Raw genomic sequence first — 55,555 nt, 5'->3', positions numbered from 1 at the left:
TCCTGCTTGAGGTTGTTTAGGCCGGAAACATTCGAGATCGTTTCGGATTCATGCTGTTCTGTCGCTAATTTCACTTGATACGTTCCCACTTCATTCAGTTGATTAATGATGTTTTCAGCAATATCAACGAATGTTACATGGTATCCGGACTTGGAGAACAATGCCCCGATAAATCCTCTTCCTATGTTTCCTGCACCAAAATGAACCGCTTGTTTCATATTTATCAGTCCTTTATCAAGTTATTTTGCAAATAATCAAGGAATAATTCCTCTAGTTTTTTTAAAATCATCGCCTCATTGGAGGATGAAAAAATCATCATGGATAGGTTATTTTCAATAAGGCTCGTACTTATCAAGCTTAGGATTTCCTGTTCCCTCTTGCTTAACTCTTCAGGTGCCATCATGAGAAGGAGGCTTTTCATCTCCTGATCTTTCCCATTCATCCCTTTAATGATGACCGGGTGATCTAAGTGGGCTGCCTGAAATACCAGTTTCTCCACATGCACTTCTCTGCAGTGATAAAGCCCCATAGGGGTATTAGGGATTCCAAGTCCGCCTTTTTGCTCTCTTTCCAGCAGTTTTTTTAGGACAGCCGGTGGATTTGTCAGCAGACCATCCGTTTCAGCCTGGCTGACCATTTCCTCCAGAATCTGAACATGGCTTTCCGCATTCCCCTTTTTATACACCCGGAAGTGATCCAATATGGATTCCATACTTTTATGGACGTCCTTAATTTCACTCAGAAGAACTCTTACTTCCCCGGATCCTTTGCCTGAGGATTCCTGCTTGGCCAGCTTCAAATACTTGCTTCTCGTTATTTTTTCAATATTATTTTGCAGATAGTCCCGGATGATTCCGATATCCTTTTCGCTTAACAGAGGATTTACCAAGAGGTAGTCCACTTCTGTGAACGGAAGCCTTACGGTGGAAATCACCAGGTCATATCCCGTTAAGCTCGCGGTTTGAAAGTCGGCAATGGATAGGATGTCCACGGAATGAATCATCTTCAGCTCTTTTTGAATACGGCTCGCGAGCATTTTGGAAGTCCCGATCCCAGTCGGACAGACAACAACCGCTTTAATCTTTACTTTTTCCTCATTCATTAAAAGGGCAGAGCCAAAATGAAGAACGATATAGGCAATCTCCGCATCAGGGAATTTGATTTCGTGAAATTCTTTTTCCAAACTTTTCTTAACTGCTAAAAATAAAACCGGATATTTTTCTTTTATTTCTTCCGTTAATGGATTGAACAGCTCCATTTGCTGCTGAAGGCGGAAAATGGACGGACCCATGTGGGCAAGCAATCCTTGAAACAAGGAGAAATCGTCTGTTAAATCCACATTCAGATTGTCTGACACATCTTTCACGATATTCTTGATTAAATGGCCAAGAAAAATACTGTCTGAATAAACGGCATCCGGCCCTTGAATTTTTGAACCTTTCAATACAACAGACAAGAATTGAATATCGCGGTCTGTTATCATTACAGCCAATCCTTCATTCAATTCCTTGCTTATTGCTTTCATTAATCGAAACTCACTCGAATTCCGGTTCTCTATATCCTCCATGCCTGTTAACACAAAATGGCCCTTGCTCCTCTGTATGGTCAAACAAACATAGACGACTAGACCAATGTAGTCATTATCTGCTAAGTTGAGCTGTTCCTTTGCCAAGTGGCGTTCCACTGCATGATGGACGCTCAACATATACTCCGGCTTAAAATAACCGATGATCGGCTGCTCATAGGTATGCCCTTTTTGCAAAAGATAGAGGCTTTCAATGATGTCTTCATAAAAATAAACAAGTACAAAGCTCGCGAAAGCATGGCGCTTGCTCGCTTCATCCGCTTCAAGTTCGACCCCAACCCCTCTTTTCCTGGTGAGGGTTATCTGAAATTTACTGAGCCATTCGGCCAGTTCATCCAAATAGGCAGTCAATGTCGTGACGCTGATGCCAAGTTCATTGGCCAGCACCTGTTTTTTGAAGGATGGTCCCTCATGCAAAAGCGCAATCAATAAATGAAGCTTCCGCTCTTCAGGTGTTTCATCAGTTGCATTCGCTTCTGCAAGCTGCTGAATTAAGCGAAAGATGTGTTCATTCTTTCCATCAATAAACAAGCCTTCATTCGGATTCCGCTTCAGTTCCAAATGATGCTGCTTCAAAATTCCTTCAATTGATTTTAAATTCCGCTGAATGGTCCTCCCACTCACATTTAAATACGCAGAAAGGGAATGGACCGTATGCTTTCCGGATGTTTTGACAATCAATTCAATGATTGCTTTTTCCCTTGATGTAATGAACATACTTTCCACCCCCTCTCATTATTATTTTTAATTAAGTATAGGAACACCTAAACCCGAAAGGCAAGTAAGGAGCCTTTCGGGTCAGGGTTTTTAGTTACTGTTAAGGATATCTTTCAGTTCTTTCGCCGTTTTTGCTTGAACCATTTTATCGACATTCTCCTGTTCAGAACAGATGACTGCGATGCTTGACAGGATTTCAAGATGAGTGCCGTCTTTACCGGCGATGGCAAAGATCAACTTCGCCTTCTCTCCGTTGAACTCAACACCGTTCGGCACTTGAATGACAGAGAATCCAGATTTAATGACAGCTTTCTTCGCATCTTCCGTACCGTGTGGAATGGCCACATTGTTGCCCATATAGGTAGAAGTGATTTCCTCGCGCTCCATCATGGCGTCTACATAGCTTTCTTCCACATAGCCTGCCTTCACCAATGCCTCACCGGCAAAACGGATCGCTTCTTCTTTTGTTGCGAATTCCATGCCCATAAAAATATTTTCTTCGAGCAGCAAATCGTCGTCGTGATCACCTTGAGGCTCCGTGCCGACAGCTTCTGTTTCAGCAGTCTCAACGAGTTCATCCTGCTCTTCGGTGATGCCATTTTGCAGGCTTCCGATCAATTTGTCATACTCAGGGCTTGAAAGGAAATTGTCTACAGAAATGTGATAGACATTCGGCAATTTACTCTTTGCACGAGGAGTCAATTCCTCCTGCGTGATGACCACTTGGGCATCGTTTGGCAGGTTGCTGATAGAAGTATTCGTTACGAAAACATCCAACCCTGCTTCCTTCACTTTTTTGCGAAGAAGGGACGCACCCATTGCACTGGATCCCATACCGGCATCACATGCGAATACAATTTTATTTACTTCTTCAGGAAGCTTCCCTTCTGAACCGGAAGTGATTTGACCGGCAACTGAGCTCTTCTTCCCTTTCATTTCCTGCATTTTCTTTGTAGCTTCTTCGATATTTTCGTCTTGATTCTTACTGGATTTCAGCACAATTGCCGAAACGATAAAGGAAACTACAGCAGCGACAATGACAGCTGCAAAGTTGGCAACATAAGCCATACCTTCAGGCGGTGTAACAGCTGCAATGGCGATGATGCTTCCAGGTGATGCAGGAGACACCAATCCGCCGCCTAGCATAACAAGTGTGAACACACCGCTCATTCCCCCAAGGATAACGGAGAAGAAAAGCATTGGCTTCATCAATACATATGGGAAATAGATTTCATGAATTCCCCCAAGGAAATGGATGATCGCAGCACCAGGTGCCGATTGCTTAGCTGTCCCTTTTCCAAATAGCATGAATGCCAGCAATACACCAAGACCCGGTCCTGGGTTCGCTTCGAGCAAGAATAGTACTGATTTACCTGCATGCTGCACCTGTTCCAATCCGATTGGAGAAAGCACACCATGGTTGATTGCATTGTTCAAGAATAAAATTTTCGCTGGTTCGATCAGGATGCTAGTCAATGGCAATAGACCTGCACCAACAAGCCAATCGACTCCTTGAACTAGGAGGTTAGTGAACCAATCTACTGCCGGACCTACTCCGAGGAATGCCAGGATGGCGAGAATTCCGCCAAGGATCCCTGCTGAAAAGTTGTTGACGAGCATTTCAAATCCTGCACGAACTTTTCCTTCGATTAATTTATCAAATTTCTTCATCAAGTAGGCACCTAATGGCCCCATGACCATAGCACCTAAGAACATCGGTGTATCAGGCGCACCGACTATGACCCCCATTGTCGCAATGGCACCGACTACACCTCCGCGCTGGTCATGCACAAGCTTACCGCCTGTATACCCTATAAGAAGCGGCAACAGGTAAGAAACCATTGGCCCGACCAATTTGGCAAGGCTTTCATTTGGGAAGAACCCAGTTGGAATAAATAAGGCAGTAATTAATCCCCATGCAATAAATGCTCCGATATTAGGAAGCACCATTGAACTTAAGAAGTTACCGAATTTCTGTATTTTAACTTTAACAGTTGATTGTTCCACGGTTCCTCTTCCTTTCGTAAAAAATTCATCAAAGTATTACACCTTTAATGATAGAGGATGCAGCCGAACGAAAACAATAACCATGAAAACTAACTTTGTCACACCTGCCGCGACAAACCTATTGTTTCTCTTAGACATATGGTTATCCATTTTTTCTTCTATATTTCCATTTGTTTTTCTCATCAAATTTTCATTATCATTTGATATAATGTAGTCTTGTTTTAACTAGACTTTTTTAAGCAATCGGAGGAAATTAATGTTTAGCCAATCCTTTTTACAATTAAATACAATATTCATCAGCATCTTGATCGAGGCGCTTCCATTTGTACTTGTCGGCGTCATCATTTCAAGCGTTCTTCAAATGTTTGTCACCGAAGAAATGGTGGCCAAAATCATTCCGAAGAATCGGTTTTTATCCGTTCTGTTTGCCACGACCCTCGGTGCGCTCTTCCCGGGGTGCGAGTGCGGGATTGTCCCGGTGACAAGGAGGCTCATCGCAAAAGGTGTGCCGCTCCATTCAGCCATAGCCTTCATGTTGACTGGACCTGTCATTAACCCGATCGTTCTATTCTCAACTTATGTCGCATTCGGGAACAGCTGGAGCATGGTCTGGTACAGAGGAGGCATTTCCTTCCTTGTAGCCCTGCTTGTAGGAGCCATTCTATCCTTGCAGTTCAAGGATTCACAATTAAAGGAAGAATTCCACTCCCACCATCATCACCACGGCAGCGGCATTTGGGGTAAAATAAAAGGCACGCTGCAGCACACCATCGACGAATTCTTTTCCGTAGGGAAATTCCTCGTACTGGGCGCATTTGTCGCAGCTGCCATGCAGACGTATGTCAAAACAAGCACACTGACATCTCTCGGACATGGGGAATATTCTTCATCCATCGTCATGATGGCTTTGACGTATGTTCTCTCACTGTGTTCAGAAGCAGATGCATTTATCGCATCATCGTTCAGAAGTACGTTCTCTACGACAGCACTTGTCGCGTTTCTTGTATTCGGCCCGATGTTTGATATCAAAAATACGCTCATGCTTCTTGGCGTTTTCAAGAAAAAATTCGTTATGTACTTATTCTTATACGTGAGCATCCTGGTGTTTGTCTTATCGATCCTGATCGTACACTAATCATTAGAAAGGAGAATGGAAACAGTATGCTTCGATTTCTCGTCCTGCTCGGATTCTCATTTGTCTTTCTGCAGCTTCATGCTACAGGCAACATTTCAAAATATATCAATATGAAGTATTCCTATATATCCTTTTTGACCATTTTCTTGCTTTTCTTCCTGACCATTATGCAGCTCTACTTTTATTGGAAAGAAGGCAGTGAGAAAGAAAAGGAAAAAGAACAAGGCAGCAGCTGCAGCCCCGTCGATGACTGCGGATGCGGACACGACCACTCCCATGAAAGAAAGGGATGGAAGTATTGGATTGCTTTCCCGATTCTTATTTTCCCGGTCCTGACGTATCTGTTCCTGCCGATCGCCACGCTTGACTCGAACATCGTCAAGGCGAAAGGATACCACTTTGATGTCTACAATGACGGGGATCCCTATTCCCAGCATCAATTCCTCGAACCTGATACCAGCACCTACTACGGTTCTGAGGGCTACTATGAAAGAATGAATAAATACTTAAAGAAATATGCGAGTAAAGATACCGTGAAGCTGACAGATGCGAACTACCTGGAAGCAATGGAAACGATTTATAAAAATCCCGGCGATTTCATGGGGAAAACCATTCAATTTCACGGCTTTGCGTTCAATGACAAAGAACTGAAAAAGAATCAGCTCTTCGTCTTCCGGTTCGGCATCATCCACTGTGTCGCGGACTCCGGTGTATTCGGGATGCTCGTCGAGTTCCCAGATGACATGGACATCAAAGACGACGAATGGATCCAAGTCAAAGGAACCATGACAAACGAGTACTTCCAGCCGTACAAAAAAACCATCCCGGTCCTAAAAGTGACCCACTGGGAAAAAATCAGCAAACCCGACGATCCATACGTCTACAACAACTACAAATAGGAACCTGTCCCCACCCCACAAAACTATGGTTTATTTAAAGAAATAATAAAAAATTCATACCCCAAATCAAACTATTTATTGGTTAACCACGGTTTTTAACATTTCATAATACATATCGTAATTTTCCATTTCTAAAGGATTATGAATGACTGCCAAAAGATTCGGCCGGTCTCCTTCTCCCGGAAAAAGTATAGTTGAAATACTAACTCCGTCCTCAGGTTCAGAGAAATAAACAAAAGCTTTCTCTAACCCATCGTAGCTCATAATATTTTTCCTTAATGTTTTGTCCTTGTCTAAATTGCTTTCAAACGCTGCAAATTCTGCTGAACTTAATTTCTTAAGTGTCATATAGGATCGATCATTACTTGTAAAGGAAATAAAATCTTGGTTTTCAGCACCCATTTTCACGTTGTATCCATCAAATACAAAAAAGTTTATTGGCTGCGCATGACTTTTATATAGCTGCGCATGGACTTTTTCTTCCATTCCTTCACGACTAACCGTAATAATTTTTGTTTCTACTTTTGGTGTATCTGCAGCTGGAGCGGAAGGATTTTCAGAACTCGCTTCCTCTTCAGCTTTGTCTTTTTCAATATTTGAATTTTTTTCCACAACTACACCATTCCCATTTGACTCACTTTGATTTTCTGTCGTACTTGAAGTATTGCATGCTGACAAAATCCCACATGAGAGACATAACAACGAAAGTACAACATATATTTTCATTACTTTATCACCCCTTTATCAAGAAAGACGAATGACTTCCAAATTTGGTTACAGGGACAGAGGGACAGGTTCCTCGTCCCACAGGAGGACGAGAAACCTGTCCCCACAAACCATTTGGCCTCCGCTGCAAAGAACCAAAAAAATGTACCAATCAAGCATGCATACATATGATAAACTCAGTATATACATATGCAGCTTTTAAAGATTATTTATTACTTAATCCTGATTCAGAATTGTTATCGGGACTACTGAATATGATGGGGCATCAAGATAAGGGGGAGAATAAATGGCGATTTTAACGTTTTTAATCATCGGCTGGGTCTTAAGCTGGTTTAAATTTAATGAATTATTTGTTCAGGCATTTAAAGAACTGTTTAAATTAGACATCACCAAAGCAAGCTATTACTTTGTATTCTTTTGCATAGGTTTTCTGGGAGATATCATTTTATTTTTCAAAGGAACATATGAAATAATTTTACTGAATCCCTAAATAAGTTAAGGCAGGACTTCTAAATAAATGGAAGTCCTGCCTTTATTATTTTTCTAATTGGTCCAACACCATTAAGAGAAAAAATATCAACAGGTGCGCTACCGCTAAAATGGCAAGAATACTGCCCTCCAGCTCAATGAAATGATATGCTATTGGAAACAAGACCACTTCGATTCCGAAGACAATTATATTAATGCCGGATCTTGCAGCTAATGTTTTCTCGTTTTTAGGGGTGAAAACCTCGTTATTTCCTGCAATGAATGAAGTCTTCCCCTTTTTCTTTACCGAATATCCAACAAAAATAATAAGCAAGCCTCCAATAATAACGGCCAAAGAAATGGCTAACATAACCTCTTCCCTCCAATTATTCGTTTATGGAATCGGCATCTTGCATTTAAATTTTGCAGCACCTTTCTTACCCTTCCACACCATCCTCCAAAAATGTAATGGTGCCTTTGGTGGCGTCAAGGGTTGCTTTAATCCCAATCGGAAAAACATGCGAAGGAAAAGTGTGACCAATATCTACATTTGCAAGGATAGGGATATTGATCTCCCCAATTACTTCGATGAGCAATTCCTCAAACGTAAAAGGCGAATCCAAATCATTGAAGTGCTCGTGCTTACCAATGATCAAGCCGGCAATCTCATCAAAAATGCCATTCACTTTCAGCATACTCAGGGAACGCTCCTGAATTGCCATGTCTTTAAATGAATCTTCGATAAACAGGATGGCTCCTTTTAATCTCGGAAAATATTCTGACCCAATGAATCCGGACATAGTATTTAAATTTCCGCCAATCAACACACCCGTAGAGTTTCCGCCGCGAATCGTTTTCCATCCTTCATTAAGTACCATCTTCTTTTCTCTATCCTGGGAATTCCAATCAATCATTTCCTCTGTCCATTCAGAAGGTACTTCCAACTCATATGGAGCTCTCTTTTTTAACATCACAATGTTTTCAAAAAACTCTTTCCCCTTTGGCAGCATTTCATGAAATTCTCCAAAAGAGGGAACAACAGCTGGGCCATAAAAAGTGGCTAATCCTGTTTTGGTGTAGATCCCTAATAACAAAGCTGTTACATCACTATATCCCATGATGATTTTGGGCTTCTTAATTAAATAACCGTAGTCAATATAAGGCAGCAGCGAATTCGAATTTGATCCTCCGATTGTACTGATAATTGCTTTGACATCATCGTTATAGATCAACTCATTGATTTCTTCTGCTCTTGCTCTAATGGAACTCGAACGATAGGATTGTATTTCTTTTGAGCAGGAACCCTCGATAACTTTCAACCCCATATTCTCTAATTGTTTTATTCCTCTCCGGTATCTTTCCTTAAAAAGAACTGGAGCGGGAGCCGACGGCGTGATGATTCCAACAGTGTCTCCCCTTTTCAAAACATTCGCTTTCAACATAAAAAACAACCTCTCAAAAATATAACTTTTATTAATCCATACACTTGCCATTAGGATAAATATCTCCCCTACTCCACTTCAATAACAAAATAATAGGTCGCATCCCCATGTGATAAATGCTCATCCTTTTCATCCATCCACCCTGTACTATAACCATAATAGTAAACCCCTTTTTCCTCTGGTGCGGAAAAGCTATTGTTAGAAATAGTACGTGTCAGATTCTCTTTTATATGAAATTGCAAAAGATGAAATTGATTAGGTTTTGGTTCGTAATCCATGACAAAGGATATTACCTCACCCGGTTTTACTTTTATGGGGGCTTTTCCTTTTAAGGATTTCTCCGGCCCGGCTGTGTCCACACATTCCCCTTTTCCTTTGTTCGACCAGCAATAGGACCCCAGAGTTGTGGCATAAATATGAGATCCTATTTTAATAGAAACTTGAGGTGGCTTATCACCTTTCATGCCGTTGTCTACAGATGAACTTGAGCAGCTGGCAAGTATCATTACAACTAGCACCATCCATGAAACCTTTATCTTTTTCATGCGATCTTCCCTTCTTCAAATTCTTACTAAACTATTTTCGATTGGTTGCAGTAGATATGTAATAACTCAATATTCATTATCATATTTTATAAGTTGGAGTTTTGAAAATATTCTCCTGTTTCTTATGGATATTTGAATGTATAAAGAGAATTTATAAAGTGAGATTATGACCCGCCCCAGCAATGTACATATATAATCCGATGAAAGATAAAATAATCCCCAAAATAAATGTCCATGGGTTATCTTCTTTTTCTTTATCAATATTTCCAATTGTAAGTATTGCAATTGTCAAAGTTAGCATAGGGAAAAAAACAAATCGTGGCCCAAATGCGAAAGAAATGCCCCCAAAAATAAGCACAAAAAGTCCGTATGGATTTACTCTCTTTATTTTTCCGATATATTCTTTCTCCTCAACGGAAAAACCTTCATCGTCGTATTGATAAAATACCAGCTTGAGTCTATTTAAAAAGTAAATTAATTTTTTATAAAATTGATAATTTCCCTGAATCATCAATTCCGTATCTGTTCATACTTCCTAAAACTTTCACTAAAAAACTCAATCGTTTTCCTCCAAGAATCAGCGCTCGCTCTAGCCATCGATTCTTTTTTTTCACCATTACAAAACACGTAGGGAATCCCAATCGAATGACCTGCACCCGTGTAAATGAGATGATTATAAAATTCTTTAAAGCTGTGATTCTTCAACCTCTCCACAGCCTTTTTAGAGAATTCCAGGGTGACATCTTCTTCACCAGATATAAGCAACATTGGGCCATTAATGTTTTCAACATGAATCGTAGCTTTATCCACTATGTCTGGATCCTCAGTTAATGCTTTGTACCACCTTGCTATCGGATCTCCTGTTTTTTTCTGAGACATTTCCCGGCATTCCAATGCAGCTTTAACTGGATTGCAGGGAGTTGCATATGGAAGCGGCTCCCCTTTATAGGTCCAAGCTGGAGGCAGCGTTTGTTCTTCTGTCCAAGAAACGATGCCGCTGAATAAAATGGAAGACCCATTCAATGAAACAACTGCTTTAATATCATGAAATAAACTGGCAGAAAGCAGCGCAAGTTCGCTTCCACGGGAAACCCCGTGTATTCCTAACCAACCTTTTTTAACTTCCTGACAATCTTTCATCCATTCAATTGCAGTTTCAATATACTCAAGAGGTATTTCAACTAAACGCTTTGGCAAATGATCGATTCCAAAGTAGGCAAGGACTAAAACCGTAAACCCATGCGAAGCTAATAAACTTCCTTGGAACTCATTTAAGCCTCCTTCTGAGCCGCCTAACATGATTACTGCTGGTCGTGGCTTTCCATCTTTGTTTGAAAAAAGTGTGGCGATAAGCCCATTTTCTCTGATTGATCTTCTTTCAACATTTTCTGCTTTCCATAGACGTTCAATTTGTATTTCGTTCACCACTTGCTCATCGATTTCAAGGGAAAGAGTAAACTTTTGCGGTGGCAGTATATCTGGTGATGAATTTGAAGTAAGATTCTCTACCTTTTCTTCAATTTTACTTACCTCAAGAGACCAAAAAAGCCCCATTCCATCTGTGCCTGAATAGGTACCCCTTACTGGTGCTTGTTTGTTTAAATCAATTTGCCCCATATCGTCAGAGATAAAAGTGGCAAATGAAGAAAAGTGAAAGATTTTTTCTCCTTCCACAGCTCTATGAGCCTTAATTGTTACCTCTTTTTGTGGTTCGACATCCAAAATCCTTATGTTTATCGGTGAATCGACTAATGACGTCATCCTATCCACTTGTATCCAAGGTTTATTTCCGACCATTATATAACACCTCAGCTTTTGGTAACTAGTTATTATTCAAATAGATAAGCTTATAGATGAGATTTTATAAGAAAAATTGGTGAGCTGTATCATTTCTGAGAGGGCATCAGTGAATCATATAAAATCCTTTCATCGGAAAGCAATTCTTTTAAATTCTTTCTTCTTCTATCCAAATGAATACCCCTCATACCTATTATTTCAGCACCTTCAACATTTTCAATCTTATCGTCTATAAAGATACTTTCTTCTGGCGTTGCTTCCATTTGATTTAGAGAAGTATAATAAATACCTTTACTTGGTTTTTCCTCATTCACATTGGCTGATAAAATAATAGTCTTAAAATATTTGCGAATACCTAACCTGTCGAAAATCCAATCCATACTAGGCATAGCGTTCGAAATGACAGCCAGTTCATATTTTGTTATTAAACTCTCAAGCACTTCTTTTACTTCTGAAAAAAGCTCGCAATGGCCTGCATAATGTGCAAAATGAAGTAATTCATTTGTTAGTTTTACTTCTCCAAGTTCTTCCGCAATGATTCCATAAAAATGCTTATAGTATTTTTCTTCTTCATACCATGAGGTAATAAAGGGAGGTTTAATATGTTTAGCCTTTGAAATTGCCAAATCAATTTTTGCTGAGTGGTAACCCCTTTCGGTTAACAAATTTATTATTCTCTCATCCCCTTTAATTGGAGTATCAAAAAGTACACCACCTGCATCAAAGAAAATTGTCTTTATCTTGTTATTCAAGTAATAACCTCCCCAAAATATGAAGTTTCAGATATATTACTCAACGAAAAAACTCTTCTTTAAGGATGCTCATTCGCAAACGATCAACATACTCTCCGTTTCTAAATCGATCTTGTCTAAGAACCCCTTCATCCACGTATCCCATTTTCTTATATGACTTAATCGCCTTGTCATTATCAACCTCTACTCTCAGCCATATCTTGTTAAGATCCAAATATTTAAAACCCCAATGAAGCATTTCATGCATAGCCGATAGCCCGTATCCTCTACCCCAATAGTTCTTATCCCCGATGGCGATTCCAAGTTCTGCATGTTTGTTTAACCGATCGATATTTTTTAAGTCTATCCAGCCAATGTGTTTACCGTCTTCGGCCAAAATCGCTTTTTGTTCATACCCATTCGTCTTATTGATGCACATTTCAATCCAGGTATGAGTTTCTTCTCTACTGAAAGGCGGATACCTATCTGGCATATTTAGATGTTTTGTTACTTCCCTGTCTAAACACCATTGATAGCGATCATCTGTGTCATCTAATGAAAGTTCCCTTAAATATACTTTAGGTAATTGGGCCATCATCACGCCTCTCTCCCCCTATTTCGCCAATCCAATTCGATCCCCTATAGTCGGCAAAAATTCTTTCAATTCCTCAAAGTTCTTAATCACATAATCAGCTTCAGCTAGTTCTTCTTCCCTTGCAAAATCAAAGTGACATCCCACAGAAATCAATCCGTTGTCTTTGGCTGCACTAATGTCTGATAAACGGTCTCCTACAACCGCCCCATTAGTAATCCCGTACTTTTGAAGAATGGATTGCACGAGATCGCCCTTATTCAATGTTCCAATTTGCTGAATGCTGAACGTTTCGGTCACCCATCGGTCCATTTGATAGTACTCCACAATGGCTTTCAAATATTCGATCAGTCCATTGCTAGCTATGTAAATTGCATACCCGTTTTCTTTCAGGAAGCCAAACACATCCTCAACACCCGGATAGAGGCCGCCCTTTCCAGCTCTAATGTTATCTACTAATCTTTCCAAAAAATAAGCATCCGTTTGCTCTCTTATCTCAGCTGAGTAATCTGGAAGCAGGGCCTCTCAAACTTTCTGAAGCGGAACTCCCATGATTCCTCTATATTTATCAATCGGTGTTGCACCTTCCCATAAGTTCAGTGACCTAAGTCGATCAAATGCATCATCCAAAGAAATTTCTAAGATTTTATCTGTTTGAAACAACGTCCCGTCCATATCAAAAATCAAAGCTTGCATTATAGCTATTTCTCCTCTAGTGTTGCAGTAATGGGATTATCTCAATATATAAGCTTATTAATTCATCATATTTTTTAAGTTTTCAGGAATCATGATCACTTTAGGTGTTATTGATACCTCTGCATAGTTTTCATCAATGCATTCCCTCCAAAATTCTAAATGCTTTTTATCAATTTCATGATTGGATTCCTCTACATCAGATCCTCCTTCACCTTGAATCGAAAACCAATAAAGATATTCTCCAGATTCATTTTTTTCCCGAAAGATCGTTTCCACGTGCATTTTTTCATCTTTCAGCGTAAGAAGGACTTTATCCATATGATCATTAAGAAGTTTCATCCATTCATCCACTTTGTCCGTCTTTCCTTTTTTTACTCTAAATTTACTTAATTCTACTTTCATAATAACCACCCTTAAATTAATTCTTTTTTACTTCTCCCAAAGCTCAATGCGCCTCCCTAGGGGATCTTCAATCCAAGCAAACTTCCCATATTCACTCACAGTTTTATCCTTTACATAAGGAACACCTAATTTTTCTAAATGACCGATACAGTCATCCAAATTCTCCACTTGAAAATTTAGCATCACTGGCTGCTCTGCTGGGAAATAGTTGTCATCATCAGCAAATAACGAAAAAATTGTCTCAGTGCCTGGCTCAGGTTTAATAATCGTTCCATTCCATTCTTCCAAATTAATCTTCAGCACGTCACTATACCATTTTTTAATTTCTTCCAAATTTCCAGTCCTCAAAAATACGCCGCCAAATCCTTTAATTTTCATAAAAATCGCCTTCCCATCCTATATTTTTTTTATGATCAAATCTACAATAAATACCAAGATAGTTGCAATGACAATATCAAACACAATCCATTTTCTCTTTTGCTTATAGTCAGAATCCCAATAATAACGGAACAAGTAGAACACAGTAACGCCTGCCAGTAAATCAATAAATCCCATCAGGTACTCCCTCCGATTTTATCTAGACACTAACTCCGGCTAAACTTCCAATCAATAATACAAGCAATAAAAATACGGATATTCCAAGCGTGATAAAGAGTGTCACAACACTTCTAAACAAGCTCGCAAAGTTCTTTATTCCAGCCAATCCAACCATTCCACAAACAAATGTCAGCACTGTTAATATCAAAAGTCCTGTTATAGGATGAATGTGAAATAAACGTACTTCGATCGGATGTCCAGAAAAAGAAATTAGAATGAATAAACAAACACAAAGAATTGAAAGGATAAATGAGATGATATTCATTGATTTTTTCATTTTAATTTTTTCTCCTTCTAAACAACAGACACCGTTCCATTAAACCTTTCAATAAATTCTTCAAGGTTTTGCTGATTATCTGCCTCAGTAGGGATGCTTTCAAATATTTCTTTTTGCGTGTAGACTTTTCCACCCTTAATTATAAAATCAATATCCTTCGTATTCTGGATGTTGTCTAACGGATTGCTATTCAGGATGACAAGATCCGCGGCTCTTCCCACTTCAATATGGCCAATGTCTGATTGGTTCATCGCTTCTGCGGCAACACAAGTTGCTGCCCTGATAGCGTCCAATTCACTGAACCCCGCTTCTACGAATAGTTCCAGTTCCTTGTGAAGCGCCATCCCAGGGAAAGTCCAGACACCTGCAGGCGTATCTGTCCCTGCAACCACAGTTCCTCCCATGTCAAAATAAGCCTTGGCAATTTCCTTGTTGATTTTCGCTTGGATTCCCATTTGAGTCAGAGCAGCCTCATATTGCGCCAACCCTTTCCATTGATTGATAAGACTAGTATTTTCATATATTTTCTCTATCACATCGTTTTCTGGCTTCCAATAGTCATGAAGATGGGCCATCTGATCAAATAGAGTCATAGTAGGACAAATTACTACTCCATATTGAATCAGCTCCGAACATACTGCTTTTATTTTTTCATAATCAGGTTTTTGCCAGATGATTTCATTCCAGATATCTTGTTTTGCACTCATGCTCCACTCCGGATACATCGCCTGAATGATCCCGGAGGCATGTTCATTCCATCGGATGCCAAGTGCTCCCGCTTCAATGGCGTTGACTTCTTTAGAATGGATCAGATCGCAGCTTACCTCTTTCCCATACCTTTTAGCCTCTTCTACAACAACTTTCATGATGTTGTTAGGGAGCCAGCCATATACTTTAATAAAATCTGCGCCGGCATTTACTTGACGTTTGACTTCTGTACGGGCAGCATCATCTTCCTCAATATTTATGTTCCAAGGACTCGTTTCTCCCCATAATCCTGGAGGTCCATCGATCACTCGGTCTGCTGAAAAAACACTTGGCGTAGGTGCATCCCCAGGTGCCGATCGCAGCTTATCCAGCTCCATCACATTCCCACCAGTATTTCGCACTGTCGTAATACCTGCTGCTGTGAATAAAGGGGCAAATCCATCTTTAATATGCACATGCATATCTATCAGTCCAGGCATAACCCATTTATTCTCTGCTTCTATCAACGTAATTTCATTGTCGAAATCTTCTATTGAAAGACATCTATTATTAATTTCTGAAATGATTCCTTTTTCTATGTAAACCGTTCCCTTAAATATGTTCCCTTTTTTCACGTCTATTACATTTGCATTCAATAAAACGATAGGTTTATTGTTTTTCAATGTATAGTCACCCTTTCTGACATCAAATCCGATTATTCTTCTAGTAATAATTAAGGAAAAAGACTCGGGTATTTAGTAGTATTGAAACACACCACATTATAAAGGGGGGTATGTCTATGAACGCACCATTAGAAGGCACATGGCAGCATGCATCTGTCGTCCATCGAAAGGTGAGCTACCAGTGCTCCCATTGTGGAAAAGCATCCACTCCACGTAGAAAATATAAATGCGTAGAGCCGAATCGGGCAGGTCCCATCACACGGGGAATTATCTATATCTGCTCTGAATGCAACCGGCCAACCTTCATGGAGCAAACGGCAAAGCCGGACACGCTCTAAACTATTTGCGGGGAACTTACCCCCGCAAACCCAACCTAATTGACTTCCCCAATGTTCATTTCAATCCTTCATTGCATTTTGTTCAATTCCTGAATAATTACCTGCAGCGCATCTTGATTACTTGATTCCCTCATCTTAGACTGGAATTTCTCTTTATCCTTAAACACCTTCTCAATCGTTTTCACCAAATTTTCATTAGTAAGGTCATTTTCTTCAAGGGTGATGGAATATCCTTTATCTTGAAAGGATTTCGCATTTAAGATTTGATCACCCCTGCTTTGATCCCGGCCGAGCGGAATGATGATCATAGGAATTTTCAAGGCCAAAAATTCAAAGATGGCATTTGAGCCTCCTCTTGTAACGACTAGATCTGTTGCTGCTAAAATATCTGCCAGTTCGTCATGGACATATTCATATTGCCGATACCTTGGATGATTGGACAATAGAGGGTCCAATTGATTCTTCCCGCACAAATGAACCACTTGGTACTGTGCAGTTATTTGGGGCAGGGATTCACGAACGGCTTCATTAATTTTCTTAGCGCCTAAGCTTCCACCCATAATGGTAATGATGGGGAGCGGCTCTTTTAATCCGAGTACCTCTCTACCTTTTGTCGCAGATCCGAATAATAGTGCCTTCCGAATGGGCGAACCGGCTACTTTTGTTTTTTTATCGGGAAAATATTGTTTTGCTTCTTTAAAAGAAGTGAAGATCCTTGTTGAAAATCGTTGAGCAATTTTATTCGCCAATCCTGGTGTGATGTCACTTTCATGGATATAGACAGGGATGCCAAGGGATTTCGCCGCAATAACCACAGGGACCGTTACAAATCCCCCTTTCGAAAAGACAACAGCCGGCTTTAACTTTTTTAGAATCTGTCTTGCTTCAAAACAGCCTTTAAGGACTTTAAACAAATCCGAGACATTCTCTAAATCAAAATATCGCCGGAGCTTACCGCTATGTATACCGTTGTAGGGAATGGCCATTTTCTCTATCAATTCTTTTTCGATGCCTTCTTTTGACCCGATGTAAGATATGTCCCATTCATGACCTAATTCATTGATGATAGCCATATTGGGAGTCACATGTCCTGCAGATCCTCCACCTGTAAACACGATTCTTTTAGTTGTCATATTTCCTCCTATACTTGCACCCTCTCATTCTCACTTCCAATTATTTCAAATCAATCGATACAGCACAAGATTTATTTGAATGTTTTGCCTATTTTTTAATTTTTCCAATCAAAAAAGGAGTAAAAAATAATTAGAAATTTCCTCTTTTCAATATATGGTATAGGAGGTATAATTTACCTGTTTTAACACATTGTTTTTTGGGAGGTCCTTTATGACTTGGTTTACAAAATGGGCACTGCGCAATAAAGCTGCACTAGCTTTTGCCGTCGTTGCCTCAATGATTTTCGGGATTTTCAGCTATACAACCATCCCGATGGAACTGATGCCATCTGCTGATCAGCCTTACGTCACCATTTCTGTTGTAGGAAATGGCCTCGATGCTGTCAGTATGGATGAACAAGTGACTCAGCCGATTGAAAAAGCACTAAACGGCGTCGTAGGAAAAAGAGATGTCGCAGCACAAACAGGCAATAACTTTACACAATTGTCCGTTACTTTTGAATCTGACATTGATGTAAAGGAAGCCAAACAGCAAATCCAAGAAAGAATTTCCATGGTGAATCTCCCTAACGGAGTCATGAAGCCATATATCGTCAATTTGAACACTTCTGAGATTCCGATTGTAGAACTTGGCCTTACATTTGACAAAGAAGTCGGCAACAATGAGTTGAATTTAGTAGAAAACGAGATTATGCCGAAGTTCCAGGATCTCAAAGGTGTCGGGAACGTCATCACGAACGGAGGCAAAAATCAGCAGGTGCTGATCAAAGTCGATCCTGCGAAACTAGCGGCAGCTAAGTTCCCTCTTGAAAAACTCTACACCCTCCTTCAAGGTAAAAATGCTTCGGTTGCGGTTGGAGAGCAAAGCATCAACAACGAAGCTACAAGCATTATCGTAACTGGAAAATTAGAATCGCTGGATGAATTGAAAAATATTCAGTTGAACAACAGTACGAAACTCCAGGATGTTGCTGATATTACCATGCAAAAAGATACGAGCAGCATCACACATCTTAACGGAAAGAATTTCATCGACGTTGTCGTTCAAAAAGATACTACTTCCAATGCCGTTACCCTCGGCCAACAAGTAGAAGACACCGTGAAAGAAATCAACAAAGAATACAAGGGAACTCTTCAAGCAAGGATTTTTATGAATCTTGGGGATACTGTCCTTGATTCCATCAATTCCATGACACGTGAAGTGTTGACTGGGGCATTATTTGCCACACTCATCATCTGGCTGTTCCTTCGCAGCTTTAAGATGACACTTATCACAATTGTCAGCATCCCACTGTCTCTTTGCGTAACGATGATCCTCCTATCATTCTTCGGCGTTACGTTAAATATTTTGACACTGGGAGGAATTGCCGTTTCTGTTGGCCGACTGGTGGATGACAGTATCGTTGTCGTGGAGAATATCTACCGCAGAAAGAAAAACAATGAAATGACCCCTGCTTTTCTTATTGAAGCGGTTAAAGAAGTCGGGGCAGCCATCACATCTTCCACTTTGACAACAGTGGCAGTTTTCCTTCCGATGCTGATTGTATCAGGAGGATTGAGAGATATCGTGGCTCCTTTCGCCATCACTATCACATGTTCACTCCTGTCTTCCCTTCTCGTTTCACTGACAGTGGTGCCTGCGATGAGCGGTCGCATGATGAAAAAAGTAAAAATGAAAGAACACAAACAAAATACTTTTTATCCATCCATTTTAAAATGGTCTCTTAACCACAAATGGCTTCCGATCCTGCTTGTCGTTGTCATTGTCATCGGCTCAATCGGGTTGTTTGCCGGCATGCCAAAAGGGTCTGTCGATCAAAAGGATTCCGCTTATGTGGCCATTGGCCTTCACTATAAAAATGGTACTCCATTTGATGAAATGAAAGATGGAGTCGAAAAAATGGAGGGCATTCTTGCTGATAAAAAAGGAATTAAAAACTATCTTGTCTTGGCAGGAATCAACGAAGAAGCCGCGAAATACGGCAACCTTCAAGATGCCAGCGTCGTTCAGATTATGGTGTTCCCTAAAGAAGGAACTGATTCTGCCAAGTTAGTAAAGGACATCCGCAACACAAAAGATCAATTCACGAACGCAGAATTAACAGCCGAAACAGCAGGATTGCTCGGACCGAATAAAACTACAGTTTCAGTGGATGTCATCGGTAAGAATGAAGATGAAATAAAGAAAGCTGCTGATGTCGTCAAAGAAAAAATCAGCAAGATTGATGGAGTCGAAAGTGTGGAAAGCAACGACCAAAATACAAAGCCTGCCATCTCCATCACAGTAGACTCTACACTGGCAAACGCACAGGAAATCTCCCAATCCGTCTATGCCATGATTCAGCCGGCAGTGATTGGAAGCATCAAAATTGACGGGCGAACTACTAATGTTAAATTAGGTGCCCTAAAAGAAATCCAATCAGCAGATGATTTAAAAGAGCTTCAGCTGATGACTTCAAATGGACCTGTTCAACTTTCTGACATTGCAAAAGTCGAAGAAGTACAGCAGCAAGGAACCATCTTCTCGAAGGATGGAAAGCATTACCTTCAAGTCACTGCTGCTGTCGATCCAGATAAAATGGTCGATGTAGCAGGGAAAATTCAAAAGCAGATTGTTTCATGGGATCAAAAGGAAACGTTGGGAAAAGACACACATGCCCAAGTCACCGGTTCTGCCATGCAGTCATCTGATGATTTAACAGAGCTAGGTAAACTCGCTATGTTCTCCATCGGAATTGTCTTTATGATTCTATTGATCACTCTAAAATCATTCCGTGCAAGCATTGCCATTTTGATTTCACTGCCGCTTGCTGCCATAGGATCGCTGCTGGGATTGGTGGTCACACACTCCAGCATTAACATCTCTTCAGGCATCGGCATGCTAATGCTCATCGGAATTGTTGTCACAAACGCGATTGTGCTTGTGGACCGCATCCGTCACAATGAAGAAACAATGAGTATCCGCGAGTCAATCTTGGAAGCAGGTACTGTTCGACTCCGTCCGATTCTCATGACGGCCCTTGCAACCGTATTTGCGATGCTGCCGCTTCTCGTGACGCATGAATCAGCCATGAGCTTGAACCTTGTATCCAAAGGTCTTGCCGTCGTCGTTATCTTCGGATTGATCGTCTCAACCCTATTGACGCTCATTGTCATACCGACATTCTATGAGCTGTTCCATTTCCGGAAAGTCAAGAAGCAGAAATTGCGGGCAAACAAGGCAACTAATGAATTGAGTCAATGATTTTCTAATAATAAAAAGGACCGCAGTACAAAATCTGCGGTCCTCTTTATATTTACATATTATTAAATTCATTTAATCCTGATTTTCACATCCCCATTGATATAAGCAGGGTAGGATCCCAATAGGAGGGTCAGATTCTCAACCGGATTCACTTGTGGAATTGTTAATCCATAACCTGTGATGTCATTGTCATAAGAGTTCATATAGGTATTACCACTAAGATACTTAAATTCCCCCTGGTCATTTTTGTACTTAGAAAAGGGTGATCCTATATGGAAATCTCCCTTGATTTTGAATTCCAGTTGATTTTCACTGAGATTGTATTGTACAGCTGTAATCTTTCCATCCTTTGGCGCCTTCAGAATTTTTTGATCCTTAGGATTAACCACCACTTCCAGCTCATCTTTATCCAAAGCTTGAAGCTTATGAAAAACGAGATACAGCTGCTTCGGTTTCTTGAAATAGTTGCTTTCGAGGTAATAGGTGACATGGTTTCCATCCCCAGATGCTGAAATCCCATTTGTAATCTTTGACCATACTTCCCCTTTTTCATCCACAAGCTGCAAGTCTTCTATATTTAGGACTTGCTTGCTGTTCTCTTCCGGGTATTCCACTTGGACAGCAACCCTGGTCGGGGAGAACGTGATGTCTTTGACCAAAACCGACTGCTGTTGGACTTTGACCTCTTTATTGAGGACAATATCTTTATTTGCTCCCATTTTGGAACGGTCCAGTTTGATAGGAACCTTCCATACCGTGTTTTCAAGTTTTTTATCCCCTTCCAGTTCGACATTCAGGCTGTACGAAGAATCGGTCAGAGGAGAATGAAGTCCATATATTGCTTCTTGAAGTTCTGTTTTCTTTCTGTCACCTTCCACCACATCTGGGCCGTATTCTAATGAATACTGTTTAATCTCCTCTCCTACAGAATCCTTCAATTTCATGCTTTTTATTTGCAGGTCTTTAAATGATTCATGATTCTCGTTCGTAAATGTGTAATACATAATCAACTGCTGATCATCCGCAATGATATTTTTAACAGTTAACGTCAACCCGCCATGCGAGTCGCTTTTATTAATCGTTTGCACAAAATCGTGGTGTATGAGATCAACAAGCCCTTTATCCTGATGGACCAATTCCACGATTTTTTCCATACCCGGAACTTTTCTCACATAGCCTGCTACTAAGTCAGATTGATGAATGGCTCCTGCAAATAAAACAAGGAGGATAATTGCCGCCGCACCAGACAGCATCCAGTGTCGCATATGATCGAGCGAGGATCTTCTTCCCTTTGCTTGGTTGATACCTGCCCTTATCGCCTGATCGAGTTTATCGTCCGGACCTTTGAGATATTGATATTTGTCCTTCACTTTCAACAATTCTTTTTCAGAATCATGCACCTGGAGCACCCCCTTCTTCACTCAGATTTTGTTTCAAAATCTTTAATCCTTTGGCAAGCCATGTTTTGATGGTCCCTTCAGGTAAATTCATTATTTGGGCAATCTCTTTAATTTTTAAATCATGAAAATACTTCAGAGTGATGACCTGGCGCAAATGTTCCTCTAATTGATCCACAGCCTCCTCCATCTCAATGGAATGCTGATCTTGACGCGAACCCGCAATCTCAACAAATTGATCGCTAAAAACAAGACGGCTCCTCTTTTTCAGCTCATCATTGCAGTAATTGATTAAGATACGGATGAGCCAAGTACTGAAGTAATCAGGCTTTTTCAATTTGCGAATGGATCGAAAAGCTCTATATGTCGTCTCTTGAATAGCTTCAATTGCATCCGCTTCGCTTTTCAAGTATGAATAAGCAATGCGATAAAGTTGTTGCTTATGAGTTTGCAGCAATTCATAAAAAGCATGTTCATCGCCTTTTTTTGCCCTTTTGATTAAATCATGCAGCTCCAATTCCCATGCCCCCCTGCTTTATGTACATTAGACTGCCGACCAGGCAAAAAAGATTTACCAAAAGGAAAATATTTTCATAAGTGACAGACACCCCCTGATTTATGTCGAAAAAAAGCACCCAGGATGTTCAATCCTGGGTGCTTCGATCTTTGAGAAAAGAGCCATTATTAAACAACGTCGTATCCTTGATCTTCGATGGCATCTTTCATGGCTGCAACTGTTGCTTTGGAGGAATCAAATTCAACTTCCACTTTTCCGTCTTTCAGTGAAACATCTACGTTTTGAACGCCATCTAATTCGCCTAAAGCAGATTTGACCGCTTTCTCACAATGTCCACAAGACATGCCTTGTACGTTTAATACTGTTTTTTCCATGATAAGTTCCCCTTTCGCATTTTGATCTCTATGATTTAGAAAATTGTTCAAAGACTTTCATTAATTCTTCAATGGAACTATCGCCATTTCCAGCTTCAATGGCACCTTTTACACAGTGGCGTGTATGATTTTCTAAAAGGTTCATCCCGACTTTTTTCATTGCAGCATTGATCGCGGAAAGTTGTATGAGAATATCGACACAGTAGCGGTCATCCTCGACCATCTTCTGAATTCCTCTCACTTGTCCTTCGATACGCTTCAGCCGATTCAAAAGCTTCGTTTTATCTTCATCCGCCCGATGTGTGTGCTTGCCGGAATGATTCGTGTCATGAGCCATACCCATCACCTCTTATGTTTTACTATACCCCCGTATAGTATCAAAGTCAACCATAACGCACCATTTCACTTCTATTATTCCATCGCCTAGTTTATTTCTATACATTTCTTGCAAACTAAACATAAACCCCTTCCATGTTTGAAGGATAGATACCGGGGTATGGGATAAATAGCTTACTTATTTTTGGAGGGATTAGATGACACTTTTAACAACCATATCTTACATTGCGCTTGCGCTGGGGATTATTTCCGCACTGATCATCTTGATTGATATTATCAAAAATCCACAGCCAATGGGCATCATGAATATCGTTTGGCCCATTAACGGGCTGTACCTCGGACCATTCGGCATCTGGGCTTACTGGGTAATGGGCCGATCTAAGAAAGAACACAATCATCATGAGGAAAATCATGACCATGATCACAATGATCAACACGACCACGAAAATATGCATGGCGACAAGCCATTTTGGCAAAGCGTCTTCGTATCCACATCTCATTGCTCAAGTGGCTGCACGTTCGGGGATGCAGCAGGTGTCCCGATTGTATTTTTGACTGGATTGACCATTGCGGGCTCAACTCTATTTGCACACTACTTGGTTGAATTTATTTTCGCCTATATTTTCGGCGTCTTTTTCCAAGTTTTCTCGATTGTTCCTATGAGCCGTAAAATGGGGGATGACATGAGCTGGGGAAAGGGCTTTTGGAAGGCCATTAAAGCTGATACTCTTTCCTTGGTAGCTTTTGAAATCGGGATGTTTGGGTGGATGGCCATCGTCCACTATCTTTTATTCACGAAGCCTCCTGAACCCAACACAGCCGTCTACTGGTTCATGATGCAAATCGCCATGATCTTAGGCGCTCTCACCAGCTACCCTGCCAATTGGCTCCTTGTCAAAAAAGGCGTCAAGCACGGCATGTAATAGAAAGCCGCTGTTCCCCTGTAAAAAGGTGAATAGCGGCTTTTGTTTACTTATCTATAATTGTCATGCAGCGGACTGAAGACATCTTCCTCGGCATTTCTCACCATTGAAAAATGATCCACATTATAATGCCCATGAAGCACTTTGTTATGATGCTGGATAATCTGTTCAGCTTTCAGGACAACAGAGTCGCTCGTTGAGTGGGCATCGCCTACTAATGTGACATCAAAACCGCTGACAGTTGCGGTGCGGACGGCTGTATCGATGCAATACTCCGTTTTACAGCCCATCACTACTAAATGCCCCACATCTTGCTCTTTCAAATACTCAAGAAGACCTGTTCCATAAAATGAATTCGTTGCTTTCTTTTCAAAGAAAACCGCATCTGTAGGAACCCGGATGGCTTCATGCACTTCAAAACCCTTCCCTTTTCCCTCTGCCACATCCAAATCCCTAACACACACAACCGGGATACCTTCGTCGTTTGCTTTTTTCAGAACCAAATTAATATTATCGATCAGCTTTTCTTTATTCAACACACAACTTTCGTTCTCACTGCCCTCAATCAAATCTTGCTGGGCATCTACAATTAACAATGCTTGTTTCAATATAAAACCCCTTTTCTTATTTTAGTAGCATATATAAAAATTCCATTTCGATTATTCATCATAAATACCGCCCCCAATATAGCCGGATTTTCTTGCTATTAACTATTTCGACAAATATGGCCAATGTCCTTTCCGTTTTAAAATTAGAATTAAAAAAGCGACTCTTTTTTTAAAGAATCGCACCTACGATATATTTTCAGCTATCCTTTTTAACACTTCCGCCCGGTTAACAATAAAATTCCTCATATATTTTTCTAAAAATAATTTATCCGCAAATTGCCCAAGAAGCCCTAATGGAGATTTGTAAATAAATATATCTTTCATAATCGTTCCTTGATTACTTTCCATAAATTCATGGACATGTGTAAAGGAATGGAATGCTCCTTTTACCATGACATCCGTAAATGTATAGGGCTTATCCATGTTAATAATCTTAGCAGTTAGTTTTTGTCTAACTCCAAGGTGAGTAGCTTGCCAAATAACCGTGTCTCCGTTCTCTACTAAACCGGATGTTACTCCGTCAATCGCCTTCTCCTTTGTTTTCGCTGTAGTAAGCATATGAACATCGATATCCCTAGCAAGATCAAAACATACTTGAATCGGTGCATGAATAGTAACTTCGTACTCAATGATTGGCATTGTCATTTTTCCTTTCGTTAAACCTGAACTCTTGTACTCTATCCCGCTTCAGTAAATTTTATTAGATCCCTAGAAAAGAAGCCCGTATAGCGCTATTCCCTAGCGTAAATTGCATAAGGCATAGCCAGACAATGATCCCCACAGCCAGACTGAACCAGGCAAAGAATTTACTTTCCTTCTTGATAATAGGAAATATTGCAATCAAAAGCCCTCCAAGGGCAAACGCAATGATAATCGTCAGCTGTTCTACAAGCGTTACATCCTTCATACTTCTCCCCCCTGATTAAGTTCCTTATATAATCTTATGTAGTACCATACAAACCCGATGATTACAGCACCAGAGATAAGTGTGATATACGTAACAGGCCGTTGCAGCGCCAAAATGATTGTGTCAATAAAGTAAATATCGCTGCAGTACTTCACATCCTGTGGGGTAAAAATGAATAGTGGCTTACATTCTGTCTGTGGCATTATTGCAACTTGATTTGCAAAAACCAAAGTATATATACCCGAAAAGAAAAAAATGATTGCGCTGGGAATGCCAATAAAAATAATAGAAAGCCAATGATTAAGCTTCATAAAATCACCTCCACTTGCTCTCTAAAATCCGCGAATCCAGACGCCCCTGCCCAAATAGTCAATATAAAGATTAGAAAAATAATACCAATCAAGCTATACTTATTCAAAGGAAAAGACAAAATTATCACTACTTTCCAGAAAAAAATCCATCACGTATTGGAAGTTTATGCTAAACTATTCATAATCGGATACAAAGAAACATCATTCTTTCAAAGTTGGAGTTTACATATGTATCAAATTAGTGGAGAACTATTTATCGTATATGGATTTTTACTTTATTTATTATGGAAGTTTGGTTCACTGGCCCTTAAAAATAAAAGAAAAGAAGCCATTTTCATTGAAAGAGAATCTTTGGCTGTCCTCTTTGTCTTTTGTTTTCAGCTGCTGTTGGCCATCACACTCTTCCCAGTTTCGTTCGGGGTGGATGTGAAAGCACTTTCGGATGTAAAAAAATCAATCAATGTGATTCCCATCTATTCATTGATTAAGAAAGCTTTTGTTACACAAGAAGAAAATCATCGTAACGCCATTTTCATCTTGAAATATATCATTCGTAATTCTGGTGGAAGCATCTTTTTATTCCTTCCACTAGGCATCCTGGCTCCCATTTTGTATCAAAAGTACAGGAGCTTGAAAAGAGTGATCCTTACGGGATTTCTTCTGGCCATTGGCATTGAGGTGGTTCAACTCATCCAAATTTTATTTATGGGTGGAACCCACAGGTTTGATGTGGATGACATCGTTTTTAATCTAGTTGGTGCCGCCTTAGGCTATTGGCTGGTTTGTGCCGTAAAAAAATATCGCTCCAATAACAAGCACTTAAAGGAAATGGAGAATTAAGAGGCAGCTGAATTGGCTGCCTTTTTTCATTCTTTAACTTCTTTTAGTTTATTTTACCATATTCATCCAAACAGAAGCTCCATTTTCTTCACAAAAAAAGAATGGCCTGAAATCCATCTTGAGGATTCGGGCCATTCTTTTTTTATTTAAGAACGTACTTTATCTTTTTTAATTTGTTTGCTTCGAAGCTGTCCACAGGCTGCGTCAATATCAGTGCCATGCTCAGTGCGGACCCCGCAGTTGATTCCGTGTTCGAGAAGGGTACCGTAAAACTCAACGATTGCTTCCTTCGTACTTCTCTGATATTGATTGTGTTCATCAACAGGATTGTACGGAATCAAGTTGACGTATGACAAATGGCGCTTGTTTTTCAACAGTTTTGCCAACTGAAGCGCTTCTTCTTTATGATCGTTTACATCCTTCAAAAGAATGTATTCAAAAGTGATGCGTCGATTCGTTTTCTCTAAATAGTAGTCCACTGCAGGCATTAATTGTTCCAGTGGGAACGCACGGTTAATCTTCATGATTCGAGTGCGCAGCTCATTATTTGGTGCATGCAGGGAAACAGCCAAGTTGACTTGGATATTTTCATCGGCAAAGTCTTTGATTTTCTCTGCCAAGCCGCTTGTTGAAACCGTAATGTGGCGGGCACCGATTGAAAGACCCTTCTGATCGTTTACAACATGAAGGAAGTCCATCATGTTGTCATAGTTGTCGAATGGCTCCCCGATTCCCATGACCACAATGTGGCTGACCCTTTCATCCTTACCGTCTGTATCTAAATGATGCTGGACATTCATGATCTGCTCTACGATTTCACCGCTCGTTAAATCACGGTTTTTGCGGAGCAGTCCGCTTGCACAAAATGTACAGCCGATGTTGCAGCCGACCTGTGTGGTCACACAGACAGAAAGACCGTAGTTGAATCGCATCAATACTGTCTCAATTAAATTTCCGTCCTTTAGCTTAAATAGAAATTTAATCGTACCGTCTTTGGACACCTGTTTGATTTCTTCCTGCAGCGTTTGGATGGCGTAGTTTTCTTCCAATAAAGCAATGCAGTCATTATTCAAGTTCTTCATTTGAGAGAACTCAGTCACACGCTTCTTATAAAGCCAGTCCCAAATTTGTGCCGCCCTGAATTTCTTTTGGCCATTCTCTACAAGCCAGTCTGTTAATTGATCTAATGTTAATCCATAAATGGATGGTTTATTCATTGTTAACCCTCATTTCAGTACATTGATACTCTAACGTTCTATTTTACAGAAGTATGGAGCATGGCGCAAGTTTAGAATTCGAGAAATCAGGGAAATCCCTCTAAGTAATTAATTCCCAATATTGCCATTAATCCTCACTATCTCATTCTATTTTCCTATGATAATTTCACACTATAACTAACAATTCTTTTCCTTAAGAGGATATCATATTATGAAGCCAATACAACACTCGATACCATATAAATCAAAAAAATACTATGTACTTGTAAAAAGGAAATTTTGGGCTAGCCATTTCTTTGCACTGCTATGGATGATCATTTCAATCTTACTGGCGACGCCGTGGCTAAAGGATTTAGCTGCTATAGTGACGTTTCCGATCGCAATTATGATCATCTCAGGGATTTCTTTCATCCCAGGATACTTGAATGCTTTTTTATTGATGAGTTTATTATTGGACCGGCAGCCGAAAATGAAAACAGAATCACCGGAAGAACCAGTCACTATCCTGATTGCCGCCCACAATGAAGAGGATAAAATTTTTCAAACCCTTGAATACATAAGTCTGCAGGATTATGAAGGAGAAATCGAGGTGTATGTCATCGATAATGCTTCGACAGATGGAACAATTCAGGAAACAGCAAGGGCACAGAAGGAACTAAAGTTATCAGTGAATCGATTATCCGAAGAGAACCCGGGAAAATTCCATGCTCTCAATCACGGACTTCAACATGTCAAAACTCCCTATGTCATCACGGTTGATGCCGACACCCTTCTCCATCCTTCTTCCATCCGATACCTGGTGGCAAGAATGATATCCTGTCCTCCTGATGCGGCAGCGGTCGCTGGATCTGTCCTCGCAAAAAACAGCCGAGAGAATCTATGGACCAAGATTCAGGAATGGGATTATTTCCTTGGCATCTCCTCAATAAAAAGACTTCAAGGGCTCTACCAAGGAACGCTTGTGGCCCAAGGTGCATACAGCCTTTATAAGACAGCGGCAGTCAAAGAAGCAGGGGGCTGGCCTGATGCAATCGGCGAAGACATCGTACTGACTTGGCGCATGCTCGAACGAAATTGGAAAGTGTATTATGAACCATTGGCCGTTTCCTTTACTGAAGTGCCGAGCAGCTTTAAACATTTTGTCAGACAAAGGGCACGATGGGCACGGGGAATGATCGAGGGGCTCCGTGAAATCAAGCCATGGAAGCAGCCGCTAATCTATATCAAATACCTGACAAGCATCAACATGCTCATGCCTTACTTGGATGCCGTCTATACATTCGCTTGGATCCCGGGGCTTGTCCTCGCATTTTTCGGCCACTATTGGATTGTTGGACCGATGACCCTATTCGTATTGCCTTTGACATTAATCAGCTACAGCATACTCTTAATCTATCAAAAATATTTTGTCTTTAGGCATCTGCTGTTGAATATACGGAAAAATACAATAGGCTTCATATTATTTGTTATCGGCTATCAAATGATCATGTCCCCTGTATCCGTTTATGGATATGTCCAGGAGCTATTCAGATGGAAAAGACATTGGAAATGAAAAAAAGATAGATTTATTACGAGAATTGATAGATACCGTCTTCACATGTTCTGTATCCACCTCTTAAACATATACTGTGAAAAAATGCATGAGGTGGATACCATGAACCATTTTCAATCAATCTGTCATCAATTTGGGGAAATTTTAAAAGGGAAGCCCTCCGTTGAAAATGGTGTCTGCTCTGTTCAGCTGCCAAGAAACTTTACAGCAGCCATTCAAGGTAAGCAAACAAAGGGTGCCCTCCACGCAGGGTTCAGCTTTGAATCCTTGGATGCTCATGGTAATGCATTAAATCTTGGGGAAATCGCCATTCTTGAGGAAGAAATCCACGGAGTTATTGGTAGCCTCCAATCAAATGGCATCCTCATCAGTGCCCTGCACAACCATTGGCTTTTCACCAATCCAAGCGTTTTATATCTTCATTTTCAATCAGTAGAACCTCCACTTTCCTTTGCCCATAAGTCTGCTGCAGCAATGAAACACTTAAAGTATTAACGAATGCTGAGCATCCCCCTTAACATCTCTTCATCCTCCGGGAAAGCAAGCGTCAACTCACTTAACTCATCCATAGACTTCCAACCTATTTCATGAATCAGTTCATCCGGATCCTGAATGATGGCTGAACCGCCTGCAATCCTTACTAAAAAATATTGAACTTTTACTTCGTATCCAGAATAATTCCCGTTTTTCACATGAAGGGGCTTTATCACCTCGACTTCATATCCGGTTTCTTCCCACACTTCCCTGATGCAGCATTCCTCAAATGTCTCCCCTTTTTCCCTACCGCCTGAAGGGATTGACCATTTCTTTTCTTCCTCCGGAGTGCCTTGGAGCACCATTAGCAGCTTGCCTTCATCATTTATGCATACCGCCGCAGAACCTTCCCATTTTGGCATCTCTTTTCCTCCCTTCTGCATCATTGTTATTTTTTGTAAAACTATTCATATTAACTACCACATTTTAACAACACATCGAAAATGAATATTTTTCCTTAAAAAAGGGTATCATCTACTAAACAATTAAATAGTTGAGTGGAGGTCGTGCCATGCGAAGAGTGAGCGGAATTAGCAGTTTAGTAGACTATCTTCACTCTGTAAATTATCCGTTGAGTGAACATGAAATAAATGAATTGATTCAAAAGAAGCAGCTTCCTCATTTTAAACCGATGAAGAATCTATTGGTTTTCAACTTAGATCATATTGATTGGTGGATTGAAGACCAGCGTGAATACAACCCCTAAACTAAAAGGGTCCCTATTATCAGGGATCCGTTTAGGCTGTTCTCCCTTTCCATTTTTGCATAAGTCCAATCAGTAAAAACAATATCCCATTAATGAAAAAGACCAACCCTAAAAACAAGCTGCACAATAAATTTCGAATGTTATCATGATTAGGCAGCATCTCCACCAAGTAATAACAGGCATATCCAAGCAATGGAGAAACAATGATGAAAATCAATCCTCCTTGGACAATACTGGCCTTTCCATACATAAATAAATGTCTGCATCCTAAATTCATAGCAATAAGCAGGAAAATACAAAAAACATAGATTATAGTTGCCACTACGATCATCACACCTTAGCTTAATAATATGGAAAGCCCAAGTCATTCCTTTGCTCTCCGGCCATCTTTAAAAGGCCCACTCCAGAACTCCCCAAGTAAGCAGATAGACCACAATGGGCAAAATATAGAACCATTGTATTCCTTTCTCTTTTCTTTGCCGAAAATACACCCACCTGTCAATTAATGCATAAATGATAGCAGCCGCTGCACCTTCACACCCAAGCATCCAGCTTTCAAACAAGAGACCATTCGCCAACCCAAAAACACCATGAAGAAGAATATATACCAAATGATTAATCCAATGCCATTTTCCCTGCAGCCATTCAATGAAAAAGGAAACCAGATTTCCATAAGTCAGGATGATCGCTCCCATATAAGAGCCGAAAGTCATTGTCCAAAAGATAAGGTAATTACCATCATTAGGAGTCAGCCCATCCAATTTGACAAACCAACCTGCTAAAATGATGGAAAACAGTATGGTGGTTGTAAATGTTGCCGTTACTTTTCGAATCAGCACCTTGCATGCCCCCAATTTTGTATCTAACCTAAACTAAGGAATATATATCCAATTTTACCGAAATCAAAATTGTTTAACAACTTTTTTCGTCATGAACCAGGAATTTTACTATAATAGAAGTAACAGCTTTCAATTTGAGGTGCATAAAAATGAGAAAACGAATGAATTACATATTGATTGGCGTACTGATTGGATTAATCATCGGATCCATGATTGGGAAAATGGGACTTGGCATCATTCTTGGCGCCGTTTGTGGATATGGGTTCTTTGAGTGGAAAAAAGGAAAGAATTCCTAATGGGATAAGATGAAAAATGCCCAGGCTATCATTAGCTCTGGGCATTTTCTTATTTCTGACCTGACATCATTTGATCCCGAAGTCCCCCATCATCCAAGTTTCGTATCCTGGCAATTTTCCCATCGTCACTCACATTGATCAATCCTTGGACTTTGGCCGTTTTAGCGGATTCCCCGTCCTTGCTGTATTCGACCTCAACATTGAAATCATAAGCAGTTTTATCATTTGAGTCAGTGTTTTCTACCTTTATATCTTTCACCTTCAGTTTATATCCTTTAGCATACGCTGTTTGCAGCCAGAGCAGCGGATCGTACGTATTAATCAAATCTTGGTACTTTTCACCATAAAGATAAGGCTTGAATTTATCTTTATAGTACGATTGCATCTGGTTCCCGGATTCTTCAGTCTTTCCATAATCCTTCAATATTTTCTGCAAATCCTTGTCCGGACCGTTAAACTCATTCTCTAAATACGACTTAATCCCTTCTTCAGTGGAATCTTGCTTATCAGAACATGCTGTGAACAACCCAAAAGCTCCTACGAGCATCAGTAGCAACAACCATTTCTTCTTCAAAAAATCCCTCCTTAAATTCGTGGATCTAACTTCGGAAAACCATTATCGAGTTTCAGACAAATCCTTCCATTAAATTATACCATAATTTTACTTTTTAAACCTTCTGCAAAGAACAGAAAAGACTAAATTCTAATTTTATTAAATATGGATTTATTATCCATAATCAATTAAACTCTAACTATTGATGTCTATTTGAAAGGGGCATTCCTTTGCTTAAATCTACTTTTCCACTTTTGATTAAATTCCTTTATGTCATACTGGGGATCATACTATTAAGTTCATTGATTGGCTTATTCTCTAACGGCATCCATTTGGACGCTATACTGTTTTTCAAATATATCAAACACATTATTTATTCATTTATACAGCCTGATCAGTTAATTGTAATAGGTATGAACGGGGCTTCCTACTCCATTTTCCCGACCATTTGGCCTTTTTATAACTATTCGCAAATCCTTTTCTTCAGCTCTTTCCTATTGTCCATCCTGATTGGAATGATTCTTTCCTATGTCACGATGATTCTTCCTGAAAAAGGTGAGAAATGAATGATTGGATTAACTTCCGTTTTTGAATCCCTGCCAGATATCTTTACACTAGTTGTACTTCAATTAGTGGTCATCAAATACTTCGAGGCGACAGGCATCCTTTTATTCCCGGTTGCGGGTTCATTCGGAGAGCAGCCCTATGTTCTTCCCATTCTCATTCTGGCCATAATCCCTTCCATCCAAATGTTCTCGATTATTCATTTGTTTGTAAAAGATGAACTGAGCAAGCCTTATATTACACTTGCCAAAAGCAAAGGCTACACACGTACATACATTTTCTTTATCCATTTAATTCGGAATATCATCCCTAATATTTTTAACCACTCCAAATCTGTCATCCTGCTCCTTTTATCTAGCTTGATCGTTTTAGAGCGCCTTTTCAATTTGCAAGGGCTCAATACGTACCTGTTTACTTATCCTGAACCGAATATCATTGCTTTCAGCCTCATTATGCTCTACTTGCCGATTTTTGGATTTTATTTACTCATCAATGGTGTGACAGTTTGGAAAACTGGACAGAGGGTGGAAATGTAAATGTTAATCAAAGGTCTATTTAAAAATAAATTGTTTCTTATCGGGTTCCTATTCATCTTCGGACTATTCACTGCCAGCCTTCTCTATTTCTTCATCAAACATGACCAGATTCCAACAACCGGACTTCTGTTCGATGACCATAAAAAAGCGATCAGACCACCATATAGCATGAAGACTTTCCCTCCATTTGGAACGGACATATTCGGGAGGGACGTGCTTTACGTGATGTTTGTAGGAGCAAAATATACAATCGGGGCAGCAATAATCATCACTTTATTACGGGTTCTTCCTTCCACGATAATGGGTTTCATCCTGCATTTTTATTTTCGGAAAATAGAGAAGCCTCTCGCTTCCATCATTGATGCAGCAAACTTCTTTCCCATCACTCTACTTGCCTTTATGCTTTTGAAATGGATCTGTTTGGATGGAATGATCCCACATGCATTTGGCCAGCAGCCTATGCCCTATTCTTTTTGGGAAAGGGTCATGATTTTCATACTGGTTTTAGCCTCATTGACCATACCTTCGTTGACATTGCTCATTTCAAAAGAAATCAAGTTGATAATGAATAAAGAATTCATTTCCTGCTCAAGGACCTTAGGGGCGGCAAATTTCCACTTGATATCAAAACACGTCCGTCCTTTTCTCGTACCCCAGCTTTTCATCATTGCACTGCGGGAGCTGATCCAGACACTTGTCCTTCTCTCTCATCTCGGCGTATTGGGAATCTTCATGGGCGGTGTAGGAATGAAGGAAGACCTTTTCAAATTGACTAGACCGGTTTCACTGTCCAATGAATGGGCCGGTTCTTTAGGGGACTGGTGGGATTTTATATGGACTGCCTATCCATGGCTTACTTTCGTTCCGGTGTTGTTTTTCACATTTACTATTCTAGCTGCTAAATGTATGCTTGTAGGATTGAAGCAAGTTGCTGGGACTGAATCATTACAGGCTTCCCGTCCCACAAAAAAGTTTTCGAGTAAACTGCCAACTGGGACTCATGATCTTTTTTCATTTGCGAAGAAAGATTTTCAACAGTAAAAAATCAGCGCCAATTTGGCACTGATTTTTTATTTTATGAAATAGGAATCGTCTTTTGCTAAATCCCTATCTATTCGATAATTGTCCGTGTCTAACCTAGGATCGGATGCACCATGCTTTTTGTCAAAATAAATAAGAACGGGTATGAGAATGAACAGCGGAGAAAGGATAAAAAGCCATATCATTAGTAGCACCTCCACTTCTTCTTTTCCTTATTATACCATAAATACAGGAGCATTTTGAAAATTCCATCAAAAATATTGATAAAATACTGAAGTTCCTTGATAAAAATGATTGACTGATAAAAGTTTGCATGTTTTAATTTGTATGTACAAACAACAAAAACACAAATTATTTACAGGAGGAAATCTCATGACAAATAAAGTGATGCTCGTTATCGGTGCCGGCCCTGGTGTGAGCTTAAACACTGCTAAAAAATTTGGGAAAGAAGGTTTCCAGCTTGCCCTTATCGCACGTCGAAAAGATGCTTTGGACCAGTACACAAGAGAATTGGCCGACAGTGGCATAGAAGCAAAAGGATTTACAGGAGACATTGCGTCTGGAGATAGCTTGAAAAATGTCATTCAAGAAGTCTTAAACACATACGGTTCCATTGACACCATGCTCTATAATGCCGCTGCTGGAAAACCGGGAAAACCTACTGAATTGAATGCAGAAGATTTATTGGCAGACTTTAATATCAGCGTCGCGGGTGCTTTGACAGCAGTTAAAGAAGTCGTTCCACACATGGAAAAAGGAACAATCCTTCTTACAGGAGGCGGCCTTGCTCTTCATCCTTATGCAGACTATGCTTCCCTTGCTGTTGGAAAAGCTGGAATCCGAAACCTTGCTTATAGTTTAAATCAGGAATTGAGCGCAAAAAACATTTATGTAGGAACGCTGACGATTGCCGGCTTCGTTCAAGATGGGACGTATTTTTCAGCTGAGAATATTGCAGATGCTTTCTATGAAATGTACGTAAATCGTACAGATGTGGAAATTGTTTATCAAGAAAATTAATCATTGGATATAAAGGAGAATAAAAGTATGAAAACACTAGTCATCATCGCTCACCCCCATTTAGATCAATCACGAGTAAACTTATCTTGGATGAAACGTTTGCAGGAGGACACAAGCATCACGGTCCATGACCTCTACGCAGTGTATCCTGACGGAAAAATTGATGCAGCTGCGGAACAAAAGCTTTTGTTAGAGCATGACCGCATTGTATTCCAATTCCCTTTCTATTGGTACAGCAGCCCTGCTTTATTAAAAGAATGGCAGGATATCGTTCTTGAATACGGCTGGGCATACGGAAGTGAAGGAACTAAGCTTCACGGAAAAGAATTCGTCATTGCCACTTCCACAGGAGGCCCCGCTGCAGCCTATCAAGCAGGAGGCTACAACCAATTCAGCATGAGCGAACTGACAAAACCATTCCATGCAATGGCAAACCTTACCGGCATGCGATTCCTTCCATCCTTCACCCTTCAAGGAGTAAGGACGCTTACAGATGAGCAAATCGCAGAGAGTGCAGAAGCATTGGTGAACTACTTGAAACAGCAGATGTAAGAAACTAGAAAGGAGGATCCCCTTTTATGGAAATCCTCCTTTTCTGCAATCCTTATGTAATCAATAGCATGATGCCTAAAACAATGATAAGAATATATACATATCGTTCAAATTTTTTCGGATGGATTTTTTGGTGAACGACTCTCCCTAGCCAGGTGGCCAATAAAATGAAAGGCAGCGACAATCCAAAAAGTATAAACAATTCTTTGGACCATAGACCGCCAATGGCCTGCCCCGAAACAATAAACATTCCTGAAATCAAAAAATGCGCCTGCATCATACTCCTGAATTTGGATGGCTCCCATTTTTGGAGTGTGGCATAAATCACGACAGGCACCCCATTAAAATTATAGGCACTGCCTAAAGCTCCAGATGCAAGTCCGAATGGGAGTGCCCAATTCGGGTTAGAAAATCGTTCTTTAGAAACAGAATTGAATAAGTATGGCTTGCCTAAGGAATAAACACCATATAAAACCAAAAAGACCCCGAGACCGGTTGTCACATATATAGAAGGAATCGACTTGATAATGAAAATACCAATCGGAATCCCGACAATGGTCGTGATGGCCAATTTTAAAATAACAGGCTTATCAATTTCTTTCCAGCCTGATTTTAAGGACAATAAAGCTACCATAAGTCCTGCGAGCCCAATTAGTGAAACAGATGTGTTCAGTTTTAACGGAAGCAGCGCTAAGATCGGCATACTGACAACCGCTTCCCCAAACCCGAAAGTCGACCTCGTAAGCGCCCCTAAAAAAACGGCTCCCAACACAGCAAAAAGCAATGACCATTCCATAATAAAATGAACTCCCTTAAATTTATGAAATGCCATTATATCATATTTGACTCGAATCCCTTCCGCCGCTGGATAAACATATAGAGATATTCCCCCTAAAACCCTCCGCCATTATTGTGCTTGTTATCCCCCATCATGAAGTTTTGATCATCACCAGCCTTAGCATGTGGATGAGTCAATTTGTCAGGATTGTTCCGGATCTTTTTTCTTTTTCGGTCAACCAAAAAGGCAAAAACCAAGACTGAAGAAACAAACGAAATGAACCATGCCATCCTCTTCCCCTCCTTTTGCAGATTATAAGAAAAGGAACAGATCATTCTGCCCCCTTCCCAGTTTGTTTATTTCTGTATCACAATGACTCCCCCACAATGAGAAATAGGATAAAAATCACTTTTGCTTAATTCTTTAATGGATTCTTGGAATTCATCAAAAACGAAATAAAATTCATCTTCGTCCCAATGATGAAGATTATCCAACCGGCATGCTTCCAATTCTTTTCGTGTAGCAAATGCGATATCCCCGATCAGGATTTTCCCGCCCGGGTTCAGCCTCTTCATCAATTCTTGAATGAATTCTGCCTTCCCTTCATCTGTCAAATGATGCAGGGCATAGGTTGAAACGATAAAATCAAATGTTCTCTCTGTCAATTCTGGTGGAAATCCTTTTGAAATATCCCATTCTACCAACTGGGCATTGGGCATCTTTTTTTCCGCCAGCCTGATCATTTCGTCAGAAAAATCAATGCCTGCTATACTATACCCTTCATCATAGAGTCTTTTGGAAAGGACGCCTGTACCAAACCCGATGTCCAGTATAGAACCGTTTTCTTTTTCCTTAACCTCGTTGTACACCGTATTTAATATTTCTTTATATCCAGCAAATGGATAGCTGTTTTTCTCTTCAATCTGCTGGACGGTCTGCTCATAATCCTGTGCCCACAAATTGAAACCTTGTTTATTTAGCATGTTTATCCTCCAAACATCAATATTAACTTAAAATTCTATCTAATTACCATCATACCATTTTTACCCAATATTTCATTCATAAAAATCGGCTAGATTATTATCAAATGGAACTTTATTCTGCTCCAATGAAGCATTTATCCTTTGGCGGTTTTCCATAAATGCCGTATCAACCGGTATTACGATAGTTTTATTATCCGAAATGACAAATTCATATACTTTCAGAGTGCTCCCCCTATTGGGTTTTTTATCAAATACCGCATGCACTTGTTTGAAATCCTTCCAATGGTAGTCGGACTGACCCAACGACCATAATTCACGGTAATGCAGCCCTTCCTGATCGAAGTAGTAGTAAGTATTGAGAGATGTATAAAACAATGGACTGCTCAATAGGATGATGACCAAACTGACAAGTAGCACTGGCTTCTTATCTGTTTTCACTTTGATGATTAAATAAACGATCATTCCTGCGGTTATCAAAAGCATACCGCACATAAAAGTAATATAAGCTGAAGGCGGGGCCTTAAACAGCCAATGTGATTTAGAAAAGTGAATTGCATCCTGAATGAAAAAAACGACTACAATCGGAAGTACTAAACTGCTGATCAACATAATTACTATCCCTGAGAAAAGAAACGTTCCCGATTCCTGCGCAGGATCCTTCTTGCTTACAAACATCCTCAACACCCCTTTTTCATCTATGACTTTATTACGGCTCTAGATGGAAAAAGTTTCAAATATTCAGATTTATTTTCTTGTTCACAAGGAATGATTGAAAGTATGAGTACAGGGCTGGAATGAGGATGACGAGTCCGATGATTCCATAAATCATTCTTTCTGATGATCCGATTGAAGAGCAAAGGGTTGCGAATAGGATCCCTAAAGGCATCCCTACTCGAATAAATAACAGCCGGATGGAACTTAATTGTGATAGCCGCTCCTTAGGCGCCAATTTTTGAAAGAGAGCGGAACTCTGTGCATTGAATAGCGGAAAACAGATTCCACCAAATAATTCTGTCATCCATGCAAACGGGGCGGATGGCACGATGACTAAGAGCAGAAAAGAAGCTCCTCCCCCTGCCAAGCCGGCATACATGGCTTTGCGGCCTAAGTTGCTTCTGGAAAGTATAAAGGTTCCAATGGTGTAGCCAATCGGAAAAGCACCTGAAAAGATGGCATACATCCAATTTGCCCCTTTAAGTTCTTCTTTAATGAATGGAATATTAACAACGAGTGCTGCTCCTACGGCAAATTGCACTATGGAGGACAGTACGGTCAATTTCAAAAGGATGGGATATTGAAAAAATACGCGATACCCTTTCCTCATTTCACCCCACCAAAATTTCTTTGACCAGACAGAAGAATACTGTGGACTTGATTCTGGAAGTTTTTTGAGAGATACATAGCTAAGCAGAAACATACATGAGGAGATGAAATACAGTAAATGCATCGGAAAAATAATTAATAAAAGTGAGATAATCCCTGGTGCTAAAAAACTCATTATCCTGAGAGTACCGTCTAGGAGGGCATTGCATTTTTTCAGTTCATCCTCCTTGCACAAACTGGGAAGCAACGAAAACCCAAGACTCGCATAGATGGGCTGCAGCAAACCGAGCACGCATTGAAGAATGAACAATCCTGCAATCACAGCTGCCTTTGTATGGATCAGCGTACCGAGGAGAGGCAGCAGGTATGCCAATGCTCTTATCACCTGCACCCTTCTCATCAACCTTTCTTTTCTTACATGATTTAAAAATGGCGCACTTACCCCCTGCATCACTAGGGAAGGTAAAAAATAAATCAGCCAAATAGCCCCCATCCATTCCTTCGAACCCGTCCATTCAAACAGCAAAAGCCCATTGATGATCCCTCCGGCCGCTCCTCCGAACTCAGACACCACTTCTCCCATCCACAGCAGCTTGAATCCACGGGAACCTCCTATCATTTTTCCTCACCAATAAATCTGATCAATTCCTCAGAAAAATGTTGAAGGTGATTCATATTGATGGAATAGATCCCTTTATCCACCCTGATGAATTTCGCTCCCCTTAAAAGGGATAATTGATGATGAAGCGTCGTCTTGCTTACCTGAAATAATCTACTCATCTCCTGAAGTGACATGGAGCCTTTTCTTAATTCATATAAGACACTTAATCGCAGTCCATCCCCCAGTGCTTTATGACCTTGGACCAGCTGGGAAGATGGAACGCCCGGTTCTGAGAAGTATTCTTCCTTCACCGGATAAAAGAATAATTTCTCCTCCATCGTTCTCAACTCCAGCAGCCATGGCCGGTAGCTTATTTGGGGAATCATTTTCACAATCCAAATTCCCGGTTCTGGCTCATATTGGGCACCGCCCGTAATATGTTCAATTTGGCTGCTGGGATGAACGGTTTCCAAATTCGAATGTTCCTTCTGCTCTGATTCGAGGATTTCCATCCATTTTTCCCAATTGGGATGCTTGCACACCCATTCATACCAGCTCTCTACCGCTCCCTGGATCAATTTCTTTAATTGCTCATTGGAGTGTTTCAGGAGGGTATGCAGATAACCGTACAAATAGATGTGAGTTTGAAATAATTCTGTGTATTCATAGAGCTTGCTTGGGTTGGAGACAGATTCTTTTTTCAACCCTTCTGCTTCTCGGCTGTGATAGGGAAGAAGCGTTTCAAAGAATAACTCATCTTCCATTCGCTCTACCGTATGTATAAAGCTATCTATTGAATCCGCTGAAATCTTATTTTGAAGCATGATCATCCCGTACCAGAGATTCGTTTGTTCGATATATTCCAAGCGATTTAAAAGTGAAAGATCCATCGATTTCTCTTCTTCTATCCATTGATCATTTAAATGAAAGGTATGTCTATTCACTTTGTATGTAAAACCTGCAATTCCAAGAATGACTTCCCAAACAGGCGAAGATTCCGCTTTTAAAGCAACCGTTTCTCTTTTCGGTTCCAAATTCAATTTTTTCAATCTTCCTCACTCCTTTAAATTTATTCTACTTTTATCGAATGTTAAATTCAATAATTTTTGAATATTTTATTAACAAAAAAACGCTTGTAATAAATCAAGCGTTCAATCCTTTAACGATTAAAACCTATTTACCTTCTACCGCAGCAACTAATTTTAAAAGAGGAGCAGTAACCTTATCAAATTTCTCCGTATCAGAAAGGGGAATCCACGCGGCATCTATAATGTCGGAGTTTGCTTGATTATTCATATCAATGTGTAATTCTCCCCCAATGATATCCGCTGCGAAAGTATGTTTATTAGAATCCTCTAAGAGCAATCTATTTATTTTTATGTCGTATCCTGTTTCTTCTTTGACTTCACGAAGACAAGCCTGTTGAGGAGTTTCTCCTGCTTCAATTCCTCCACCGGGGAAGTTCCACACAATGTCTCCCCTTTGGACATATTGTTTGACCATTAGTACTTTATTGTCTTGAATTACAAGCGCTTGGGCAATCAATTCATCCCCTCCACATTCCTCTATATTATGAGAAATTCTGCACCAGCCCTGTTAATTCCTGCGCGTTTTGCTGCATGTTTTCTGCTGCTGATGCTTGAGATGCTTTCTTACAATAGGCACTTTTCTCAAAGTTTACAAAAAAAAGAGCCGCCAGCCCTTTAATACTGATTATCAAAGGATGACGGGTTCTTTTTCAGCGTTTTCGAGCGCTAATCTCAACGTAGAATAAGTAGGGATTTGTGAAAAATTCAATCCTAATTGAACAGATGTCTGTGCAATTTCCGGACGAATTCCAGTCAAGGTTGCTTGAACTCCTAGAAGTCCAAGTACTTGAATGAGTTGGAAAATTTCATGAGCAACCATAGTATCGATGATGGATACCCCTGAAAGGTCGATAAATAAGTGATCGACCTGCGATTCCATGCATTTTCCTGGGATGGTTTCGAGAATTAATTTTGCCCTCAAAGTATCAATATCGCCAATCAGGGGAAGAATCCCTTTGGATTGTGATATGGGAATGACAGGGGAACTTAATTCGGAAATCAAATTTTGCTGTGACACAAGACGCCTGGTAACAAGATTATAGTATTTTTCAGCAAAATCGATATTCAGCTGATCAAATGCGCTATTAATTTTGCTCGCCCATTCGCCCATGGCAGAAACCGTAATATTGTTTGCATTAGAGAATCTCTCGACAAATCTCCAGTAGACCTCTCTAACCTTGCTTAACGCCCAAAGCACTTCATAAATCGGTGTCTGGCTTTCCGCCCTGCTATGTGCGACGGTAACTGCCCACTGTTCCAATTGCTCATTAAATTTATCTTTGTCTTCTAGTAAAACACTTGAAACTGTCATGTTGGTCAACTCATTCTGTTTACGAAGAAGTTCCACCGTGTCTGTATTGGCATCCTTGGAATAAACGGATCCATTTTTTTCATCTCGCATTTTAAGCCATTCATCGGTTATTTCATTTAAATGTTCAACCAAATATTGATAAAGTTCTTGATCCATCCTATTCCCGCCTTCAAAACTAATAAGTTCGTACTTTAACAGTCTATTTCATTATATAGAAGGAAATGGATTTTTCAACTATTTAGACTTTCGAAATAGTAAATCCTTTTTACAAATGTTGAAATAATTATTCACATAAGCTTTAGAAAAAATGATATGCTGGTAAAAAAAGGGTGGATTCTAATGAAGAAAATAGCTGCCATTATATCTGTTGTTTTTCTGATATCACTCGGTCTATTCCTATACTTCTCTAATAAGCCCCTCATCACAAATTCATACGATAAAATCACTGTTAAAGAAATGGATGGATCTGAACAAATTATTAGTGACTCCAAAACGATTGTTACTATTGTTCAAGAGATCAATCAACATCCCCGTCGACTCTCATTGCTCGATTCTCAATTTGAAGACGATTCTATAAAGCACAGTCTAATTGTGTTCGAAAAAGGGAATCAGCATATAACGATGGATTATATGCCCTCGAATGGGATACTTTATTACGGCCCTTGGAAAATTCACGATATAAATAATCTCTTCAACCCTCTGAAATAAGCTCTTTATAATAAAGAATAGTAGCATCCTTTTTCCCATCAGGTGATAGTGCAAATCCAGGGATTCATCCCGCAGCTTTCACTTCTTGAATGGTTGTTAATTCAACGATCTCCATACATTCGTCCCTTTCTCAGACCTTGATACGGCTTTTCTCAACCCATCTTTTCCTCACAGCACGCTTAACAAATTCGCTTTTTTTCGCATAGATCTCAATGACATCTTTGATCTCCTCGGCCATGTAACGGTCATTCTTATTGTGTGCAAGAGATGGATACCCTGAACCTCTTTGCAGATAGTCAGAACTTGCGACGCGATACCATTTTTCTGCCTCAATGGGTTCATTGCCAATGGTCATATGCAAAATCTTCTTCCCATCATGAATGATGGCCGCTCCAGAAACATGCAGCCTGCCGACAAAGCGCCCCCTGAAGCCTGGTCCTCGCCCATCTGCCATGCAGACCTGTGCATCAAGAGAGTCCTCCAACGCTTTCAATAAATGCTCGCCCTGAATTTCAAAATAAGTCGGATTCAGTGGGGATGGGCATGTTTCAATTAATTTCTTGCGTGAAATAAACCCAAAAGCACCAGCGTTGACGATCCCGCTATTGATCAATCCGAGTTCCGCCCCAAGCATATCCTTTAAACCATCGGCAATCAGATTGGAAATCGGATTTTCTTCGATTACATCGTGCCACAGGGGCTCATTAAGCGAGTAAAGCGGCTGGCTCAGAATATCCACTGCTTTTTCTTTATTTCTTTGAAGAATGGAAAGGGTTCTTTCATCCCCTTCAAAATCTTTCGTTTCAATCATTTTGGAATCGATAAGTGAAACACCAGCTTCTGTCACTTCAATTTCAATAACACCGACGTGCTCCCCGTAGTTCCCTGCACTGTTCCAGATGATCCCTTGTTGAACTTTCACCTCTGAAAAAAGCTGATGGTCATGGGCGGAGAGGATGACATCAATCCCATCCAATTCCCCGATCAATTCCACGTCAGCAAATGTCCCGACATGGTTCAAAAGGATGCCGACATCATACAATCCTTTATTTTTCTCTAATTCTTCCTGAATCGCTTGTTTAAAATCAGTCATATGGATGCCAAGTCCATCACAGAAAACACCCATATCAGGCGAGGTGCCTGTTATAAAGAATCGAATGCCTTGCTTTTCAATAATCGTGCTGGATAACAGCCCATTAATACTAGTACGATCCTTTCTGAATAAATTTGCGCTGATGAATGGAATCCTGCCATCCTCCGCCATGTGCTCGAGTGTATCGACTCCATTGAACATTTCATTATTCCCGACGGTCAAAGCATCATACCCTGCTTCTGTCAAGAGTTCGATGGCAGCGATCCCCCTGGTGCCCTGCAGTTCAATACTTTTAAAGTCGGCAAAATCCCCGCCGTCCAATAGGAGGGTATGTTCATTTTTCTCTTTCTTAATCACTGTCGCCGCCCTGGCAAATGCCTCAAAGTGACTATGCAGATCATTCGTATGTATGATTTTAAACCTCATGTGTAGACTCCTTATTATTGGATTTGTTTTCCACTTACAACGATTCGATAAAATTAGTCAAATTTCCTCTTTCCTACTGTCAAAATACCATTATCCAATTATTCTGAAAAATGATAGAATAGTTGTATCAAGGAGGTGGTTCATGTGTTCAAACACATCTTGCTGGCATCCGACGGTTCCAAACATGCCCAAAGAGCTGCAGAAACAGCAGCAGCTCTCGGAAGCCTGGCACAATCCGCAGTAACTGTACTGTATGTAATTGACAGTTCATCTTCTAAATCTGATGTCCTTTCTAAAGGAAGCAAAGAAGCCATTCAATTCGAAAGAGAAAAGAAGCTTGAATCCACCCATGAAATACTTAAGGAAAAATGCGTTCATTTTAAAACAGAATTTGTACGGGGAGATCCGGGTCCATCTATTGTAGAGTTTGCCAATAAGAACGGATATGACCTCCTGATAGTCGGGAGCAGGGGCTTGAACAGCCTCCAGGAAATGGTGCTGGGAAGCGTAAGCCATAAAGTGGCCAAACGAGTGAACTGTCCTGTAATGATTGTGAAGTGACTATTGACGGGGGAATCTTCCCCCTAAAAGTTTGATTCCGGCATTAAATCACTCAACAAAAGCCCCTTCTTGCCCACTTTCCACGATTGATCTGATTCAACATTGCTGACTAAACCTTTATCAAAGGAAAAGCAGAATCTGTCCTCAAAATTTCTCTTAATCGAAAAATACAATTCCTTTTCATCTGGAAGGAAAATCAAGGAGAGCTGTGTTGGGTAATCTCCTCTTGATTGACACGCTTTTTCCAATACCTCAAATCCCTTATCAATCGAAAAATTGTTTTCTTCCTCGTTTAAATAGTTTTTAACAATCTGATAACGATCCATTCCTGGCTCAGAAGTGGAATAGTTCGACGCTGATTGAGATAAAGGAAAATTGGTCAGTACCTGTACTTTTCCCCCGCCAGCATCCATATGCTCTCTTCCCGGAGAAACAATGAATGTTTCTCTCTGGTTGGTGCATAGTAAACTATGGACACTGTGCCCAGGGACATTGACAATGTTCTTTTCACTCAATAACTCTGCTAGATTAATAGAATCCAATTTACCCGATAGAACTTCATCAAACAATCGGATAATATGGACGACATTCTTCCCTCTTCGATAATTCCCCTCTTCTCTGCCTTCTACCATCTGAAGATTCATGAATGCACCATTTTTATTCATCCCAAGCGCAGGCAGAAACGTTCCACTGTCGCTTTGAAAAATTGTCAATCGCCCATCATTGGTATGTGAAAACTTAATCGGACGATCTCCAATATCAAAATTCATGCCAATGAACCTTTTTTCAGCATTTAAAACAAAGCTTGTACACATATCAACACTTCCTACTTTTCAAATATGGGAATAACAGCAGCACAACAAGTTTTTTCATAAAATTCGATAGGACCTGCTCCTCCTATCACTGCGTACTCATAATTCCTGTTAGACATCTCTTTAAGGCATGATAGTAAAAGGTTCTTCCCCATGCCTCCTTGGCGGCTTTCAGGCAAAACTCCCATCGGTCCAAAATAGCCCTTCTTTTTCTTATAGGCATCAAATGCTGCAAACCCGATATAATCCCCTTTTTCATTCTCTGCCAAAAAGACGGTAGGGACTTCCGTTTCCATTCCGTTCCATACTGTTTCTGCCCAATCCGCTGAAAAATGTTCTCGTACAAACGCACAGACTCTTTCCTTTTCTTCAACTCTAGCTACTCTAATAAAAGAATCCTCAAAAGACTTCTCCATGATGGAAGGCAGGTGGACAATCAAATCCCTTGCAGTGGTTCCGTGGGAAATCAGTACGGCCTTCTGTTCTTTAGTAAGCAAATGATCTACTTCCCCTGACATCATGAGAGCTTTGAGCACATGACCTTCATTTAAATGAAATTGGCCGTACCTTTCCCTTATTTCGGTTGCTTTTAAAAAGAGCTCCAGAATGGAAGATGTGACTCTAGTTTTAAAAATGGGGTGAACAAACCCTTCTTTCTTTGAATGTTCCATCCCTCTTTTTATGCTCTCAAGATGAAACTGACCTTTCAAAAAGATCTCTCCAAAAACGCCGGTCCTTTCCATTAGAAAAGCAGCCAATAAATGATCAGGGTCCACAATTAAACACTTATCTCTAACCGCTTCTTTTTCTGCATTTTCAATGATTCTTTTCAAACGATCTGTCATTTCAAATCGATCGCTGCCCATTTACTTTCCCCCTCTATACCTGATACTGTAATTCCTCAACCCTTCCAATTTTCCTTTATAATCAAATATCCCTTGTTGTATAAGATGGCGCACCCGATACTCGTAAAAACCATCCCCTACATATTGCTCTATCTGTCCAATGGCTTCTCCTATCAAGCGGGCAGCCTTCATGTATTCCTTTTTGTGTGAAGCAATATCCACCAGCATACGATCAAAATAATCTTCCTCAACACTTTTGATTTCTGAGGACTGCCAAATTCTTAGTATGCTCTCTCCTTTGTTTAGTTCTCTCCACTCTTGTAAAAGGCTGTCCTTTTCCTCTTCCGTCACACTTTCATTCGTTTCCTCCCATAATAGAACCATATCTTCAGGAAAAACCTCACCCGTATGTAGAAATGTATAAGTTACCCCGGGAGTTTTGCAGTGCTTGTTATAAGCGTGGGTGGAATTAATGATGAAAATGTCGTTGGGATGATTTCTTAATAGGTGCAGTACAAATCTCAGACCAGTCTGTTCATGTGCGTTTTCACCAGTCCAAATGATAATGGATTCATGCGGCGGAATTTCGTGGATGGAGTGAATGCAGTCGAGGAATGAATCAATATAGTATTCTACAGAAAATGGGTCAAAAAATTCATGGTAGAGATGATCTTGGATCCATTTCCCCCTTAATTCAATCCCTTCCTTACCATCTAAGTCAGAAATGGGTCCATATGCCAGGTTAGTTGGAAAATAAATGATGAACTGACCTTCCGTAATTCCTTCATTTTTAAAACCAAACCGCAGAGATGCTGCAGGTGATTCTCCAAATAAGATATGTACGCTCATCGTTCTCTCCTTTGAATCAATTTCAACCATTATACAATATTTTCTAGTATTTTTAACATTTTTATTGAAAATTCGATCATCTAAAGCTATAATCAAACTATCGAACATATGTTCCGAATAGGAGGCTACTATGAAAAATACCGCACTTATCATCATCGATGTACAAAACGCAATGTTTCAAGAAAGTAATCCAGTATATAATGGAGAGCACTTGCTGGAACAGCTTCAAAATGTACTTTATAAAGCACGTTCTTCCGGCTGTCACGTTTTCTATGTCCAACACAATGGCAAAGAAGGACACCCGCTCGCCTCTGGAAGTAAAGGATGGGGAATCCATCCTGCCATTACCCCTCAAGAACAGGACATCGTTATTCAGAAAAATACTCCGGACAGCTTCCATAATACAAATCTTAATGTGGAACTTAAAAAGAAAAAAATCGAACATCTCATTTTGACAGGAATCCAGAGTGAAGTCTGCGTGGACACGACCTGCAGGCGTGCATTCAGTATGAATTATGAAGTCACTCTCGTTTCCGATGCCCACAGTACATGGCCAGGATCCGGATTAAGTGCGCAGCAAATCATCGATCATCATAACCAAACGTTGAGATGGTTTGCCCAAGTTGTTGCATTAAATGAAATTGAATTTATTTAATCACCATTTTTGTAGTAAATGCTATAGTCCGTCCATTCGCCATTTTCATTAGAAAAGCCTTTCCTGATGCATTCGTATTGGAAACCTGCACGTTCTGCCAAACGGATGGACGGAACATTATCAGGACGAATTTGCAATTCGATCCGATGATAGCCCAATGCGTCAAAAAACATTTTGACTGCTGCTTCAACACTTTCTATCCCATAACCCATTTTCCAAAATTGATTATGGATGGAATACCCCATCATGGCCCAGTGGTAATCCATCCTTAATATCCGAATTAATTCCACTTTACCGACATTTGCCCCATCTTCTTTTCGAAAAATGCCAAGATGATACATCTCATCTCTCGCAGCAGAGTCTTTAAAGCCTGCAATCCATTTTTCAAACCAATCTTTTGTGGCATTGGGCATTTCTCGAAAGCCATCATCATACTTATATTGAGATGGCTTTCTCCCATCAAAGCCCTTCCGCCATTCTTCAAAATCCTCTTGTTCAAACGGTCTTAAGATTAAGCGTTTTGTTTCTGCAAAAAGTACATCTGATTTCATGTAAAGAGTCTCCATTCTACATCCTCTTGAAAGGATGATAATTTTGACTTTCCTAAAAAATTATGTAAAAAGAAAAAAGCTCTTTTTAGGAGCTTCCTTTCTAAAGCCACAAAACCCCGTTGACTATGATTCTCCTCCCAATAAACATGAACGTAATAGAGACATAGAAAAATACTTTCGACCATCCTGTTTACCCCTATTGAACAAAAGGATAGACAATCTATCTTTTTTTGATCCTTACTATGATAAGAAAACTTCGCAGATCACCGTACCGGCAAATTTGCTCCATTCTCCCGAAGAAACCATTTTGAATTACTTCAGTATCCTAAGAGAAGCAGAAAACCTAACATCAAAAAAACTTGGGGGATGCGGGACAGTTGGATTTGCTAAAATCCCATTCCCTCTTGCCTATCAATTTCTTACACGCGAGTACCAAAAAGAAATGCCATATCGCTCCTACCTGAAATCTTTTGAAGGAATCGGACATACCAATCTATTAAAATTAGAAAAAGTCCCTACCCTGGAAGGAAGTCGCTGGTTCATTGAGGTAGAAACAATTGAAGGTACTGATAAACTCTCAACTAATTTCGCCTATTATTACGGATTCGTTGAAGTACAGCAGGACAAATCACTTTTTAAAATCAGCAGAATCACACTCTACCCTGAAGATTTCCTGTGTGCAGCCTATCATGGATGGGATCATGATGCAGAAGCAGTAGTTGACGTTAAATTCGGTGAATGGTGCGGACTGATTAAGAAGAGAATGCCGACAAAGAAAGATGGGTTCGTGAAAACCATCGAAGTAATCGGAAAAGATGGCAGCGACTATAAATTCATCTTCTTCCAGTTGACGAATAATACAGATGTCCTTATTTCTCAATATAAAAGAAAACCAGGTGGACCATGGGAACTTTCCAATCTTGATCCTGAATCTTGCTTAAATAACAAAACAAGGTCATGAAACCATCCTGCTTTAAGTTCGACACCTATACAGATATATCCTATCACCCTGCATTGATTTGTTTCGTAATCAACTCTTGCAACAAGAGAAACAGCCCCCATCCCCCAACACCAAGAATAATGGAGAATGCGAGAGGAATTGAGTTCTTGAGGCAAATAAAGACAATGAAAAGAAGAGCCGCTGTTGCGGGAAACCCGGTCAAAACCCCAAAAGTAAACTGGCTAATCTCTGCATTTTTCTCCCCTTGAACCGATAGCCATATCATGCTTAATAAGCTGACAAGCGGCAACGCAGCAATAATGCCTCCATATGCAGGGAACCTTCTGGCAACTTCAGTGACTACTCCAATCACTGCTGCAGAAATCATTACTTTGAAAAAGATGTACATTGCTTGGCCTCCTTGCTCAAAAGTTCAAATGCCGTAAGGACCATATCTCGTTCTTTCTTATTCAAGTTGGACAAAATCATTGATAATTTTGCTTCATCAAGCATTGTATTTCGATGAAGAACTTCCTTTCCTTTCTTCGTCAAAGATAGCAGCGTGCGCCTCTCATCTTCAGGATGCTTCTTTTTTTCGATATATTTCTTCTCAATCAACCTTTTTACATGTTCAGATGCCGTATTTGGCGATAGTCCCATCCATTCGGCAATATCCCCAACCCCAGGATCCTTTCCTTTCTCTACATGTTGAAGGATGCGAATCATTTGATGGGTAACTTTCTCCGTATGAGTATAATGAAGGTGGTAGTAAATATCTGTCCAGTACTCATTAATTTCACTTGCTTTAACTTCCATAATTCTCCCCCTTTTTTTATGTCGTATTATACGACATATTATGCCGGTTTTTTCAATTTTTTTCAAGATAAAAAAACAACCCTGAATGGGCTGCTTTATCCTACTAAAATTCAAATTTAATAGGTCGAAGAAATAATTGCTCCAATGTTTCCTTTGCTTCAGCATTTTCAAATAAAATCTGATAAAGGGCCCCGCTGATAGGCATTTCCACATTATATTGTTTTGAAAGTACCATCAAAGCTTCAACAGTGGCAACTCCTTCAGCAAGTTTTCCGAAGCGTTCCCCCTCCACAAATGACTGGCCGAACTTTCGATTATGGCTGTGCGGCGAAAAAAGTGTGGCTTCATAATCCCCGAGGTGGCTGAGGCCATAAATGGTGATATCGTTGCCGCCCATCGCTCTTACCAAACGGGATATTTCACGCGTCCCCCTTGCCATCAGCGATCCTTTAAGGCTGGTATACCCGAGGCCATCCAGCATTCCTGCGGCAATCCCCATCACATTTTTTGTTGCGGCGCCTATTTCATTTCCAATCATGTCCTGACCATAATAAAAGCGGATTAAATCACTTGAAAACTTTTGAACAATCTCTTTTGTAATATCTACATTCTCTGAACCAATCACCATGCAGTTTGGAATTCCTTTTACAAAATCCTGTACATGCCCCGGTCCTACCCATACAGCAACATTTGCCCCAGCTGCCTCTTCAGAGACCACTTGGGATAATCTTTTTCCCGACTCTGCTTCAAGTCCCTTCATGCATAAAATGAATGTCTTTCCTTTAATATTATGTTGATTTAATTGCCATGCGAAAGATCGCAGCTGCTGTGCGCTAATCGAAATAATATGAACCTCGGAATATTCTATCGCCATTTCCAACGAATTCGTTAATTCAATTCCTTCTGGCAAGGCAAGGTAGTCATTTTTTCTCGTCTCCGCTAATTCCTTATAATTCTTTGAAGTTTCTCTACCCCATAAAAGTACTTGATGTCCTGCTTTATTCAAATACCAAGCAATGAACGTCCCCCAACGTCCGCAGCCTAAAACAGATATATTCATATTTCCATCTCTCCTTTACCAACGATTTGCTATGTCATCCTTTAATTGCCCAATAATACTGCTTAGATTCTTTTCATTTTTCCAAACCGTTCCCCATACATCATCATTTTCAAGCAGAATCCCCATGAACCAAATCCGTCTTAATGAAACGAATCTGCCAATTATTTGAACGTCTGCTTCATTTAACTTCCTGGAAGATTGATATCCTTCAAGAAATGCAGCCCATCCCTCTTTTTCCATGGATGGATAGTTATTTAGTAAATTCCAAGAGAAAACAGCAAGATCATAGGAACGATACCCAAGAGCTCCACAGTCGAAATCAAAAGCTTCCAAGCGATTTTCCTTCACATGCATATTGAAGTTATGGAAATCCCCATGGCAAAATCCATACTCAAGATCTCGACCATTCAGTTCTTTCAGAATAGCTGCTACAGTATCTTTTAGAAACTTTTCTTCCGCATTCAATCCAAATTGTCGGAATGCAGCTTGTATCCTCTCAAAGGGTTCCATCGCTAAATGATTTTGATCCAATTGAAATAACCTATCATGATTAGGTTGAAAATCATCCCAAGCTGAATGTATTTTTGCCAATCCTTCCCCTATTAATCGGCAGTTCGAAGCCGTAATATCTGGACGATCACCTTCAGAATAGGTAAACAAAACTCCATACCTTAACCCTTCTGGAGCATCAATCCATGTAAGAAACTCGCTATCTTTTCTCATGACAGGAACGGAAACAGCGATCCCCTTCATTTGTAGATGAAGGATTCCTTCCAATTCGAACAAAATGTCAGACTTTGACCTCCAGTTTTTACGGTACACTCTGAATATGTATGTACCTGAATTCGACTCCACGAAATAAGAATCATTCAATCCCTTGGTCAAAAAATGACAGGCTGTAATTTCCCCAATATCATAATCTTCCATCATGTCACGAATGGATTGGTCATTTATTAATGAATGTTTTACTGAGATTGTATACATATGAAAACCCCTATTAATTCTTTATTTTGAGACCCCCTTTAAAAAGTTCGACTTTTCTTGTTTAATCTCCTTTTTTCAAAAAAAGGTGTTCAAATCACATTGGCTGGGATACCATTAAAGAAAAGGGAAAATTTTCTATTTGAAGGAGGTCTCAAAAGTGAAAAAGAAAAAATGGAAATATGTTTTTCTTTGTCTGTCATTGTGGATCGTCGTAATTGGATTGAAAATATATGATATATATCGAGTAAAAGATTTAGATGATGCTATTTCGTTTGATGAACAATCCTTCACTTCCATGGGATTTACAAAAGATAAAAGTTTAATAAGAGGCGATCAAGCCTACGAATGGTTTACAAAGGACCCAGACACAGTGAAGGAATTAATGAATTTCTTGAGTCAATATAAAGTAAAGAAGGAACCGGGAAAGGTATACGAAAAGCACTTAAATAACAGTGAACCTATAGAATTTTACATATCTAATCAGGGAAAGCCTATCATTGTTGATTTTTATAAAAATGATGTCCATGTTTTTGTAGGCCATTATTACAAAGTACTGAATGGCCCAATCGACATGAATTGGATAAAGGAATTTTCCGATAAACATATGGAAGAAGGAATTTTGAATGAAGGATAGAGTGAAAAATCTTCAATTTACCAAATTTCAAAATGAGTTAGATGATCTAGTTTCTTTTTTAACGGATACTGCATGGGAATACCATTCCAATCCAACACCAGAAAAAAAGCAAATTGTGGAACAATACCACAATGGATGGTATCAGGATGACAGGGAAACTTATTGGATTGAACAAGAAAATGAAAAAATTGGCTTACTTATGATACACGATATTAATGACACAATCCCCTTGTTTGATATTAAGTTAAGTAAAATTGCTAGAGGAAATGGTATTGGGACAAAAGCTGTCCATTGGATGACGGACTATACTTTTAGTCTGCCTGATAAGAAAATAAGAATAGAAGCTTATACTCGAAGCGACAACCTGCAAATGAGGAAAACACTATATAAATGTGGCTTTGTTAAAGAAGGTTATTTACGAAGCGCGTGGGAAAATAGTGATGGGACTGTAAATGACTCGATTTGCTACGCAATTATTCGGACTGATTGGGAAAATAAGAAGACTACTCCAATTAAATTTGACGATTTCCCGTTTTGAATGAAAGAAAAAATTAAATGTTCATTATTATACCCCTTCCTGAAATACAAGAAATCGACAATATAAAAAAGGCATATTCCTCTACGTCCAGAAGAACATACCCTATCACTCTAATAGTTGGCCAGTTTAACAAATCTGATTTTACCAGTTAAATAGTATATAAGGTCTCCCACCACATGGCACCGCCTACGAAGCAGACCAACACTGCCAGTATATCGAAGGTCCGGGTCTGCATCATGACAAACCATTTTTCATCTCCATTTCCGTATGGATAGGATTCAGCAAAAAGCCATTTTGGTGTCCATACCGTGCGCTTCTACTGATATACAGTAGTCTCCCCTTTTAAAAATTCTCCTGATTCAGGCTTGAAGCTTTTTACCGTATAAATCGCCGCTTCTGATTTATTTTCTGAAGCATTGATTTTATCTTACTCTATAATGCAAGGTATTTAGAAAAATAAAAATCCAATCCTTTTTCATTAGGATTGGACCATATCATTTCTAAGACCAATGCAAAGGATGTTTGATCCCTGGCGGAAGTTTAGTCTTACTGTCGCCTTTGGCTGCATTGATTTGAACTTGTGTCAGAAACAGGCTATTGCTGAAGTCCGCACCTCTCACATCAGCATCACGCATATCTGCACCAATCATTTCTGCCATTCGGAAGTCTGAATCTCTAAGATCTGCGGCAATTAGATAGGCTCCTCTAAAATTTGCTCCCCTAAAATCAGAAGTCTTTAAATTTTTACCCATTAAATCTGCACTCCGGAAATTCATCTAATTTTTTGGATTAAGTTGATAAATTACAAGAGCTTCCTTCCTCACCAGTTCCCCTGCCCTTACCAGCAGCTCATTCACTCGGAATCGATGTAAAACAACATCAATTCGGAGAATCTCTTCAGGTTCCCCCAATGTCAATGCTTCTGTCTCTTTATTCATGCACATTAAATCTGCATGAATGTCCCGGCAAGCTTCTATACATAGAGCTTCATTCAAATACCAAAGCATTTCATGGAACTGGTGCATGATAGGGAACACTTTGAACATCAACTCTGCTTTTTCCGGTGTTCCTCTCCAGGATTCCCCTGCAAACGTAAATTGAGAAACTTTTTGTCCTGCCCCAAAGCATTCAAATACTGTACATCCTTTATACCCATTTTCTCTCAAGTCCCCATGGATGCTGCATCGGTAATCCGATTTTAGATTAGAACATGGTTCACCGCCATCCTTATTACATGGAAAATCAGCTGATTTTCCAAAAGGCAATGCTACGCAGCACAAACCAAAGCAATTTTCACAATCCGCCTGCAACTGGGATTAGTGCACTTCCTTTTAATTCATCCAAACTAGCATATCTATAATACTAGCATAAAATCCCATTTCATCCTGTGCAAATCATAATAATATTTCCATCCGGGTCCTCAACATGAAAAAATGAAAAATAATCAAACCGGACAATTTCTGAAACAATTTGATATCCCAGTTCTTTTAAATAGTCGTAAGCACAATCGATATCATCTGTATGAAAGTTGAAGATCGGATGTGGATTGGGATTCAGCTTTTTCTGCATACCAGTCGGTCCAGCATCCAACGTTAATCCGGTGTGTCCATCAATCTCAATATTATAAACGGGTGGATAAATGTCCTGCTCACGGATACGAAGGTTGAGCAATAG

Annotated in this window: 70 protein-coding genes and 2 pseudogenes (2 of these 72 only partly in view); 22 read left to right on the top strand and 50 right to left on the bottom strand. The window is 40.0% G+C overall.

The annotated features are described in order from the left end of the window. The 3 genes from DFR59_RS04445 to DFR59_RS04435 all read right to left on the bottom strand — a co-directional run. A protein-coding gene (locus DFR59_RS04445) for a mannitol-1-phosphate 5-dehydrogenase (protein ID WP_114744420.1) crosses the window boundary here: on the bottom strand, positions 1-218 show its 5' end (the start). Its footprint begins 922 nt before the window's first position; only the first 218 of its 1,140 coding nucleotides appear in the window; its start codon is at positions 216-218; the stop codon falls past the left edge of the window. Positions 219-223: 5 nt separating this feature from the next. Further along, complete coding sequence (locus tag DFR59_RS04440; RefSeq protein ID WP_114744419.1) at positions 224-2,302, bottom strand: BglG family transcription antiterminator; 2,079 nt, start codon at positions 2,300-2,302, stop codon at positions 224-226. A 90-nt stretch (positions 2,303-2,392) separates the two neighbouring features. Further along, positions 2,393-4,309, bottom strand: a complete 1,917-nt coding sequence (locus DFR59_RS04435) for a PTS mannitol transporter subunit IICBA (protein ID WP_114744418.1) — start codon at positions 4,307-4,309, stop codon at positions 2,393-2,395. 256 nt (positions 4,310-4,565) lie between these two features. Between DFR59_RS04435 and DFR59_RS04430 the strand changes: the two genes are divergently transcribed. Together DFR59_RS04430 and DFR59_RS04425 are read left to right on the top strand one after the other, a co-directional pair. Then, positions 4,566-5,444 carry a permease gene (locus DFR59_RS04430; RefSeq protein WP_114744417.1) on the top strand — a complete coding sequence of 293 codons (879 nt, stop codon included), beginning with the start codon at positions 4,566-4,568 and terminating at the stop codon, positions 5,442-5,444. Positions 5,445-5,470: 26 nt separating this feature from the next. Further along, positions 5,471-6,343, top strand: a complete 873-nt coding sequence (locus DFR59_RS04425; RefSeq protein ID WP_114744416.1) for a TIGR03943 family putative permease subunit — start codon at positions 5,471-5,473, stop codon at positions 6,341-6,343. A gap of 75 nt (positions 6,344-6,418) precedes the next feature. Here DFR59_RS04425 and DFR59_RS04420 read toward each other — a convergent pair whose 3' ends face one another. Further along, positions 6,419-7,069 carry a hypothetical protein gene (locus tag DFR59_RS04420; protein ID WP_114744415.1) on the bottom strand — a complete coding sequence of 217 codons (651 nt, stop codon included), beginning with the start codon at positions 7,067-7,069 and terminating at the stop codon, positions 6,419-6,421. Positions 7,070-7,355: 286 nt separating this feature from the next. Between DFR59_RS04420 and DFR59_RS04415 the strand changes: the two genes are divergently transcribed. Then, positions 7,356-7,559 carry a hypothetical protein gene (locus tag DFR59_RS04415; protein WP_114744414.1) on the top strand — a complete coding sequence of 68 codons (204 nt, stop codon included), beginning with the start codon at positions 7,356-7,358 and terminating at the stop codon, positions 7,557-7,559. A 45-nt stretch (positions 7,560-7,604) separates the two neighbouring features. On the opposite strand, the gene DFR59_RS04410 is transcribed toward DFR59_RS04415, so the two are convergent. The 13 genes and pseudogenes from DFR59_RS04410 to DFR59_RS04355 form a co-directional block, all read right to left on the bottom strand. Continuing rightward, positions 7,605-7,907, bottom strand: a complete 303-nt coding sequence (locus DFR59_RS04410; protein ID WP_114744413.1) for a hypothetical protein — start codon at positions 7,905-7,907, stop codon at positions 7,605-7,607. A gap of 67 nt (positions 7,908-7,974) precedes the next feature. After that, on the bottom strand, positions 7,975-8,979 hold the full coding sequence (locus tag DFR59_RS04405; RefSeq protein WP_114744412.1) for a S66 family peptidase: 1,005 nt from the start codon (positions 8,977-8,979) through the stop codon (positions 7,975-7,977). A gap of 68 nt (positions 8,980-9,047) precedes the next feature. Beyond that, a complete protein-coding gene (locus DFR59_RS04400; protein WP_245948365.1) occupies positions 9,048-9,524 on the bottom strand; it encodes a hypothetical protein in 477 nt (158 codons plus the stop codon). Between the two features lie 151 nt (positions 9,525-9,675). Then, positions 9,676-10,035: a cell division protein FtsK gene (locus tag DFR59_RS04395; RefSeq protein WP_114744411.1), complete on the bottom strand. Its 360-nt coding sequence runs from the start codon at positions 10,033-10,035 to the stop codon at positions 9,676-9,678. Beyond that, positions 10,035-11,321 carry an acyl-CoA thioesterase/bile acid-CoA:amino acid N-acyltransferase family protein gene (locus DFR59_RS04390; RefSeq protein WP_114744410.1) on the bottom strand — a complete coding sequence of 429 codons (1,287 nt, stop codon included), beginning with the start codon at positions 11,319-11,321 and terminating at the stop codon, positions 10,035-10,037. The genes DFR59_RS04395 and DFR59_RS04390 overlap by 1 nt, the downstream gene beginning before the upstream one ends. Positions 11,322-11,410: 89 nt before the next feature. Next, the gene (locus DFR59_RS04385; protein ID WP_114744409.1) at positions 11,411-12,073 is read right to left on the bottom strand and encodes an HAD family hydrolase; all 663 of its coding nucleotides are present in this window, start codon (positions 12,071-12,073) and stop codon (positions 11,411-11,413) included. Between the two features lie 40 nt (positions 12,074-12,113). Continuing rightward, positions 12,114-12,647 (bottom strand): GNAT family N-acetyltransferase, encoded by a 534-nt coding sequence (locus DFR59_RS04380; RefSeq protein WP_114744798.1) that lies wholly within the window; start codon positions 12,645-12,647, stop codon positions 12,114-12,116. Between the two features lie 18 nt (positions 12,648-12,665). Continuing rightward, a pseudogene (locus DFR59_RS04375) lies at positions 12,666-13,343 on the bottom strand (HAD family hydrolase). Positions 13,344-13,397: 54 nt separating this feature from the next. After that, entirely contained in the window at positions 13,398-13,742 is a 345-nt protein-coding gene (locus DFR59_RS04370) for a DUF6176 family protein (RefSeq protein WP_114744408.1), read from the bottom strand. 27 nt (positions 13,743-13,769) lie between these two features. After that, complete coding sequence (locus DFR59_RS04365) at positions 13,770-14,120, bottom strand: VOC family protein (protein WP_114744407.1); 351 nt, start codon at positions 14,118-14,120, stop codon at positions 13,770-13,772. Between the two features lie 18 nt (positions 14,121-14,138). Then, positions 14,139-14,297, bottom strand: a complete 159-nt coding sequence (locus tag DFR59_RS20005; RefSeq protein WP_158538313.1) for a hypothetical protein — start codon at positions 14,295-14,297, stop codon at positions 14,139-14,141. A gap of 22 nt (positions 14,298-14,319) precedes the next feature. Beyond that, entirely contained in the window at positions 14,320-14,616 is a 297-nt protein-coding gene (locus tag DFR59_RS04360; protein WP_114744406.1) for a hypothetical protein, read from the bottom strand. A gap of 17 nt (positions 14,617-14,633) precedes the next feature. Continuing rightward, a complete protein-coding gene (locus DFR59_RS04355; RefSeq protein WP_114744405.1) occupies positions 14,634-15,986 on the bottom strand; it encodes an amidohydrolase family protein in 1,353 nt (450 codons plus the stop codon). A gap of 116 nt (positions 15,987-16,102) precedes the next feature. Between DFR59_RS04355 and DFR59_RS04350 the strand changes: the two genes are divergently transcribed. Next, positions 16,103-16,324 carry a hypothetical protein gene (locus DFR59_RS04350; protein WP_114744404.1) on the top strand — a complete coding sequence of 74 codons (222 nt, stop codon included), beginning with the start codon at positions 16,103-16,105 and terminating at the stop codon, positions 16,322-16,324. 68 nt (positions 16,325-16,392) lie between these two features. Here the strand turns inward: DFR59_RS04350 and DFR59_RS04345 are convergent, their stop codons facing one another. After that, the gene (locus DFR59_RS04345) at positions 16,393-17,457 is read right to left on the bottom strand and encodes an undecaprenyldiphospho-muramoylpentapeptide beta-N-acetylglucosaminyltransferase (RefSeq protein WP_114744403.1); all 1,065 of its coding nucleotides are present in this window, start codon (positions 17,455-17,457) and stop codon (positions 16,393-16,395) included. A 211-nt stretch (positions 17,458-17,668) separates the two neighbouring features. Here DFR59_RS04345 and DFR59_RS04340 point away from each other — a divergent pair, with 211 nt between their 5' ends. After that, entirely contained in the window at positions 17,669-20,701 is a 3,033-nt protein-coding gene (locus DFR59_RS04340; protein WP_114744402.1) for an efflux RND transporter permease subunit, read from the top strand. A gap of 68 nt (positions 20,702-20,769) precedes the next feature. Here the strand turns inward: DFR59_RS04340 and DFR59_RS04335 are convergent, their stop codons facing one another. From DFR59_RS04335 to DFR59_RS04320, 4 genes are all read right to left on the bottom strand, one after another. Further along, the gene (locus DFR59_RS04335; RefSeq protein ID WP_114744401.1) at positions 20,770-22,101 is read right to left on the bottom strand and encodes a DUF4179 domain-containing protein; all 1,332 of its coding nucleotides are present in this window, start codon (positions 22,099-22,101) and stop codon (positions 20,770-20,772) included. Further along, the gene (locus DFR59_RS04330) at positions 22,094-22,615 is read right to left on the bottom strand and encodes a sigma-70 family RNA polymerase sigma factor (protein ID WP_114744400.1); all 522 of its coding nucleotides are present in this window, start codon (positions 22,613-22,615) and stop codon (positions 22,094-22,096) included. Before DFR59_RS04330 ends, DFR59_RS04335 begins: the two co-directional genes overlap by 8 nt. 167 nt (positions 22,616-22,782) lie before the next feature. Then, a complete protein-coding gene (copZ, locus tag DFR59_RS04325) occupies positions 22,783-22,989 on the bottom strand; it encodes a copper chaperone CopZ (protein ID WP_114744399.1) in 207 nt (68 codons plus the stop codon). Between the two features lie 28 nt (positions 22,990-23,017). Continuing rightward, positions 23,018-23,326: a metal-sensing transcriptional repressor gene (locus DFR59_RS04320; protein ID WP_114744398.1), complete on the bottom strand. Its 309-nt coding sequence runs from the start codon at positions 23,324-23,326 to the stop codon at positions 23,018-23,020. 196 nt (positions 23,327-23,522) lie between these two features. Here DFR59_RS04320 and DFR59_RS04315 point away from each other — a divergent pair, with 196 nt between their 5' ends. Next, a complete protein-coding gene (locus DFR59_RS04315; protein WP_114744397.1) occupies positions 23,523-24,248 on the top strand; it encodes a DUF4396 domain-containing protein in 726 nt (241 codons plus the stop codon). A 50-nt stretch (positions 24,249-24,298) separates the two neighbouring features. Here the strand turns inward: DFR59_RS04315 and DFR59_RS04310 are convergent, their stop codons facing one another. The 4 genes from DFR59_RS04310 to DFR59_RS04295 form a co-directional block, all read right to left on the bottom strand. Continuing rightward, positions 24,299-24,856 (bottom strand): cysteine hydrolase family protein, encoded by a 558-nt coding sequence (locus DFR59_RS04310; RefSeq protein ID WP_114744396.1) that lies wholly within the window; start codon positions 24,854-24,856, stop codon positions 24,299-24,301. Positions 24,857-25,039: 183 nt separating this feature from the next. Continuing rightward, entirely contained in the window at positions 25,040-25,495 is a 456-nt protein-coding gene (locus DFR59_RS04305; protein WP_114744395.1) for an SRPBCC family protein, read from the bottom strand. Positions 25,496-25,556: 61 nt separating this feature from the next. Next, positions 25,557-25,763: a hypothetical protein gene (locus DFR59_RS04300; protein WP_114744394.1), complete on the bottom strand. Its 207-nt coding sequence runs from the start codon at positions 25,761-25,763 to the stop codon at positions 25,557-25,559. Next, positions 25,760-26,074: a hypothetical protein gene (locus tag DFR59_RS04295; protein WP_114744393.1), complete on the bottom strand. Its 315-nt coding sequence runs from the start codon at positions 26,072-26,074 to the stop codon at positions 25,760-25,762. Before DFR59_RS04295 ends, DFR59_RS04300 begins: the two co-directional genes overlap by 4 nt. 228 nt (positions 26,075-26,302) lie before the next feature. Here DFR59_RS04295 and DFR59_RS04290 point away from each other — a divergent pair, with 228 nt between their 5' ends. Beyond that, positions 26,303-26,914: a VanZ family protein gene (locus DFR59_RS04290; protein WP_158538312.1), complete on the top strand. Its 612-nt coding sequence runs from the start codon at positions 26,303-26,305 to the stop codon at positions 26,912-26,914. Between the two features lie 146 nt (positions 26,915-27,060). On the opposite strand, the gene rlmN is transcribed toward DFR59_RS04290, so the two are convergent. Then, entirely contained in the window at positions 27,061-28,131 is a 1,071-nt protein-coding gene (gene rlmN, locus DFR59_RS04285; RefSeq protein ID WP_114744391.1) for a dual-specificity RNA methyltransferase RlmN, read from the bottom strand. Between the two features lie 211 nt (positions 28,132-28,342). Between rlmN and DFR59_RS04280 the strand changes: the two genes are divergently transcribed. Both DFR59_RS04280 and DFR59_RS04275 read left to right on the top strand, forming a co-directional pair. Further along, the gene (locus tag DFR59_RS04280; RefSeq protein WP_114744390.1) at positions 28,343-29,683 is read left to right on the top strand and encodes a glycosyltransferase family 2 protein; all 1,341 of its coding nucleotides are present in this window, start codon (positions 28,343-28,345) and stop codon (positions 29,681-29,683) included. A gap of 102 nt (positions 29,684-29,785) precedes the next feature. Further along, positions 29,786-30,178, top strand: coding sequence for a DUF1259 domain-containing protein (locus tag DFR59_RS04275; protein ID WP_114744389.1), 393 nt, complete (start codon positions 29,786-29,788; stop codon positions 30,176-30,178). On the opposite strand, the gene DFR59_RS04270 is transcribed toward DFR59_RS04275, so the two are convergent. Further along, positions 30,175-30,579 (bottom strand): NUDIX hydrolase, encoded by a 405-nt coding sequence (locus DFR59_RS04270; RefSeq protein WP_114744388.1) that lies wholly within the window; start codon positions 30,577-30,579, stop codon positions 30,175-30,177. The two genes, DFR59_RS04275 and DFR59_RS04270, sit on opposite strands and share 4 nt — an antisense overlap. Positions 30,580-30,728: 149 nt before the next feature. On the opposite strand from DFR59_RS04270, the gene DFR59_RS04265 reads away from it, so the two are divergent. Further along, a complete protein-coding gene (locus DFR59_RS04265; RefSeq protein ID WP_114744387.1) occupies positions 30,729-30,923 on the top strand; it encodes a hypothetical protein in 195 nt (64 codons plus the stop codon). Positions 30,924-30,954: 31 nt separating this feature from the next. Here DFR59_RS04265 and DFR59_RS04260 read toward each other — a convergent pair whose 3' ends face one another. Together DFR59_RS04260 and DFR59_RS04255 are read right to left on the bottom strand one after the other, a co-directional pair. Continuing rightward, entirely contained in the window at positions 30,955-31,245 is a 291-nt protein-coding gene (locus DFR59_RS04260) for a hypothetical protein (protein WP_147278254.1), read from the bottom strand. A 67-nt stretch (positions 31,246-31,312) separates the two neighbouring features. After that, positions 31,313-31,762, bottom strand: coding sequence for a hypothetical protein (locus DFR59_RS04255; RefSeq protein ID WP_114744385.1), 450 nt, complete (start codon positions 31,760-31,762; stop codon positions 31,313-31,315). 149 nt (positions 31,763-31,911) lie between these two features. Here DFR59_RS04255 and DFR59_RS20000 point away from each other — a divergent pair, with 149 nt between their 5' ends. Beyond that, positions 31,912-32,058: a hypothetical protein gene (locus tag DFR59_RS20000; RefSeq protein ID WP_158538311.1), complete on the top strand. Its 147-nt coding sequence runs from the start codon at positions 31,912-31,914 to the stop codon at positions 32,056-32,058. A 49-nt stretch (positions 32,059-32,107) separates the two neighbouring features. Here the strand turns inward: DFR59_RS20000 and DFR59_RS04250 are convergent, their stop codons facing one another. Beyond that, the gene (locus DFR59_RS04250; RefSeq protein ID WP_114744384.1) at positions 32,108-32,632 is read right to left on the bottom strand and encodes a hypothetical protein; all 525 of its coding nucleotides are present in this window, start codon (positions 32,630-32,632) and stop codon (positions 32,108-32,110) included. A gap of 209 nt (positions 32,633-32,841) precedes the next feature. On the opposite strand from DFR59_RS04250, the gene DFR59_RS04245 reads away from it, so the two are divergent. From DFR59_RS04245 to DFR59_RS04225, 5 genes are all read left to right on the top strand, one after another. Further along, positions 32,842-33,177, top strand: a complete 336-nt coding sequence (locus DFR59_RS04245) for a hypothetical protein (RefSeq protein ID WP_114744383.1) — start codon at positions 32,842-32,844, stop codon at positions 33,175-33,177. Continuing rightward, complete coding sequence (locus tag DFR59_RS04240) at positions 33,178-33,711, top strand: ABC transporter permease subunit (RefSeq protein ID WP_114744382.1); 534 nt, start codon at positions 33,178-33,180, stop codon at positions 33,709-33,711. It begins immediately after the preceding gene. Beyond that, positions 33,712-34,752, top strand: a complete 1,041-nt coding sequence (locus tag DFR59_RS04235; protein ID WP_114744381.1) for an ABC transporter permease subunit — start codon at positions 33,712-33,714, stop codon at positions 34,750-34,752. It begins immediately after the preceding gene. 372 nt (positions 34,753-35,124) lie between these two features. Further along, entirely contained in the window at positions 35,125-35,772 is a 648-nt protein-coding gene (locus DFR59_RS04230) for an SDR family NAD(P)-dependent oxidoreductase (protein ID WP_114744380.1), read from the top strand. A gap of 27 nt (positions 35,773-35,799) precedes the next feature. Then, positions 35,800-36,324: an NAD(P)H-dependent oxidoreductase gene (locus tag DFR59_RS04225; protein WP_114744379.1), complete on the top strand. Its 525-nt coding sequence runs from the start codon at positions 35,800-35,802 to the stop codon at positions 36,322-36,324. Positions 36,325-36,376: 52 nt separating this feature from the next. On the opposite strand, the gene DFR59_RS04220 is transcribed toward DFR59_RS04225, so the two are convergent. The 8 genes from DFR59_RS04220 to DFR59_RS20485 all read right to left on the bottom strand — a co-directional run bounded on the left by DFR59_RS04220 (position 36,377) and on the right by DFR59_RS20485 (position 42,565). Beyond that, on the bottom strand, positions 36,377-37,120 hold the full coding sequence (locus tag DFR59_RS04220) for a sulfite exporter TauE/SafE family protein (RefSeq protein ID WP_114744378.1): 744 nt from the start codon (positions 37,118-37,120) through the stop codon (positions 36,377-36,379). A gap of 95 nt (positions 37,121-37,215) precedes the next feature. After that, positions 37,216-37,392, bottom strand: a complete 177-nt coding sequence (locus tag DFR59_RS20230) for a hypothetical protein (RefSeq protein WP_170137262.1) — start codon at positions 37,390-37,392, stop codon at positions 37,216-37,218. 66 nt (positions 37,393-37,458) lie between these two features. Next, positions 37,459-38,085, bottom strand: a complete 627-nt coding sequence (locus DFR59_RS04215; RefSeq protein ID WP_114744377.1) for a class I SAM-dependent methyltransferase — start codon at positions 38,083-38,085, stop codon at positions 37,459-37,461. A gap of 72 nt (positions 38,086-38,157) precedes the next feature. After that, positions 38,158-38,760 (bottom strand): hypothetical protein, encoded by a 603-nt coding sequence (locus DFR59_RS04210; RefSeq protein WP_114744376.1) that lies wholly within the window; start codon positions 38,758-38,760, stop codon positions 38,158-38,160. A gap of 55 nt (positions 38,761-38,815) precedes the next feature. Next, positions 38,816-40,027 carry an MFS transporter gene (locus tag DFR59_RS04205; RefSeq protein WP_114744375.1) on the bottom strand — a complete coding sequence of 404 codons (1,212 nt, stop codon included), beginning with the start codon at positions 40,025-40,027 and terminating at the stop codon, positions 38,816-38,818. Next, complete coding sequence (locus DFR59_RS04200) at positions 40,024-41,058, bottom strand: ArsR/SmtB family transcription factor (protein WP_114744374.1); 1,035 nt, start codon at positions 41,056-41,058, stop codon at positions 40,024-40,026. Before DFR59_RS04200 ends, DFR59_RS04205 begins: the two co-directional genes overlap by 4 nt. 124 nt (positions 41,059-41,182) lie before the next feature. Continuing rightward, positions 41,183-41,554, bottom strand: a complete 372-nt coding sequence (locus DFR59_RS04195) for an NUDIX hydrolase (RefSeq protein ID WP_114744373.1) — start codon at positions 41,552-41,554, stop codon at positions 41,183-41,185. A 171-nt stretch (positions 41,555-41,725) separates the two neighbouring features. Then, positions 41,726-42,565 (bottom strand): STAS domain-containing protein, encoded by an 840-nt coding sequence (locus DFR59_RS20485; protein WP_114744372.1) that lies wholly within the window; start codon positions 42,563-42,565, stop codon positions 41,726-41,728. Between the two features lie 183 nt (positions 42,566-42,748). On the opposite strand from DFR59_RS20485, the gene DFR59_RS04185 reads away from it, so the two are divergent. Beyond that, complete coding sequence (locus tag DFR59_RS04185) at positions 42,749-43,117, top strand: hypothetical protein (protein WP_114744371.1); 369 nt, start codon at positions 42,749-42,751, stop codon at positions 43,115-43,117. Positions 43,118-43,247: 130 nt separating this feature from the next. Here DFR59_RS04185 and DFR59_RS04180 read toward each other — a convergent pair whose 3' ends face one another. Continuing rightward, positions 43,248-44,636 carry a bifunctional metallophosphatase/5'-nucleotidase gene (locus DFR59_RS04180; protein ID WP_114744370.1) on the bottom strand — a complete coding sequence of 463 codons (1,389 nt, stop codon included), beginning with the start codon at positions 44,634-44,636 and terminating at the stop codon, positions 43,248-43,250. A gap of 144 nt (positions 44,637-44,780) precedes the next feature. Here DFR59_RS04180 and DFR59_RS04175 point away from each other — a divergent pair, with 144 nt between their 5' ends. Beyond that, on the top strand, positions 44,781-45,197 hold the full coding sequence (locus DFR59_RS04175) for a universal stress protein (RefSeq protein ID WP_114744369.1): 417 nt from the start codon (positions 44,781-44,783) through the stop codon (positions 45,195-45,197). A 23-nt stretch (positions 45,198-45,220) separates the two neighbouring features. Here the strand turns inward: DFR59_RS04175 and DFR59_RS04170 are convergent, their stop codons facing one another. Genes DFR59_RS04170 through DFR59_RS04160 form a run of 3 tightly spaced genes read right to left on the bottom strand, consistent with a single transcriptional unit; the run spans position 45,221 to position 47,703 of the window. Next, positions 45,221-46,012, bottom strand: a complete 792-nt coding sequence (locus DFR59_RS04170; RefSeq protein WP_114744368.1) for a TrbG/VirB9 family P-type conjugative transfer protein — start codon at positions 46,010-46,012, stop codon at positions 45,221-45,223. 11 nt (positions 46,013-46,023) lie between these two features. Further along, positions 46,024-46,875: a GNAT family N-acetyltransferase gene (locus DFR59_RS04165; protein WP_114744367.1), complete on the bottom strand. Its 852-nt coding sequence runs from the start codon at positions 46,873-46,875 to the stop codon at positions 46,024-46,026. Beyond that, positions 46,876-47,703, bottom strand: coding sequence for a DUF1835 domain-containing protein (locus DFR59_RS04160; RefSeq protein WP_158538310.1), 828 nt, complete (start codon positions 47,701-47,703; stop codon positions 46,876-46,878). It abuts the gene before it with no gap. Between the two features lie 130 nt (positions 47,704-47,833). On the opposite strand from DFR59_RS04160, the gene DFR59_RS04155 reads away from it, so the two are divergent. Then, the gene (locus DFR59_RS04155; RefSeq protein WP_114744797.1) at positions 47,834-48,358 is read left to right on the top strand and encodes a cysteine hydrolase family protein; all 525 of its coding nucleotides are present in this window, start codon (positions 47,834-47,836) and stop codon (positions 48,356-48,358) included. Here DFR59_RS04155 and DFR59_RS04150 read toward each other — a convergent pair. Beyond that, complete coding sequence (locus DFR59_RS04150) at positions 48,355-48,909, bottom strand: GNAT family N-acetyltransferase (RefSeq protein ID WP_114744796.1); 555 nt, start codon at positions 48,907-48,909, stop codon at positions 48,355-48,357. The genes DFR59_RS04155 and DFR59_RS04150 overlap by 4 nt on opposite strands. A 307-nt stretch (positions 48,910-49,216) precedes the next feature. Between DFR59_RS04150 and DFR59_RS04145 the strand changes: the two genes are divergently transcribed. Further along, on the top strand, positions 49,217-49,870 hold the full coding sequence (locus DFR59_RS04145) for a hypothetical protein (RefSeq protein ID WP_147278253.1): 654 nt from the start codon (positions 49,217-49,219) through the stop codon (positions 49,868-49,870). Between the two features lie 43 nt (positions 49,871-49,913). Here DFR59_RS04145 and DFR59_RS04140 read toward each other — a convergent pair whose 3' ends face one another. The 4 genes from DFR59_RS04140 to DFR59_RS04125 form a co-directional block, all read right to left on the bottom strand. Then, positions 49,914-50,258, bottom strand: coding sequence for a DUF3147 family protein (locus DFR59_RS04140; protein ID WP_114744364.1), 345 nt, complete (start codon positions 50,256-50,258; stop codon positions 49,914-49,916). After that, on the bottom strand, positions 50,237-50,665 hold the full coding sequence (locus DFR59_RS04135) for a MarR family winged helix-turn-helix transcriptional regulator (RefSeq protein ID WP_114744363.1): 429 nt from the start codon (positions 50,663-50,665) through the stop codon (positions 50,237-50,239). Before DFR59_RS04135 ends, DFR59_RS04140 begins: the two co-directional genes overlap by 22 nt. Positions 50,666-50,768: 103 nt before the next feature. Next, a complete protein-coding gene (locus DFR59_RS04130) occupies positions 50,769-51,725 on the bottom strand; it encodes an NAD(P)H-dependent glycerol-3-phosphate dehydrogenase (protein WP_114744362.1) in 957 nt (318 codons plus the stop codon). Positions 51,726-51,740: 15 nt separating this feature from the next. After that, a complete protein-coding gene (locus DFR59_RS04125) occupies positions 51,741-52,709 on the bottom strand; it encodes a phosphotransferase (RefSeq protein WP_114744361.1) in 969 nt (322 codons plus the stop codon). Positions 52,710-52,866: 157 nt separating this feature from the next. Between DFR59_RS04125 and DFR59_RS04120 the strand changes: the two genes are divergently transcribed. Then, on the top strand, positions 52,867-53,343 hold the full coding sequence (locus DFR59_RS04120) for a hypothetical protein (protein ID WP_114744360.1): 477 nt from the start codon (positions 52,867-52,869) through the stop codon (positions 53,341-53,343). Then, complete coding sequence (locus tag DFR59_RS04115; RefSeq protein WP_114744359.1) at positions 53,333-53,881, top strand: GNAT family N-acetyltransferase; 549 nt, start codon at positions 53,333-53,335, stop codon at positions 53,879-53,881. Before DFR59_RS04120 ends, DFR59_RS04115 begins: the two co-directional genes overlap by 11 nt. A gap of 500 nt (positions 53,882-54,381) precedes the next feature. Here the strand turns inward: DFR59_RS04115 and DFR59_RS04110 are convergent. Both DFR59_RS04110 and DFR59_RS04105 read right to left on the bottom strand, forming a co-directional pair. Beyond that, a pseudogene (locus DFR59_RS04110) lies at positions 54,382-55,191 on the bottom strand (pentapeptide repeat-containing protein). A 70-nt stretch (positions 55,192-55,261) separates the two neighbouring features. Continuing rightward, on the bottom strand, positions 55,262-55,555 hold the 3' portion of the coding sequence (locus tag DFR59_RS04105; protein WP_114744795.1) for a VOC family protein. The gene runs 81 nt beyond the window's last position; the window shows 294 of its 375 coding nt (coding positions 82-375); its start codon lies beyond the right edge, outside the window; its stop codon occupies positions 55,262-55,264.

Source organism: Falsibacillus pallidus (assembly GCF_003350505.1).
GTDB lineage: Bacteria > Bacillota > Bacilli > Bacillales > DSM-25281 > Falsibacillus > Falsibacillus pallidus.
Note: the sequence above shows the minus strand (reverse complement) of the source record. Positions and strands in the feature narration are given on the sequence as shown.

Bases quoted from the DNA above. Each gene is read 5' to 3' on its own strand.
- DFR59_RS04360 (WP_114744406.1), bottom strand. From the start codon at position 14,616: ATGAAAAAATCAATGAATATCATCTCATTTATCCTTTCAATTCTTTGT.
- DFR59_RS04225 (WP_114744379.1), top strand. From the start codon at position 35,800: ATGAAAACACTAGTCATCATCGCTCACCCCCATTTAGATCAATCACGA.
- DFR59_RS04390 (WP_114744410.1), bottom strand. From the start codon at position 11,321: ATGGTCGGAAATAAACCTTGGATACAAGTGGATAGGATGACGTCATTA.
- DFR59_RS04270 (WP_114744388.1), bottom strand. From the start codon at position 30,579: ATGCCAAAATGGGAAGGTTCTGCGGCGGTATGCATAAATGATGAAGGC.
- rlmN (WP_114744391.1), bottom strand. From the start codon at position 28,131: ATGAATAAACCATCCATTTATGGATTAACATTAGATCAATTAACAGAC.
- DFR59_RS04180 (WP_114744370.1), bottom strand. From the start codon at position 44,636: ATGAGGTTTAAAATCATACATACGAATGATCTGCATAGTCACTTTGAG.
- DFR59_RS04350 (WP_114744404.1), top strand. From the start codon at position 16,103: ATGAACGCACCATTAGAAGGCACATGGCAGCATGCATCTGTCGTCCAT.
- DFR59_RS04160 (WP_158538310.1), bottom strand. From the start codon at position 47,703: ATGAGCGTACATATCTTATTTGGAGAATCACCTGCAGCATCTCTGCGG.
- DFR59_RS04140 (WP_114744364.1), bottom strand. From the start codon at position 50,258: ATGTACATCTTTTTCAAAGTAATGATTTCTGCAGCAGTGATTGGAGTA.
- DFR59_RS04395 (WP_114744411.1), bottom strand. From the start codon at position 10,035: ATGATTCAGGGAAATTATCAATTTTATAAAAAATTAATTTACTTTTTA.
- copZ (WP_114744399.1), bottom strand. From the start codon at position 22,989: ATGGAAAAAACAGTATTAAACGTACAAGGCATGTCTTGTGGACATTGT.
- DFR59_RS04165 (WP_114744367.1), bottom strand. From the start codon at position 46,875: ATGGGCAGCGATCGATTTGAAATGACAGATCGTTTGAAAAGAATCATT.
- DFR59_RS04320 (WP_114744398.1), bottom strand. From the start codon at position 23,326: ATGGCTCATGACACGAATCATTCCGGCAAGCACACACATCGGGCGGAT.
- DFR59_RS04205 (WP_114744375.1), bottom strand. From the start codon at position 40,027: ATGATAGGAGGTTCCCGTGGATTCAAGCTGCTGTGGATGGGAGAAGTG.
- DFR59_RS04370 (WP_114744408.1), bottom strand. From the start codon at position 13,742: ATGAAAGTAGAATTAAGTAAATTTAGAGTAAAAAAAGGAAAGACGGAC.
- DFR59_RS04155 (WP_114744797.1), top strand. From the start codon at position 47,834: ATGAAAAATACCGCACTTATCATCATCGATGTACAAAACGCAATGTTT.
- DFR59_RS04425 (WP_114744416.1), top strand. From the start codon at position 5,471: ATGCTTCGATTTCTCGTCCTGCTCGGATTCTCATTTGTCTTTCTGCAG.
- DFR59_RS04210 (WP_114744376.1), bottom strand. From the start codon at position 38,760: ATGTTTGTAAGCAAGAAGGATCCTGCGCAGGAATCGGGAACGTTTCTT.
- DFR59_RS04265 (WP_114744387.1), top strand. From the start codon at position 30,729: ATGCGAAGAGTGAGCGGAATTAGCAGTTTAGTAGACTATCTTCACTCT.
- DFR59_RS20485 (WP_114744372.1), bottom strand. From the start codon at position 42,565: ATGGATCAAGAACTTTATCAATATTTGGTTGAACATTTAAATGAAATA.
- DFR59_RS04275 (WP_114744389.1), top strand. From the start codon at position 29,786: ATGAACCATTTTCAATCAATCTGTCATCAATTTGGGGAAATTTTAAAA.
- DFR59_RS04365 (WP_114744407.1), bottom strand. From the start codon at position 14,120: ATGAAAATTAAAGGATTTGGCGGCGTATTTTTGAGGACTGGAAATTTG.
- DFR59_RS04305 (WP_114744395.1), bottom strand. From the start codon at position 25,495: ATGCCAATCATTGAGTACGAAGTTACTATTCATGCACCGATTCAAGTA.
- DFR59_RS04430 (WP_114744417.1), top strand. From the start codon at position 4,566: ATGTTTAGCCAATCCTTTTTACAATTAAATACAATATTCATCAGCATC.
- DFR59_RS04135 (WP_114744363.1), bottom strand. From the start codon at position 50,665: ATGGAAGTTAAAGCAAGTGAAATTAATGAGTACTGGACAGATATTTAC.
- DFR59_RS04280 (WP_114744390.1), top strand. From the start codon at position 28,343: ATGAAGCCAATACAACACTCGATACCATATAAATCAAAAAAATACTAT.
- DFR59_RS04240 (WP_114744382.1), top strand. From the start codon at position 33,178: ATGATTGGATTAACTTCCGTTTTTGAATCCCTGCCAGATATCTTTACA.
- DFR59_RS04215 (WP_114744377.1), bottom strand. From the start codon at position 38,085: ATGCTAAATAAACAAGGTTTCAATTTGTGGGCACAGGATTATGAGCAG.
- DFR59_RS04410 (WP_114744413.1), bottom strand. From the start codon at position 7,907: ATGTTAGCCATTTCTTTGGCCGTTATTATTGGAGGCTTGCTTATTATT.
- DFR59_RS04290 (WP_158538312.1), top strand. From the start codon at position 26,303: ATGTATCAAATTAGTGGAGAACTATTTATCGTATATGGATTTTTACTT.
- DFR59_RS04415 (WP_114744414.1), top strand. From the start codon at position 7,356: ATGGCGATTTTAACGTTTTTAATCATCGGCTGGGTCTTAAGCTGGTTT.
- DFR59_RS04405 (WP_114744412.1), bottom strand. From the start codon at position 8,979: ATGTTGAAAGCGAATGTTTTGAAAAGGGGAGACACTGTTGGAATCATC.
- DFR59_RS04345 (WP_114744403.1), bottom strand. From the start codon at position 17,457: ATGACAACTAAAAGAATCGTGTTTACAGGTGGAGGATCTGCAGGACAT.
- DFR59_RS04185 (WP_114744371.1), top strand. From the start codon at position 42,749: ATGAAGAAAATAGCTGCCATTATATCTGTTGTTTTTCTGATATCACTC.
- DFR59_RS20000 (WP_158538311.1), top strand. From the start codon at position 31,912: ATGAGAAAACGAATGAATTACATATTGATTGGCGTACTGATTGGATTA.
- DFR59_RS20005 (WP_158538313.1), bottom strand. From the start codon at position 14,297: ATGGGATTTATTGATTTACTGGCAGGCGTTACTGTGTTCTACTTGTTC.
- DFR59_RS04235 (WP_114744381.1), top strand. From the start codon at position 33,712: ATGTTAATCAAAGGTCTATTTAAAAATAAATTGTTTCTTATCGGGTTC.
- DFR59_RS04380 (WP_114744798.1), bottom strand. From the start codon at position 12,647: ATGGCCCAATTACCTAAAGTATATTTAAGGGAACTTTCATTAGATGAC.
- DFR59_RS04220 (WP_114744378.1), bottom strand. From the start codon at position 37,120: ATGGAATGGTCATTGCTTTTTGCTGTGTTGGGAGCCGTTTTTTTAGGG.
- DFR59_RS20230 (WP_170137262.1), bottom strand. From the start codon at position 37,392: ATGGCATGGTTCATTTCGTTTGTTTCTTCAGTCTTGGTTTTTGCCTTT.
- DFR59_RS04400 (WP_245948365.1), bottom strand. From the start codon at position 9,524: ATGAAAAAGATAAAGGTTTCATGGATGGTGCTAGTTGTAATGATACTT.
- DFR59_RS04170 (WP_114744368.1), bottom strand. From the start codon at position 46,012: ATGTGTACAAGCTTTGTTTTAAATGCTGAAAAAAGGTTCATTGGCATG.
- DFR59_RS04130 (WP_114744362.1), bottom strand. From the start codon at position 51,725: ATGAATATATCTGTTTTAGGCTGCGGACGTTGGGGGACGTTCATTGCT.
- DFR59_RS04150 (WP_114744796.1), bottom strand. From the start codon at position 48,909: ATGAAATCAGATGTACTTTTTGCAGAAACAAAACGCTTAATCTTAAGA.
- DFR59_RS04230 (WP_114744380.1), top strand. From the start codon at position 35,125: ATGACAAATAAAGTGATGCTCGTTATCGGTGCCGGCCCTGGTGTGAGC.
- DFR59_RS04125 (WP_114744361.1), bottom strand. From the start codon at position 52,709: ATGTATACAATCTCAGTAAAACATTCATTAATAAATGACCAATCCATT.
- DFR59_RS04295 (WP_114744393.1), bottom strand. From the start codon at position 26,074: ATGAAGCTTAATCATTGGCTTTCTATTATTTTTATTGGCATTCCCAGC.
- DFR59_RS04115 (WP_114744359.1), top strand. From the start codon at position 53,333: ATGAAGGATAGAGTGAAAAATCTTCAATTTACCAAATTTCAAAATGAG.
- DFR59_RS04315 (WP_114744397.1), top strand. From the start codon at position 23,523: ATGACACTTTTAACAACCATATCTTACATTGCGCTTGCGCTGGGGATT.
- DFR59_RS04440 (WP_114744419.1), bottom strand. From the start codon at position 2,302: ATGTTCATTACATCAAGGGAAAAAGCAATCATTGAATTGATTGTCAAA.
- DFR59_RS04340 (WP_114744402.1), top strand. From the start codon at position 17,669: ATGACTTGGTTTACAAAATGGGCACTGCGCAATAAAGCTGCACTAGCT.
- DFR59_RS04420 (WP_114744415.1), bottom strand. From the start codon at position 7,069: ATGAAAATATATGTTGTACTTTCGTTGTTATGTCTCTCATGTGGGATT.
- DFR59_RS04300 (WP_114744394.1), bottom strand. From the start codon at position 25,763: ATGAAGGATGTAACGCTTGTAGAACAGCTGACGATTATCATTGCGTTT.